Consider the following 57,671-nt stretch of genomic DNA (forward strand, 5'->3'; position numbering starts at 1 on the left):
CGCGCACTCTCCGGCGGAACTTGCTTCGCTGCGTCCCACCTCCGAGTGCGCTCGCCGCGATCGCTCCAGATAGGCTCCGCTGCATGAACGAAACCTCGAACGCCCTGCTCGGTCCTGCGGAGATCCGCGACCTGGCAGGGCGTTTGGGCGTTCGGCCCACCAAGACCCTTGGCCAGAACTTCCTGCACGACGGCGGCACGGTCCGCAAGATCGTGCGCATCGCGGCCCTGAGGCCGGGCGAACGGGTGGTCGAGGTCGGCCCAGGGCTGGGCTCGCTGACCCTCGGCCTGGTGGAGGCCGGTGCCTCGGTCGTGGCGATCGAGATCGACCCGCTCCTCGCGGGTCAGATCACCGGCACGGTGCAGGACCGGTTCCCGGGTGCCGACTTCGAGGTGGTGCTCTCCGACGCGATGGACGTGACCACCCTGCCCGGTGCGCCGCCGACGGCGCTCGTGGCGAACCTCCCGTACAACGTGGCCGTCCCGGTGCTGCTCACCATGCTGCAGCGGTTCGACTCGCTGGAACGCGTGCTCGTGATGGTCCAGGCCGAGGTGGCCGACCGGATCGCAGCCGTGCCGGGCTCGAAGATCTACGGCATCCCGTCGGTGAAGGCCGCCTGGTACTCGTCGGCCCGCCGGGTGGGGACGATCGGCCGCAACGTCTTCTGGCCCGCCCCGAACGTCGACTCCGCGCTCGTGTACCTGGAGCGCAGGGAGCCGCCGTCGACCACCGCACCGCGGGAGCGGGTCTTCGCCGTCGTGGACACCGCGTTCGCGCAGCGCCGCAAGACGCTGCGTGCCGCCCTGGCGGGGCTGTTCGGCTCGGGTGCAGCGGCTGAGACGGCGCTGCGCGCCGCGGGCGTCGACCCGAGCGCACGCGGCGAGACGCTGGTGGTCGAGCAGTTCGCGCGCATAGCTGAACAGCTCGGTCAGCCTGGGGAGGGGGTCGCGTGAGCGCGCACCTCAGCGCGGCGCCGCCGCCGTCGGTCCGCGTCCGCGCGCCGGGAAAGGTCAACCTCGCGCTGCGCGTCGGACCCGTCGGGAACGACGGCTACCACCCGCTGGCGACGATCTTCCAGGCCGTGTCCCTGTTCGAGGAGGTAACGGCTACGCACTCCATGCCAGGATCTGGTATCTCGCTGACGGTCTCGGGCCCGCAGGCTGACGCCGTCCCGACCGACGAGACCAATCTCGCCTGGCGTGCCGCTGCGCTCCTCGCCGAACGTACGGGCCTGCCTGCCGACGTCGGGCTGCACATCACCAAGGGTGTGCCGGTCGCCGGAGGTATGGCCGGCGGGTCCGCCGACGCCGCTGCCGCGCTCCTGGCGTGCGACACGCTCTGGGACGCAGGGCTGCCCCGGCAGGAGCTGGTCGAGCTGGCCGCGGAGCTCGGGGCGGACGTGCCGTTCTCGCTGCTGGGGCACACCGCCGTCGGTACGGGACGGGGCGACCTCCTGACGCCGGCGATGACACGCGGCGAGTTCCACTGGTGCTTCGGCACGCAGCGCGAGGGCCTGTCGACGCCCAGCGTGTTCCGCCGGTTCGACGAGCTGGCCGGCCCGTCGACGCCCGACGTGGCCCCCGCCGCCGACGACACCGAGCTCATGCACGCGCTGCGCGCCGGGGACGCGGTGGCGCTCGGCAAGGCGCTGCACAACGACCTGGAGGCACCGGCTCTGGACCTGCGGCCAGAGCTCGCCGCCGTGCTCGAGGTCGCCACCGACTCCGGGGCGCTGGGCGTGGTCGTCTCCGGGTCCGGTCCAACGGTCGCCGCGCTCGGCCGCTCGCGGCAGCATGCGCTGGCGCTGGGTGCGGCGTGGACGGCGGCCGACGTCGTCGACGCGGTCTGGTGCGCGACGGGCCCGGCCCCGGGCACCCAGCTCATCACCTCGATCTCCCGCTGACCCAGGCAGTTGGCCGTGGGCGCGATGATCGCGCCCACAACCAGTGCGGGTCAGTAGGCGATCTGCGGGACGAAGACGTCCTTCAGGTGCGTGTGCGCCGTGATCCAGCGGGCGCGCCGCGCCGCAGTGCTGCTCTCCGTGGTGAGGACGCACTCCACCACCCGCTCGACGGAACCGGTCATGGCGGCCAGTGCCAGCGCTGCGTTGAAGCCCCACTCCTCCAGCAGCACCTGCGCGCCCGCACCCTGGGCGAGCTGCAGCGGGGTGCTCGCCCGGCGGGCGAACGCGACCAGGGAGTCCTTGTGCGCGGCGGGGATGTCGCCCTCGACCAGGGCGCACGCGAGATCGGGCAGCAGCCCGGCCGCCGCGACGACGGCCGCCGCCACCGGCCCGCTGCCGAGCACGGCTATCCGTGACGGGTCCACGCTCGCGAGGGTGCGCAGGGCCTGCACCGCCCGGACGGCGTCGGTGAAGACGCCACGGTTGTACGGGTCGTCGAGGTCGTCCTGGGGCAGCTCGACCACCAGGTGCGCGAACCCGTCCGACGCGAGCCACTCGAGGTCACGGCTCGCGGCCCGACCGGCAGGCCGCAGCTCGACCAGGCCGGGCAGCGTGGCGTCGGCCTGCGACGGGGTGATGAGCCGACCTGTCACAGGGCGCCCCTCGAACCCGGCGAACGTCACGGCCTCGGCCGTGAGATCCCGGGAGCGGGCGGAGGCAGCGGTCAGCACTGGCGCCACCTCGATGTCGCGGTGTGCGGCGAGGTTCTGCGCCCAGAACAGGTCGAAGTTCGCGGGCTCGTCAGTGGCAGGCGGCATGGCCGGCGTCACCGTGACGAGCGGCAGGTCGTACTCAGACACGGGAGACCTCCGAGGATGGGCGTGCGCAGGGAGTTTACCGCCCGGAGGCGACAGGCACCTTTTCCGGTCCGGACCGGCCTGCCGGCCGTCAGATGATCTTGCCCAGCCACGCGAGCTTGCGCGGGAACCGGTAGTCGCCGCCGCCCTCGTGGTTGTTGTACGGGTAGACGTCGATCTCCTTCACCACCGGTTCCGTCTGGTCCGGCGCCCAGCTGTTGAACACCGCGTACACGGTGGACGGCGGGCAGATGGTGTCCATGAGCGCCACCGAGAACAGGCCGGCCGCCCGCGCGCGCCGCGCGAACGAGACCCCGTCCAGGTAGGAGAAGGTACGCCAGACCTGCGCCTCGACCGCCGGGTCGCGGTGCACGGAGAGGTACTTCGTGATCTCGCCGTACGGGAGGGCGTCGGTGATGGACACCGCCCGGCGGTAGTGGCTCAGGAACGGCACGTCGGGCATCCCGGCCACGACGTCGGGCACCAGGCCCGCCACCGCGAGGCTGATGCCGCCACCCTGGCTGCCGCCGGCCACGGCCACGCGCTCCGGATCCAGCCCCGGGATGCCGCGCACCGCGTCCACGGCACGGACGGCGTCCGTGAACACGCGGCGGTAGTAGTGGTCGTGCGGGTCGAGGACACCGCGGGTCATGTACCCCGGCGACGCGGGCCCTGACCCCACCGGGTCCGGTGTCGCCCCACCGGTGCCGTGGCCCGACGCCTGCCCGCGGGTGTCCATCCGGAGGTGCGCGTAGCCGGCCGCCGCCCAGTGGATCTTCTCGTGCGGCAGGCCCCGCCCGCCGCCGTAGCCCTCGTACTCGACCACGACCGGCAGGTCGCCGTCGGCGTGCGCCGGACGGGTCAGCCAGGCCTTGATGGGGTGGCCGCCGAAGCCGGGGAACGTCACGTCGTCGACCACGACCTCCGTGAGCCCGGTGTCGATGCGCTCCACCGTGGGCGCCCGGCCGAACGCTCGCGCCTCCGCCAGGGTCGCCGACCAGAACTCGTCGAAGTCGCCGGGCTCGTCGATCTCGGGTGCGTACCTCTCGAGATCGGACAGCGGCATGTCGAACTGGGCCACGGGATCCTCCTGGTACGGCCTCCGGGCGGGAAGGCCTCTGCGGCAACATTGACGTTCGGCGCAAGAGTAGCGTCGGGACGGGGCACGCTGTGCTTGCGGATCATGCGCCGTCGGTCAAGATCATAAAGATCGTAAGAGATCCAAAAAAGGGGGCCGGCGATCGATGACGACGCGGTCGGCCGGCACGATACGGATACGTGGACTTCGCGATCCCGTACCTACGTGAGTACCTGCGCGAGCACGCGGCGCAATACGAGCTGACGGGGCGAGTGGACGTTCCCCGGCCCGAGGCGAACTAGTCTTCTTGGGTGGCACATCTCCTCGGCGCGGACGGCATTGCGCTGACCATCGGTACTCGCACCCTCCTGTCCGACGTCTCCCTCGGCCTCGACGACGGCGACCGCGTCGGCGTCGTCGGCCCCAACGGCGCGGGCAAGTCGACCCTGCTGCGCATCCTCGCGGGCACCTCCCGGCCCGACGCCGGCCGGGTCACCCGGGTGGGTGGCTCCACCCTCGGCATGCTCGACCAGCGCGACGAGCTGGCCGAGGACGCTACGGTGCTCGACATCGTGCACGGCGACGCGGACACGCACGTCTGGGCCTCCGACGCCCGGGTCCGCCAGGTGCAGGACGGCCTGCTCGCCGACATCGGCTGGGACTTCCCGGTCGTCAAGCTCTCCGGCGGCCAGCGCCGCCGCGTGGCGCTCGCGGCACTGCTCGTGCAGGACCCGGACCTGCTGCTGCTCGACGAGCCCACCAACCACCTCGACGTCGAGGGCGTGGCCTGGCTCGCCGCCCACCTGCGGGAGCGGTACGGGCGTCCCGGCGCGACCGGCGCGCTCGTGGTCGTGACGCACGACCGCTGGTTCCTTGACGAGGTCTGTTCCCGCATGTGGGAGGTGCGCGGCGACGGCACGGGCGCCATCGACGGGTACGAGGGCGGCTACGCGGCCTACATCCTGGCGCGCGCCGAGCGAGCCCGGCAGTCCGCGACGGCAGCGGAGAAGCGGGACAACCTGCTGCGCAAGGAGCTCGCGTGGCTGCGCCGCGGCGCGCCCGCTCGGACGTCCAAGCCGAAGTTCCGGCTCGACGCCGCGTCCGCGCTGATCGACGACGAGCCGCCGCCGCGGGACTCGATGGAGCTCACCCGGATGGCGACGCGGCGACTGGGCAAGGACGTGCTGGACCTTGAGTCGGTCAGCGTGGCCGTCCCGGGCAAGGTCCTGTTCGACGACGTGACCTGGCGCCTGGGCCCAGGCGACCGGTACGGCGTCGTGGGCGTCAACGGCGCGGGCAAGACGACGCTGCTCGCGCTCCTCGCCGGCCGTCGCATGGCCGACTCGGGCCGGGTCAAGCGGGGCAAGACCATCCACGTCCGGGAGCTCTCGCAGGACGTCACCGAGCTGGACGAGCTCGGTGGCCTGACGGCGGTCGAGGTGGTCGAGCAGGAGAAGGGCCGGGTGGTCGTCGACGGCAAGGAGCTCACGGCGTCGCAGCTCACGGAGAAGCTCGGCTTCACCCGTGAGCGCGCCTACACGCCGGTGAAGGACCTGTCGGGCGGCGAGCGGCGTCGGCTCCAGCTGTTGCGCCTGCTGGTGGCCGAGCCCAACGTGCTGCTGCTCGACGAGCCCACCAACGACCTCGACACCGACACGCTCGCCGCCGTCGAGGACCTGCTGGACGGCTGGCTCGGCACGCTGATCGTGGTCTCGCACGACCGGTACCTGCTGGAGCGGGTGGCGGACCGGCAGGTCGCGCTGCTCGGCGACGGAACCATCCGCGACCTGCCCGGCGGGGTCGAGGAGTACCTGCGGCTCCGGGCGGCGGCCAAGGCCGCCGGAGCATCGGCCTCTGGTACTCCGGCAGGGGCAAGCACCGGTTCCGGCGGCGGTTCGGCACGCGGCTCGGCTGGTGGCGGGTCGACGTCGGGGGCCGCCGCGGCGGCGTCGGGCGGCGGCGACGAGGCGCTCTCGCAGCGGGACATTCGCGCAGCGAAGAAGGAAGCCTCCCGAATCGAACGCCGCCTTGCGAAGATTGCCCAGAAAGAGGCCGAGCTGCACGAGACCATCGCGCAGCAGGCAACGGACTATCAGGCTGTCGCCCGACTGGACGCGGAGCTCCGCGACCTGGCGAGCGAGCGCGACGAGCTCGAGGCGGCCTGGTTGGAAGCGGCGGAGGTGGCGGGATGACCGACAACGATCAGACACCGCTCGACGGGGTGGACCGAGCCCTTGTCGACGCACTGCGCAAGGACGGACGCACGACGCTCGCGGTCCTGTCCGAGATCTCGGGCCTGTCCCTGTCCGCGGTGCAGGTGCGGGTGCGAAAGCTGGAGGCCCGCGGCGTCATCACGGGTTACCGAGCGGTGGTGAACGCGGAGGCGGTCGGGCTGCCGCTCGCGGCGTTCATCGAGATCACGCCGCTGGACCAGGCGCAGGAGGACGACGCGCCCGAACGCCTGCGTGGCATGCCAGGCATCGAGTCCTGCTACTCGGTGGCAGGCAACGCGAACTACCTGCTCGTCACACGGGTGGCGTCGCCGCGCGCCCTCGAGGAGCTGCTGGGCCGGATCCGCCGCACGGCGAAGGTCTCGACCCGCACGACAGTGGTGCTCCAGACCTACTTCGAGGGGCAGATGACCGAGCCCGGCTGACCAGGTCCGCGCGTCCGCCCCCACCCCCTTCGAGGCCTAAGTTTCTTCGCTTTCGAGGCCCCGAAAGCGAAGAAGCTTAGGCTTCGAAGGAGAGGGGCGCTCGCGGATTCGCTCAGCGCCGCGCGAGGGCCGGCTGGTCCAGCGTGAGCGTGCCGGCGTCGGCGTCCAGCTCGACCGGTACGCCCAGCGGCACGGTGAGGGGGTCCGGCCCATGGCCGAACCCGAGGTCGCCGACGATCGGGATGCCGAGCGGCCCCAGCAGGTCCAGGATCACCGGCTCGACCGGGTCGCAGTCCTGCCACGAGCCCAGCACGATCCCGAGCGCGCCGTCGAACCAGCCTGAGCGCAGCAGGTAGGTGAGGAACGAGTCGACCCGGTAGGCCCGCTCGCCGATGTCCTCCAGCAGGACGATCCCGCCCGCGGCGGACGGCAGCGCCGCGGCGCACCCGACGGACGTCGCCAGGAGCGAGAGGCAGCCGCCGATGGTGATGCCGCGGGCCGTGCCGCCGACCACTGTGTGGGCAAGGGGGCCGGTGATCGTCTGCGTGGTCTCCGGCGCGAACAGGGTGCGCCGCAGGTGCTCGCGGGCCGGCTCGGACCTGAGGAACGACACGGTCCCCGTCATCGGACCGTGCAGGGAGACCAGCCCGAGGTGGACGGCGACCGCCTGGTGCAGCACCGTGCAGTCGCTGTAGCCGACGAGCACCTTCGGGTCCGTCGCGGCGAGCGCGTCCCAGTCGACGAGGTCCACCATCCGGGTCGCCCCGTACCCGCCGCGCGCCGTGAGGACCGCGCGGACGTCGGGATCGAGCCAGGCCTCCTGGAAGTCGGCGGCGCGCGCCGCGTCGGAGCCGGCCAGATAGCCGTGGTCCGGGTGCGTGTCCAGGACGTGGGGCATCACCTGCACGTCGAGTCCCCAGTCGCGGAGGTGGCCGACGCCGATGTCGAGCCGCTCGGCGGGCACCGGACCTGACGGGGCGACGATGGCAACGGTGTCGCCCGGCCGCAGTCGCGGCGGGTTGATCAGGGGCCGCAGCATGCACTGAGATTACCCACGTCTGGATGAGATCGGTCGGGCGTCCGACCGAGCTCGGCTTTCCAGGGTGGTCCTGCGTGCTTTTCGTCCGGTGCGTCGCTTCCGCCACGTAAGGGCGGATTGTTACGCTCACGCTCGCCAGTACATCGCCCGGCGCGGTGCCCCACCCCACCAGAGCATCCTCGCTTCGTGTGGGACGTCGTGGGAGCCCTTGCGTCGGGCAGACGAAGGAGCACCGAGGGAATGCCCACGACCCGAACCTGGCTGCAGGCGGGCGGTGGCACCGTGGTCGCTGCCCTGATCATCGCCGCCGTCGCGCAGGCGATGAACTCGAGTGCGATGTGGGTGTCGAACGACCCGGTCGGCGAGTGCGGCCAGACCTCCGGCGGTGCCGTGGTCGCGGCCCAGAACGTGCTGTCGGCCGGTACCGGGCTGAAGCCCGTGGACGGCTTGTGGGACGCGGAGTCGGAGGTGGCGACCAAGGCGTTCCAGGCCTACAACGGCCTGCCGGTCAACGGCTGCGTGGACACCGGCACCTGGGTGACCATGCGTGCGCTGATGGTCTCGCTGTGCGACCCGGAGTTCGAGTGCCGTGGCCCCGACCACCGCGTGCGGTACGCGGCGCCGGATGGCGCGCGGGAGGCCTACTTCGCCGACAACGACTGCGACTGGGGCTCCTACGTCCTGCCGGGTGTGGCACGGAGCCCGGTCCCGTCGAACAAGGTCATGGCGCTCTCCCGGGACGCGGTCACCGAGATCGAGTGCGAGGGCTGACGTGGTCACGACCATCGACGAGCCGCGGATCCGGCCGGAGTGGCTGCTCGGCGGGGCGGTGACCCTGCTCGGCGCGATCATCATCATCGTGGTCACGCTGGTGCTCGGTGCGAGGGAGGACGCGCCCGTCATCACCCCGGTCGACGCCACCGAGCTCACGGTCGGCACCTGCGCCGAGGACCTGCGGCAACCGCACTGGGTGCCCAAGACCATCACGCGGGCGGTGGTCGAGTGTCCCGCCGACATCTCGGCCGGGATCGGCCGCACGACGGCGGAGGACCACCTCGGCACCTGGATCAGCTACCCGCTGGACGGCCCCGAGAACGAGGAGACGTTCCGCGGCGGGCCTGGCCTGGCCTGGCCGGAGGAGGAGGTCCGTGCCGGCGCGTACCACCCCCTGTCGGCCATCACGTACGTGGCGTACCCGGGGTCGGCGGAGCTGTCCGACGAGCTGTCCGGCGACAACGTGACGGTCGAGACGGAGGACCTCGCCGGCTCGGGCGGCACCGTGCGGGTCACGCGCGTGGACAACAACGGGTTCGGCCCGGTGCGGCTCGAGTGGTCCGACGACGCGGGCTCCTACCTGCTGCTGTCCACGATCGGCCGCACACCCACGGGCAACGCCGGCCCGACGATGGCGGAGCTGCTCCGCATCGCGGACAGCGTCGCCGCCGACGACGAGTAGCTCTACGACGAGCCAGACGCTCAGGTCACCCGAATGACCTGAGCGTCTGACACCTCAGAGGGTCTCCGTCAGGACCTCGTCCAGGGCCTTCACGCCTGCCTCCAGCGCCTCGGCCGGGACCGTCAGCGCCGGGCGGAACCGCACGGACCGCTCGCCGCAGCCCAGCAGGAGCACGCTTCGCTCGGTGAGCGCCGACAGCACCTGGTCGCGCACCGCACGCGACGGCAGCGTCAGCGCGCACATGAGGCCACGCCCGCGGACGTCGGTCACGCCGTCGTGCCGTTGTGCGAGCGCGACCAGCTCGTCGTTGAGCCGCTTGCCCATGGTGCGGGCACGGTCCACGAGGCCCTCGGCCTCGTAGGTCTCGAGGATCCGGCGGGAGCGCACCATGTCGGTGAGGTTGCCGCCCCAGGTGGAGTTGATCCGCGACGAGACGGCGAACGCGTTGTCCGGGACCTCGTCGACGCGTCCGCCGGCCATGATGCCGCAGACCTGCGTCTTCTTGCCGAACGCGACGACGTCGGGCGTGATGCCGAGCTGCTGGTAGGCCCACGTCGTGCCGGTGATCCCGGCGCCGGTCTGGACCTCGTCCACGATGAACAGCGCGTCGAACTCCCGGCACAGGTCCTGCATGCCCGTCAGGAACGAGGTGCGGAAGTGGTGGTCGCCGCCCTCGCCCTGGATGGGCTCCATGATGAACGCCGCGATGTCGTGCGGGTTGGCCTCGAACGCCGCGCGGGCGGCCCCGAGCGCCGCTGCCTCGGCCGCGTCCATGTCCTTGCCCTCTGCGACGTACGGGGAGGGGATGCGCGGCCAGTCGAACTTGGGGAACCGGGCCACCTTGCCCGGCTCCGTGTTGGTCAGCGACATCGTGTACCCCGAACGGCCGTGGAACGCGTGCTCCAGGTGCATCACCTGGGTGCCGAGCTCGGGGGAGCGGCCGTTCGCCTCGTTGAGGCGGGACTTCCAGTCGAACGCGACCTTGAGCGCGTTCTCGACGGCGAGCGCGCCGCCGTCGATGAAGAACAGGTGCGGCAGCGCGGGATCGCCGAGGACACGCGCGAACGTGTCGGCGAAGCGCGCCATCTCGACCGTGTAGATGTCGGAGTTGGACGGCTTGTTGATCGCGGCGGTGGCGAGCTCGTCGCGGAACGCCGCGTCGTCGGCAAGGGCGGGGTGGTTCATTCCGAGGGGTGAGGAGGCGAAGAAAGTGAACAGGTCGAGCCACTCGCGCCCGTCGCGCGCGTCGACGAGCGTGGAGCCGTGCGACCGGGTGAGGTCGAGGACGAGGTCGAACCCGTCGACCAGGAGGTGCTCGCGAAGGGTGGGGAGCACTGCGGTGGGCCCAAGGTGTGTCGTCATGCTGGAAAGGTAGGCAATCATCCTGCCAACTTTCAATGCCTATGGAAATGTTCCTGTCAGAGCCGCCTGTACCTGGGTCGTCGTGTCGCGATCAGCTCGGCCGTCCCCAGCGCCAGCGTGGACCCGAGCATCACCAGGAGGGCCGCGTTCCACCCGCCCGACGCCGTGTGCACCGCGCCGATCAGGGCCGGCGCGGTCGCCGCGACGGCATAGCCGAACGCCTGGACGGCCGCCACCGTCCGCCGGGTCTGGGCAACGGTGCGGCACCGCTGCGCCACGATGGTGAAGATCACCACGAAGTTCCCGCCCTGCGCGATGCCGGCGAGGCTCACCCACAGCAGCCACCACTGCGGTGCCAGCAGCAGGCCCGCGGGTAGCGAGACCCACAGCAGGGCCATCGTCACGGCGGCGCCACGCATCGGGACGCGGGCGGCCAGGGCGAGGGGGACCAGGATGCTGCCCGCGATGGCGAGGCCCTGGAACGGCGCTGCCGCGTTGCCCGCCGTGGTCACGGACAGGTCCAGCAGGTCGCGCAGCAGCTCCGGCAACCAGCCGGTGACCGCGTAGTACGAGAACGACTGCCCGGCGAACGCCACGATCAGCGCCCAGGTGATGGGGCGGCGCAGCACACCACCCCAGGTCTCGTCGGGCCGTTCGGCGTGCGGCGTGGTGGACGCCTCGGCGGGTGCGCCGCCGTCGTCGTCCCCGTTCGGGTCCGGCGCTGGTGTCGCCCGAGCGACCTGCGGGTCGGGAAGGCGGCGGGTGGTGACGAGCCACACGACCAGCGCGACCGCAGCGACGAGCGACCAGGAGGCGATGGCGCCCTGCCAGCCGAGCAGGGCTGCGAACGGCGCGGTGAGCGACGTCGCGAAGACCGACCCGAGGTTCATCATCGAGGAGTACAGGCCTGTCGCGAGCGCCGCTCTGGTCGGGAAGTCCCGCGCGATGATGACCGGCACCACCACGTTGCCCACGGTGATCGCGGAGCCCAGCACCACCGTCCCCGTGAAGGCAGCGACCACGCCGACCGTGCCGGTGCCCACCGACCGGATCAGCGTTCCCGCGATCACTCCCACCAGGGCGACCGTGACCGCCGCGTACGGCCCCACCCGGGAGATCAGGGCCGACGCCGCGGGCGCCACCACGCTGAAGCAGAGGGCGGGGATCCCCACGAGCAGGCCGGCCAGCGTCTGGTCGAGGCCGAGGCCGGTCGCGATGTCGGCCATGACCGGCGGGAGGGATGTGATGGGGGTGCGCAGGTTCAGCGCGAAGACAAGGACCGCGACGAGCAGCGCGGAGCCGCCTGCCGCTGTGCGGATGTTGCTCATGATGCTGTCATTGTGCGTGACGGGGTCTGTTGGTTGCGCTCGGCGTCCATCGCATCATCACATGGTGTGGTGATCGTCATGCTGCTCCCCAGGAGGGATTGCGGCTTTCCCGCTAGATTGGGCGACCGGTCAGCAGGTCCGGATTAACGTCAGGTGTGGAATGAAGCAGCGGCACGTCTTCCGAGGTGCGGGAGCGCTCGTCGGTGTACTCACGGTGTCGGGGTGCGCGTTCGACATCGGTACGTTCGACTACACGGAGCCCCAGTTCGTTGGCTCCTACGTGGGCGATGGTGCCACGACGGTCATAGCGCTCAGCAAGGACCGCACGTTCACGGCCATCGGGGTCCCGGACGAGGTGCTCGACGACGCGGCGGACGGCGTCGTCGAGGAGGTGCCCGCAGAGCTCGAGGGCACCTGGAAGTATGTCTCGGGGAGTGCCCCCGACCGCGTCGAGCTGACGGTCACCGACATCGACGGTGAGCCGGCCGAGCTCGGCGAGGTGCCGCTGTACGTCGCCGACGCCGACGACCTCTTCTTTCTGCCCGACCAGCTCGGCCGCGAGAAGATCGTGGTCAGCCGCAGCGGCTGAGCCGAGCTGCTGAGCTACGGCTACTCGTCGAACTGGGCGGTCACCGTCCGCAGCAGGGCCGCGAGCTGCGGACGCTCCGTCGGCGAGAGAGCGGTCAGCACCTTGGCCTCGATGTCGAGCAGGTCGCTCATCGCCGCGTCGACCCGCGCCAGGCCTTCCTCGGTAAGCTCGACGAGCACACCGCGGCGGTCGTCGGGGGAGCGGTGCCGCTGCACGAACCCGCGCGACTCCAGGCGGTCGATCCGGTTGGTCATCGTGCCACTGGTCACCAGGGTCTGCGTGACGAGCGTGCCGGGCGAGAGCCGGAACGGCTCCCCGGCGCGGCGCAGAGCGGAGAGCACGTCGAACTCCCAGGTCTCCAGACTGTGCCGGGCGAAGGCGGTACGGCGTGCCAGATCGAGGTGCCGGGCGAGCCGGGACACCCGGCTGAACACGGTGAGGGGCTCGAGCTCCAGGTCCGGGCGCACGTGGTGCCACGCGTCGACGATGCGGTCGACCTCGTCGGCGGGACCTGTGTGCTCCATGGCGAGAGGCTATCGGATGTCTCGATATCAAGAATCTCGATAGCGCGTCCAGGGGGCGTCGCCCGTGGTCGCAGCGGCTACGACGACCGTAGGCTCAGGCCCCGTGGGAACAGAAATCAGGGTGCACCAGGTGTACGCAGGTCGAGTGCTGCAGGGTTCGGGCGCGCTCTCCCTCGTGCCGGACGAGGTCGGACGGCTCGGGGCGCAGCGTGTGCTGGTGATCGCGGCTCCGTCGTCGGCGGAGGCTGCGCTGGACCTGGCCGCTGCCCTCGCGGAGCGGTACGCCGCCACCTTCGGCCGCCCCGTCCAGCACAGCCCGGTCGAGGTGACCGCCGAAGCGCTCGCCCTGGCCGGGGAGGTGCGGGCCGATGCGCTGGTCGCGATCGGTGGTGGCTCCGCCATCGGGCTGTCCAAGGCGCTGGCCGGCCGGACCGGCATGCCCCAGGTGGCGGTACCGACGACCTACGCCGGTTCGGAGGCGACCCCGGTGCTCGGGGAGACCGAGGGCGGCGCCAAGACGACCCGGCGGGACCCGGCCCTGGCGCCCAGCACCATCGTGTACGACCCGGACCTGACGCTCTCGCTGCCCCGAGGGCTGACCCTGACCTCGGCCCTCAACGCACTGGCGCACGCCGTCGAGGCCCTGTGGGACACCCGCGCCAGCGCCGCGACCCGCGCGTACGCGGTCGAGTCCGCCGACGGGATCCTCGCCGCGCTCCCCGTGGTCCTGGACCACCCGTCCGACATCGTCGCCCGTGGCCGGCTCCAGGAAGCCGCGTGGCTGGCGGGCGCGTGCCTGGCCCAGGCCCAGATGGGCCTGCACCACCAGCTCGCGCACGCGCTCGGAGGGACCTTCGGCCTGCCGCACGCGGAGCTGCACGCCCTGCTCCTCGCGCACGTCATGCGGTTCAACCTGGTAGCGGCGCCCGACGCCGCAGCACGGCTGGCGCGTCTCGCGAACGGTGACCCGACGCTCGCGGTCGCCTCCCTTGCCTCGATGCACGACGGCCCGACGACGCTCCGCGCGCTCGGCGTGGCCCGCGATGCGCTGCGCGAGGTGGCCGAGCGTGTGGCGGCCGACCCTTACCCGAACCCGCGGCCGGTGACCGCTGACGCGGTGGAGGAGCTGCTGCTCGCGGCCTGGTGAGCCGGGGCGCTGTTCGGTCCCGCGTCAGTGCGACATCTTGGTGAGGACCGGCTTCTTCTCCATGTTGTGCAGCCCGTTCCACGCCAGGTTGACCAGATGTGCCGCGACCTCGGTCTTCTTGGGGCTGCGCGCGTCCAGCCAGTACTGGCCGGTCAGCGCGATCATGCCGACCAGCATCTGCGCGTAGAGCGGGGCGGTCCTTGTCTCGAGCCCGGCAGCCCTGAACTGCGGTTCGAGGATCGACTCGACCTGGGTGGCGACGTCGCCGATCAGGCTTGAGAACGTCCCGGTCGCCTGCGCGACGGGGGAGTCGCGCACGAGGATGCGAAAACCGTCCTCGGACGACTCGATGTAGTCGAGGAGGGCGAGCGCGGTGCGCTCCAGGAGCACCTTCGGGTGCCCGCCGGAGCCGAGCGCAACCGTCAGCGCGGTGGTGAGCGCCTGCACCTCGCGGTCCACCACGACCGCGTAGATACCCTCCTTGCCGCCGAAGTGCTCGTACACGACGGGCTTGGAGACCTCGGCGCGTGCGGCGATCTCCTCCACGCTGGTGCCTTCGAAGCCCTTTCCGGCGAACAGCCCGCGGCTGACCGCGAGCAGCTGCTCACGGCGCTGACTGGCCGTCATACGAGGTCGGTGGGTACGTCGGTTGTCGGCGGCCATGGTGTTCATTGTGCCCGAGCGGCAGTCCCGGACGTGTCCGGTACGGGTCGGTCGCGTGAACGGTGTGGCTGACGACTCGCCGGGTACGGGCAGGGGCATGCCCGAGGACCTGGCAGACTGTTCACGGACGTGCGACGGTGGCACACGCCCGCTTCGGGTCACGACGGAGCCTCGCGCGCGCCCGGTCCGCCTTGGTGTAATCGGCAGCACAGAGGTTTTTGGTGCCTTTAGTCCAGGTTCGAATCCTGGGGGCGGAGCCATCCGGATCTGACTAACCCACCGATCGGAGCACTCGTGACCGAGACACCTCAGCCGGCAGCAGTCATCATTCTCGCCGCTGGCCAGGGCACCCGCATGAAGTCGGCGTTGCCAAAGATCTTGCATCCGCTCGGCGGCAAGCCGATGGTCGGGCACGCGCTGGCAGCGGCCCGAGAGCTCGAGCCGGTGCAGGTCGCCGTGGTGGTCCGCCACGAGCGTCAGCTCGTCGCCGAGGCGGTCGGCCAGCTCGACGCCGGCGCGCTGCTCGTGGACCAGGACGACATCCCCGGCACGGGCCGCGCGGTGCAGTGCGCCCTCGCGGCGCTCGACTCCAAGGCGCAGGCCACGGCGGCCGCCGCGGGTCTCGCCGACGGCGAGACCGTCGGCGACGGCGTCGAGGGGCCGGTCGTGGTGGTGGCGGGCGACGTCCCGCTGCTCGACGGCGCAACGCTCGGCCAGCTGCTGTCCGCGCACCAGGCCGACGGCAACGCGGTGACGGTGCTCACCACCGAGGTCGCCGATGCGACCGGCTACGGCCGGATCGTCCGCGAGCAGGACACCGGCGACGTGCTCGAGATCGTCGAGCACAAGGACGCGAGCGCGGACCAGCTCGAGATCCGCGAGATCAACTCCTCGGTCTACGTGTTCGACGCCGCCACGCTGCGGCGCGGCCTGGGCGGCCTCGACAGCAGGAACGCGCAGGGCGAGGTCTACCTGACCGACGTCGTCGCGTTCGCTCGCACCGAGGGCCTGCACGTGCGGGCGCTGCTCGCCGACGACCCGATGCTGGTCGAGGGCGTCAACGACCGGGTGGCCCTCTCGGTCCTCGCCCGCGAGATGAACCGCCGCATCGTCGAGGAGTGGCAGCGCGCGGGCGTCACGGTGCAGGACCCGGCCACCACGTGGATCGACGTCGACGTCGAGCTCGCCCCCGACGTCACGCTCCTGCCGAACACCCAGCTCAAGGGCGCGACGGTCGTCGCGACGGGCGCCACGATCGGCCCCGACACCACGCTGACCGACGTCGAGGTGGGCGTCGGCGCGACGGTCGTCCGCACGCACGGGTCGCTCGCCGTCATCGGCGAGGGCGCGTCCGTCGGCCCGTTCGCGTACCTGCGTCCCGGTACCAACCTGGGCCGCAAGGGCAAGATCGGGACGTTCGTCGAGACGAAGAACGCCGAGATCGGTGAGGGCAGCAAGGTGCCGCACCTGTCCTATGTGGGCGACGCGACGATCGGCGAGCACTCCAACATCGGCGCCGCGTCGGTGACCGTCAACTACGACGGCGTGCACAAGCACCGCACGGTGATCGGCTCGCACGCCCGCACGGGCGCGGACAACATGTTCGTCGCACCCGTGACCGTGGGTGACGGTGCCTACACTGCCGCCGGTTCCGTGATCCGCCGGGACGTGCCCGCCGGCGCGCTCGGCGTCACCGCGGGGCAGCAGCGGAACATCGAGGGCTGGGTCATGCGTCGTCGGCCAGGGACGGCCGCGGCGGAGGCCGCGACGAACGCCCACGGTGGGCCGTCCGGCCTCGGTGATCAGGCGCAGCGCCAGCTCGCCCAGCAGAATGCAGCTGGGGCCCCCACGACCCCGCAGGTCGCGGCCGCTCAGGCCGAGCCGGCCGGACTGGCCCCCGTCCCCGGGGCCGACAAGGAAGGAACGTCCTACTGATGTCCAGCATTGCTCCCGGCCCGAACCGTCATCCGCTCGTCCTCGCAGCGGGGCGAGCACACCCCGAGCTGGCGAACGACGTGGCGAAAGAGCTGGGCATCGATCTGCTCGGCGTGTCCGCGTACGACTTCGCGAACAGCGAGACCTACGTGCGGTTCAGCGACTCCGTGCGCGGCATGGACCTGTTCCTGCTGCAGTCGCACACGATGCCGGTCAACCAGTGGATCATGGAGCAGCTGCTCATGGTCGACGCCGCCAAGCGGGCCTCTGCGCACTCGGTCACCGTCGTGGCGCCGTTCTTCGGCTACGCACGCCAGGACAAGAAGAGCCGTGGCCGCGAGCCGATCTCGGCCCGGCTCATCGCCGACCTGTTCAAGACTGCGGGCGCGGACCGCCTGATGAGCGTCGACCTGCACACCCCGCAGATCCAGGGCTTCTTCGACGGTCCCGTCGACCACCTGTGGGCCATGCCGATCCTCGTCGACTACGTGCGCACCCGCGTGGACGTCGAGAACGTCACGGTCGTCTCGCCGGACGCCGGACGCATCCGCGTCGCCGAGATCTGGGCCTCCAAGCTGGGCGGCGGCCCGCTGGCGTTCGTGCACAAGACGCGCGACGTCACGCGGCCCAACCAGTCCGTGGCCAACCGTGTGGTGGGCGACGTCGAGGGCCGGGACTGCGTGCTGGTGGACGACCTCATCGACACCGGCGGGACCATCGCCGAGGCCGTCAAGGTAGTCATGGCAGCCGGCGCCAAGTCGGTCACCGTCGCGGCGACGCACGGTGTGCTGTCCGGTCCGGCGGCGCAGCGGCTCACCGAGTGCGGGGCGCGCGAGGTGGTCGTGACCGACACCCTGCCGATCGAGGACGACCGCCGGTTCCCCAACCTCAAGGTGCTCTCCATCGCGCCGCTGCTCGCGTCCGCGATCAACGAGGTCCACTCCGACGGGTCGGTGACCTCTCTCTTCGAGGGCAACTCCTGAGCCATCTGGGTATACGGTCGGGCACTTGACTCGGATACGGTCAACGGAGGACCGTATCTTGACATCGATCTGGGAGGGTCAGTGACCGTCACCGTCGTGGTGCCCACGTTCAACGAGGGGCCCAACGTCCGGGCGCTCACCGAGCGGCTGTGCGCCGCTTTCGGCGTGCTGCCCGACGTCGGCCGCGCCTCGGGGGCCCTGCATGGTCCGGAGGGCGGTCCAGCGACCGTCGGGGTGCCAGAGCTGGCGGAGATCCTCTTTGTCGACGACTCCACCGACGACACCCCCGACCTGATCCGTGCTGTCGCGGCCACCGCACCCGTCCCGGTGCGGCTGCTGCACCGGCAGGCGCCGGAGGGCGGGCTCAGCGGTGCCGTCGTGGCCGGGCTGCGGACCGTGACCACCGAGTGGGCCGTCGTCATGGACGGCGACCTGCAGCATCCACCGGAGCTGGTGCCCGCGCTCGTCACCCGTGGCCGGGAGTCGGGTCTCGACATCGTCGTCGCGTCCCGGTACACCGGCGACGGCGACGCCGGCGGGCTGGACGGCTGGTGGCGGCACGGCGTCTCGATCGCCTCGGCGCTGCTGGCGCGGTCGATGTTCCCGGTGCGCCTGCGCAACGTGACCGACCCGCTCACGGGGTTCTTCGCCACCCGGGTGGACCGGCTGGACCTCGACTCGCTGCACCCGCGCGGCTTCAAGATCCTGCTCGAGCTCCTCGCCCGGAACACCCTGGCCGTGGGAGAGGAGCCGTTCGTGTTCGGCGAGCGGTACGCCGGGCACTCCAAGGCGACCTTCAAGACGGGCCTGCGGTACCTCGAGCAGCTCGCTGCCCTGCGGTTCGGGCGGATGTCGCGGTTCGCGATCATCGGCGGCTTGGGGGCAGTGCTCAACATCCTCATCCTGTGGGCCCTGACCGGGCTGGGCATGCACTACGTGGTGGCCGCGGTGATCTCCGCCGTCGTGACGATCCTGACCAACTTCCTGCTGCAGGAGCGGTTCGTGTTCCGCGACCTGCGGAACGAGGGCCGCGGCGCCTGGTCGCGGTTCGCGCACTCGTTCGCGTTCAACGGGACCGAGGCGGCGATCCGCCTGCCCGTGCTGTGGTGGCTGGTCGAGTTCACCGGCATGTGGCCCGTCCTGGTGCAGGCCGTGACGCTCGTGGTGGCGTTCCTGCTCCGCTTCGTGTTCCACGTCCAGGTGGTCTACAAGCCGCGCCGTACCCAGCCGACGATCGGTGCCGCACCGCCTGTCGGTGCAGACCGCGCCGACGAGCGGGTACAGTAGTCAGGTTGCCTCGGCGAGGGACGCTTGACGGCCGCGGCGGGACTCGATCCCGCTAGCACTTGGCCGGCGTCCGTGATCGACTGGGCGGCCGTCGGCGGCCCCTGGGTGGAGTTCCCTCCAGCACTTCGTCCTACGTGCCCGCTCCGCGCCCGTCACGTGTCCCGCGCCGACGCAGCCGCCGACCGAGTTGCACACACAGACCTTCCAGGAGTGAATTTCCATGGCCGAGATCAAGCTCGCCGCTGAGTCCCGCACCGAGTTCGGCAAGGGCGCGGCCCGCCGCATCCGCCGCGACAACAAGATCCCCGCCGTCCTGTACGGGCACGGCGACGCCCCGGTGCACGTGACCCTGCCGGGCCACGAGTCGATGCTGGCGCTGCGTCAGACCAACGTCCTGCTCAACATCGACCTGGACGGCAAGGGCCAGCTCGCCGTCGCCAAGGACGTCCAGCGCGACCCGGTCCGCAACGTCATCGAGCACATCGACCTGCAGGTCGTGACCGCCGGTGAGAAGATCACCGTCGACATCTCCGTGAACATCGTCGGCGAGTCGGCCCCTGGCACCATCCACCTCGTCGAGGAGCAGACGCTGTCGGTCGAGGCCGAGGCCACGCACCTGCCCGAGTCCGTCGACGTCTCCATCGAGGGCCTCGAGTCCGGCTCGCAGATCCTGGCGGGCGAGGTCAAGCTTCCTGCCGGTTCCGAGCTGCTCACCGACCCGTCGTACGTCGTCGTGCTCGTCACCGAGCCGCGCGGCGAGGCCGGCGACGACGAGGAGTCCGCCGCGTCGCCCGCCGAGGCGTCCTCGGAGGGCTGACCTCTCCCCGCAAGCCAGAGCGACCCGGCATGAGCCGGAGCGCACCGGGCCGAGGTAGAACCACAGGCGCGCGTACGAGAGAATCGTGCGCGGCGCGGGTTCTGCCTCGGCCCGACCTGTTTCCGCTGGTCCTGCTGCTGCGGCTGGTGCTGCTGCGGCGCCGAAGTTTCCGCTGTCGTGAAGGAGTGCTGCAATGAGCGACCGGCCCTGGCTCGTCGTCGGGCTCGGCAACCCCGGCCCCAAGTACGTCGGCAACCGCCACAACGTCGGTCAGATGGTGCTCGACCTGCTCGCCGACCGCGCCGGCGCACGCTTCTCCAAGCACCCGCGCGCTCAGGCCGTCGTCGCCGAGGTACGGCTCGGCGTGCTGCCCGGCGGAGCGCCGGGACCCCGCGTGGTCCTCGCAAAGCCGCTCACCTACATGAACGTCTCGGGCGGTCCGGTCAGCGCGCTCGCGAGGTACTACGACGTCGACGCCGACCAGGTGATCATGGTGCACGACGAGGTGGACATCCCCTTCGACACGATCAAGCTCAAGCTCGGTGGGGGCGAGGGCGGGCACAACGGGCTGCGCGACACCACCAAGGCACTCGGGACGAAGGACTACCACCGGGTGCGGGTGGGCGTCGGCCGACCGCCGGGCCGGATGGACACCGCGGACCACGTGCTCAAGGACTTCTCGGCCACGGAGAAGAAGGACCTGCCGATCCTGCTGGACGACGCCGCCGACGCCGTCGAGCTGCTGGTCACCGATGGGCTGCTCGCCGCCCAGGGGAAGTTCCACACGGCCAAGGCGTGACGCTCACGGTGGCCGGGTGGGCCGAGACCCAGTTCTCGGTCCGCCCCGGCCACCGGAGCTGCTCAACCGGCGGCGCGCGTCAGTGCGCCTCCGCCCCCGCCCAGGTCGTCAGGTAGCTCTCCGGGCCGCGCGCGAGGTCGTCGATGACCTCCTGCCCGCCCACGAGCCGCAGGTCCTCGACGTAGTCGGGCACCAGGCCGTAGTGCGCGACGCCGTCGACGTTGACGTCCCACGTGCGCTCACCGGTGGTCTGCCGGTCGAGCACCGTCCCGCCGTCGAACGACCGGAACGGGTAGACGACGGGGCTCGCCGCGGCGTCGTCCCGGGGCGGCGGCGTGCCGCCGAACCCGTTCATGTCGAACCCGAAGCCGATACCCGCGCCGTACCGGTCGCGTACGGGCGCCGTGCGCTCGTACTCCTCCACGAACTCGTGGGCGGCGTGCCCGTAGATGGTGGCGAACCCGCCGAGGGTGTAGAGCCGGTCGAGGTACCGCTCGTCCATCCAGGAGTGCGTCGACAGGACGCCCGGGTAGTCCTCCGCCTCCAGGATGTCGAGGGTCTGGTCGGCGGCCTTCGCGCTCATGTGGTCGATCTCGACCATCATGTTGCGCTCGACCAGGCCGCGGACGGCGTAGGCGCCCAGCCCGCTCAGGCCGCGGGTGTTGCAGAGCGTCCCCGGCGGGTAGAGGGGCAGGACGGGTGGCAGGTCGTCCTCCAGCTCCGGCGGGAGCTCGCCGTTGCCCGGGTTGTTGTCGTGCGGCTGGTCAGCGGGGCAGGAGCGGGCGTCCCACCAGGTGCCGGTGGAGAGGAACTGGCCGGCGTTGATGATGGTGCCCATGGAGCCCTCGTCGAACGCCACGCCGCACAGGGCGTTGTCGAACTTGTGGCACAGGTACATCGAGCGGACGCCCAGGTCGTGGAGCTCGTCCAGACCCGCGTCGATGTCGGCCCGGGAGCAGCGCGGTAGCCGCAGGGTCTGCTTGCAACCGAACGGCTCCGAGGTCTCGACACCGAGGACGACGGCGAGCTTGCCCTCCTCGATCACCTGCCGCGCCTGGTCGCTGCTCGTCACGATGCGGAACCAGCCCTTGCCCGGCCCGCCGTGCTGCGCGTCCACGTAGGCCTGCAGGTCGTAGGTGTCCTGCGCCTGGCGGCGGATCGCCGTCATCTCGTCGCAGCTCTGGTAGGTGCCAGGGTTGATGGAGCACAGCAGGCCGTTGGTGACCAGGTCGTTCACGAGCACGCGCTGCCCGCCGCGCCAGGCCCGCTCGACCCAGCGGTAGTACATCTGCTGGTGGGTCAGCGAGTCGTGGGCGGGCCAGTCGGCGAACGTGGGCCAGCCCGTGGTGTCGTGCGTGCCGATGGGGGAGCCGTCGCGGGTCAGGTTCTCCAGCAGCGCGCCGAGCCCGTGCGGTTCGTGGGACGGGCAGTCCTGCAGCGCGGCCTCGATCCCGTGCTCCGAGAAGACCTTGCCGCACAGCGCCGCGCCGCCCATGCCGTCCTGCATGAAGAGGTGGCTGTGCGCGTCGATGAGTCCGTACACCGTGCCGTCCGGCCGGGTACCGGTGAACGGCGTGCCCGTGGCGTTGACCTCCGACTCCGGGCTGGGGAGCGTGGGTTCGGTGAGGACCGACCCCGGCTGTGCCGGTGCGGCCGGCGCCACCAGCGCCGTCGTACTGAGGCAGGCCACCGCCGCCACGGTCGCCAGGACCGTCGTTCGTCTGATGCGTCGCAGGCGTTGCACGGGACCTCCCGCTGGGCCAGGGCGCGGCCGGGACTCCGCCGGTCGCTACGGCGTCGTTGCCGTTGCTGAGTTAGCCACAGTACAGGGCAGGTCACATAAAGGGTAGATGTCGGTCAAGTCGCCCTTGGGTGGCAATCTTGCGGCAAAGGGCCGACCTCGGCGGCGCGAGCGTCATTGACCCTCGAGCAGGTCGAGACCGCAGGGTTCCCGCATGACCTTCCTGTACGGCGTCCGACAGCTGACGCCGCAGCCGCCGCCGGCACACCGACCGCTCCCGGCGCCGTACCTGGTGTGGCTCGCCGCCGCGACCGTCTCGCAGCTCGGTGACGTGGTGCTCGGCTTCGCTCTCGGCTGGGTGGCGGCAGAGCACGGTGGCGCGGCCGCCGGCCTGGTCCTGGCGGCCGGGAGCGTGCCGTCCGTGCTGCTGCTCCTGCTGGGCGGGGCCATCGCCGACCGGTTCGGCGCGCGCCGCGTGATGATCGCGGGCGACGCCGTGATGCTGCTGATGTCGGTGGCGCTGGCGCTGGCCGTCCTGCACGCGGGTACGCCGCTGTGGCTCCTGCTCGCCGCGAGCGTGCTGCGCGGGGTGGTCTCCGCGTTCTACCGCCCGTCGGCCGGCTCGATGCCCCGGCGCCTCGTCGCGGACGCGCAGCTGACCAGCGCGCTGGCACTGCGGCAAGGTGCCGGCCAGACGGTGATGCTGCTCGGCGCGCCGCTCGCCGGGATCCTCGTCGCGTCCGGTGGTCTCGGCGCGGTCGCCGTGCTCGACGCGGGCACGTTCCTCGTGGTGCTGGTCGTCCTGCTGCTCGTCCGCACCCGCTACGCGACCCCGGCGTCGGACCGGAGCGTGCCCGTGTGGCGGGCCGCACTCGACGGCGTTCGCGTCGTACGGCGCACCCCCGGCCTGGTCGCCGCGCTGACGCTGGTCGCGGGCGCCGCCGCGTTCCTCCTGCCGACCGTGTCGCTCGTGCTCCCGCTCCTGGCGCGCGAAGCGGGCTGGAGCGCGTCGGCGACCGGCGTCGTCGCCGGCGCGCAGGGCGCTGGGATCATCCTGGCCACGGTGGTCGTCGCCCGGCGAGGTGGTGCGCGGCGGCCAGGTGCGACGGCGTCGGGCGGGCTCGCCGTAGCGGCCCTGGGACAGGCGGGGCTGGTGGCCGGCGCCACGACACCCGGCGGGGCGGGGGTGGCCGTCGCCGCCGCGGCTCTCGTGGGCGTCGGGAGCGGGCTGTTCACCGCCCACCTCGCGCCCGTGGTGCTCGGCTCTGCCCCGCGTACGCACCTCGCACGGGTGCAGGCGCTGGTCGGCCTGGTGCAGGTCCTGGCAGTGACGCTCACCAACGCGGGGCTCGGCGCGCTCGCGAGCGCGACGTCCCCGGCGGTCGCCGGAGGCGTGTGCGCGCTGGGGCTGCTGGGCTGCGCGGCCGGCGGTGCGGTGGCCCTGCGGCGATTGACCCTCGAGCCGGTCGAGAGTGCACAGTGAGCGCATGCACGAACACCTGCGAGGTATCGGCGCAGCCGCACGGGAGAGCGGCCTGCCCGTCAGCGCCCTGCGGTTCTACGACGCAGCGGGCGTGCTCCGCCCCGCCTGGTCCGACCCGGTCACCGGCTACCGCTGGTACTCGCGCGACCAGGTGGACCAGGCCCGGCTGGTCGCACGGCTGCGCCAGGTCGAGATGCCGCTCGCCGACATCGCAGCGGTCCTCGCGAGCCGTCATCGGCCCGCCGAGGCGCTGACCGTCCTGGAACGACACCAGCAGGGTCTCGAGGCGCGGTTCGCCGTGGCGCGGGCACAGCTGTCCGACGCTCGTGAGCTTCTCGCCGACCCGCCGGCCACACGCTTCGAGGCGCCGGCAGCGGAGCTCGCGCGGGCGCTCGCCGCCGTCCGCTACGCCGTGGCGTCCGACCCGGGCCGGCCGGAGCTGACCGGTGTCCTGCTCGACTGCTCCGACGGAGTGCTGCGGCTGGTGGCCTGCGACCGCGCTCGGCTCGCCGTCGCGTCGGTGCCGGTCAGGCACCTCGACGGGCCGCCGGTGCGGTTCGTCGCGCCGCTGGCGGCCCTTGCGTCGCTGCCCGACGGCGGTGGTGTGCCGGACGGCGGGAGCGGCGTGCCGGACGGCGGGAGCCGGTCGATGGTGGGTGTCGAGCTGCGGATCGACCGAGCCGTGTTCCGCGGCTCCGGGGCGGAGCCGATCATCGCGGAACCGGTCGCCCCCGAGTACCCGGACTACGAGGCCCTGCTGCGGGCGAGCTGGGTTCGCGGCGCGCACCTACCGGCATCGGACCTGGTCAGCCGGGTCGTGAACGATGCGCTCGGTGTCGAGGACACCCCGGCCACGCCCCCCGGCAGGCGGGACATCGTGGCGGTGCTGCTGCGCGACAACGGCGTCGACGTCGTCCGGCCGAGCGCGCCCGGCGCCGTCGCGTTCGACCGCTCCTACCTCCTGGAGGCGCTCGCGGCGCTGGGCGGTGGCGACGTGACGCTGGCGCTCGACGCCGCTCGTCAGGTGCTGGCCATGGCGTGCCTGGCCCGGCCGGAGGACCGCAGCCTCCTGATGCCGGTGCGGCTGAGCGCATGAGGGGCGCACGCTCCGACGGTCGGGTGCCGAACGTAGGCCTGGTCGCATGATCGAGCCCTTGAGAGCGATCAAGCGTACGTTCGACATCAACGGACGGGCGTCAGCCGGCCGAACCAGTGAGCCGGCGCGGCGGCGCGAACAACCAGCGCGCGCCGATCCGGGGTGCCAGGGCCCCCAGCCCCAGCCCGACGGCGATCGCCACCAGCCAGAGCACCACCGGCAGCCACTGCGACTGCGGTGCCGGGATCCACACGGCGTTCCGCCAGAGCACCGAGAGCAGCGCGAGGACCACCGACGTGTGGGTGACGAACACCGGCAGGGTCCGCGCGCCGATCCACTCCAACCCGAGCGACCTGGGCAGATACCGCGTGCCGGGGACCCGGGAGGCCAGCACGCTCACCGCGACCCCTGCCGGTACCCCCGCGACGTTGGCCAGCAGGTAGACCCCAGGGACGTCGGCGAGACCGAGCTCGCGCACCGCTATCTGGATGCCGAGCCAGACGGCGACGGCAGCCACCGCCCAGAGCCAGGTGACTCGCTCGGCGAACCGTTCGACCAGCGGCCGCAGGTGCAGCCCGGCCAGGAAGAACACCACGAACTGTGCGGTACCCCGCCAGGCGATGGTCTCCGGCTCCCAGCCGGCCAGCGCCCAGCCGCTCACCGCGGCGGCGACCACGAGCTGCACCGGCGCAGGGACCCGGCGCAGCATCCGCGCGATCACGAAGAACGCCGCCAACGTCCAGAGGAACCACAGCTCGGAGCGGGGGATCAGCACCGACCAGGCGAGGTCGTGCGCCAAGGTCCCCCAGTCGGCGTCGGCCACCTGGTAGTAGCCGGTGAGCAGGCGGACCACCAGCGAGATCGGCTCCCAGAGCACGAAGACCCAGGCGAAGAAGAGCAGCTTGCCGCGCACCAGGCGAGACCACGGCGCCGCCACCCACTTGGTCGCGAACATCCCGGAGATCGCGAAGAACAGCGGCATGCGCAGGCTGCGCAGGGTCTCGTTGATCTCGCGCAGCACGCCCACCTCGTAGCCGGTGGACCAGGTCCAGTTGGTCGCGTGGTAGAGCACGACGAGGCTGATCGCGAGCCCGCGGGCGGCGTCCGGCCAGGCGAGGCGCACGGCAGCGTGCTGCCCGACGGCGTCGTGACCGCGACCCGGCACGCCTGCGTGCCGCGGGGACTCGGATGGGGTGAACATCGCCGGCAATCGTACGTGCCCGGGTACGTGCCCGGGTACGTACCCAGGTACGTGCCGAGCGCGACAGAGGGCGGCGGAGGGCCGCTGTCGGTGGCCGGGAGTAGCCTGGGACCAGCCCCTCACTCCATGCCTGTACCCGGGTCGTGCTCGTGGTGGGCCCGTCGTCGTGCGCATCGAAGGACTTAGAGCTCCCATGAATCTCACCGGCCTGCTTCCCACTCTCCTCCGCGATCCTGGCGCGTCCGCCGCCGTCGAGCACGTGCGCGCTCGCGGCTTCGTGGACGTGGTGGGTCCGGCCGGCGTGCGGCCGCCGCTCCTGGCGGCCGCGGCGGAGCAGCGCCCGCTCGTCGTGGTGACGGCAACGGGCCGGGAGGCCGACGAGCTGGCTGCCAGCCTGCGCAACTATCTCCCGGAGGGCCGGGCGGACGACGTCGCGGTGCTTCCCGCCTGGGAGACCCTGCCGCACGAGCGGCTCAGCCCGCGAGCCGACACCGTGGCCAAGCGGATCGCGGTGTTCCGCAGGCTCGCCCATCCGGCCGAGGGGCACGGCCAGGACGGCCCGGTCCGGCTGCTGGTGATGCCGGTCCGTGCGCTGCTGCAGCCCGTCGTCGAGGGCCTGGGAGAGCTTGAGCCGGTCCAGCTGGACATCGGCACCACAGCCGACCTGACCGACGTCGCGGAGCGGCTCACGGCCGCTGCCTACATCCGCGTCGACATGGTCGAGCGGCGGGGGGAGTACGCCGTCCGCGGCGGCATCCTCGACGTCTTCCCGCCAACGGAGGACCACCCGCTGCGGTGCGAGTTCTGGGGCGACGAGGTCACGGAGATCCGCTGGTTCGCGGTCGCCGACCAGCGCAGCCTCGAGCTCGCCGAGCGCGGGCTCTGGGCACCGCCGTGCCGCGAGATCCTGCTCGACGACGCGGTCCGGGCACGCGCGGCGGAGCTCGTGGAGAGCCTGCCCGGTGCGGTCGAGATGCTCGACAAGCTCGCTGCGGGCGTCGCGGTCGAGGGCATGGAGTCGCTCGCCCCGGTGCTGGTGGAGCGCATGATTCCCGTCCTGGAGCTCGTGGCGGACGACGCGCTGCTCGTGGTGAACGAACCGGAGCGCGTGCGGCGTCGTGCGCACGACCTCGTGGCGACCACCGAGGAGTTCCTGGCCGCCGCCTGGACCGGTGCGGTGGCCGGCGGCGCGGCGCCGATCGATGTGTCCGCCGCGTCCTTCGCGACGTTCTCCGAGGTACGCGAGGTCGCGGCCCGCCGTGGCCTCGGCTGGTGGACCCTCTCGGCGTTCACGCAGGACACCGAGCTGGAGTCGCTGGTCGACTCCTCGACCGGCTCGACGAGCGGGTCGGAGACGGTGCTCACCGTCAGCGCGCGGGATGTCGAGTCCTACCGCGGCGACCTCGCGCGGGCGCTGGACGACGTGCACGGGCTGCAGGTCGCGAGCTGGCGGCTGGTGCTGACCACCGAGGGCCACGGCCCGGCGAAGCGCATGACGGAACAGCTCTCGGCGGCCGGAACCGCCGCCCGGCTCGCGATATCGCTCGAGGAGGAGCCGGAGCCCGGCGTCGTGCACGTCGTCGCGGGCGGCGTCGGCAAGGGCTTCGTGGCGCCCGACCTGCAGCTCGCTGTCTTCTCTGAGCAGGACCTGACCGGACGGGCCGGCTCCGGCACGCGCGACATGCGCAAGATGCCCAGCCGGCGGCGGAACGTCGTGGACCCTCTCCAGCTCAAGGCCGACGACTTCGTCGTGCACGAGCAGCACGGCGTCGGCAGGTTCGTCGAGATGGCGCAGCGCACCATGGGCACCGGCGGCAACCGGGCCACGCGCGAGTACCTCGTCATCGAGTACGCCAGCAGCAAGCGGGGCCAGCCGGGCGACCGGCTGTTCGTGCCCACCGACCAGCTGGACCAGGTCACCAAGTACACCGGTGGGGAGTCGCCGTCGCTGTCCAAGATGGGCGGCGCCGACTGGAAGAACACCAAGGCGAAGGCCCGCAAGCACGTCAAGGAGATCGCGAGCGAGCTGATCCGGCTCTACAGCGCGCGGATGGCGACCCAGGGCCATGCCTTCGGCCCCGACACCCCGTGGCAGCGCGAGCTGGAGGACGCCTTCGCGTACGTCGAGACGCCGGACCAGCTGGCGACCATCGACGAGGTCAAGGCCGACATGGAGAAGTCCGTGCCGATGGACCGCCTGGTGTGCGGCGACGTCGGGTACGGCAAGACCGAGATCGCCATCCGGGCCGCGTTCAAGGCGGTGCAGGACGGCAAGCAGGTCGCCATCCTGGTCCCCACGACGCTCCTGGTGCAGCAGCACTTCGATACCTTCTCCGAGCGCTACTCCGGGTTCCCCGTCAACGTGCGGGCGCTGAGCCGCTTCCAGTCGGCCAAGGAGTCGGAGGAGACTCTCGTCGGTCTCAGGGACGGCAGCGTCGACATCGTCATCGGCACCCACCGCATCATCACCGGCTCGGTCGGGTTCAAGGACCTTGGCCTGGTGGTGATCGACGAGGAGCAGCGCTTCGGCGTCGAGCACAAGGAGACGCTCAAGCAGCTCCGCACCAACGTGGACGTCCTGTCCATGTCCGCCACCCCGATCCCGCGCACGCTCGAGATGGCCGTGACGGGCATCCGCGAGATGTCCACGCTGGCCACGCCCCCGGAGGAGCGGCACCCCGTGCTCACCTACGTTGGCGCGTTCGAGGAGAAGCAGATCACCGCCGCCCTGCGGCGCGAGCTGCTGCGCGAGGGGCAGGTCTTCTACGTGCACAACAAGGTGGAGACCATCCAGCGCACCGCCTCCCGGCTGCAGGAGCTGGTCCCCGAGGCCCGCATCGGCATCGCCCACGGCAAGATGAACGAGCACCAGCTGGACCAGGTCATCCGCGGCTTCTGGGAGAAGGAGCTCGACGTCCTGGTGTGCACCACGATCATCGAGACCGGCCTGGACATCTCCAACGCCAACACCCTGATCCTGGAGCGCTCCGACATGCTGGGCCTGTCCCAGCTGCACCAGCTCCGCGGGCGCGTCGGACGCGGGCGCGAGCGCGCGTACGCCTACTTCCTCTACCCGCCGGAGAAGCCGCTCACCGAGACGGCGCACGACCGGCTCGCCACCATGGCCGCCCACACCGACCTCGGCGCGGGCATACAGATCGCTATGAAGGACCTCGAGATCCGCGGTGCGGGCAACCTGCTCGGCGGCGAGCAGTCCGGCCACATCGCCGGCGTCGGGTTCGACCTCTACATCCGCATGGTCGGCGAGGCGGTCTCCGCCTTCCGCGGGGACGCCGAGGAGGAGGCCCCAGAGGTCACCATCGAGCTGCCCGTCGACGCCCACCTGCCCGAGGCGTACATCGCTACGGAGCGGCTGCGGCTGGAGGCGTACAAGAAGATCGCCACCGCGCACGACGCCGCGGCGCTCGCAGAGGTCCGCGCGGAGCTCACCGACCGCTACGGCGCGCTGCCCGACGTCGCGGGCGCCCTGTTCGACGTCGCGGGCTTCCGCAACCACGCCCGCGAGGCAGGGCTCACGGACATCACGGCGCAGGGCAAGTTCATCCGGTTCGCGCCGCTGAACCTGCCCGAGTCCGCACAGCTGAGGCTCAAGCGGCTCTACCCGGGGACGATCCTCAAGCCCGCCATCCGGGCGGCGCTCGTGCCGTTCCCGGCCACCGCGCGGATCGGCGGACGGCCGCTGCGCGGCACCGAGGTACTGGAGTGGGCACGGGGCCTCATCGATGCGGTGATTCTGGCCGACGTGGGGGCTGCGGCGAAGGTGGGGACTGAGGTCCGCTGACCGGGTCAGAGCGCGAGTCAATACCCAACGGCAGAAAATCACCCTGGCGGGAAACTGACATGCGGCGCATGTGTCGCATAGCTGCCAGGACGGATATATTGACCCACGTCCACCATGGGCAGTTAAAGTTGAGATCTGGATCGACAAAAGGTGTCGACATGGCTGTCTTGGGGTGTCTGTGGAATTTGCAGCGAGAACTCGTTCAACGAAGACGGTGCTGGGGGCGTTTTTCTTCGCTTTCGCCGTTGTGTTCGGCATGGTGGCCGTCGCGGTGCCTACTGCATCGGCAGTAGCGGCCCCTGCTGCCTATGAAAAGTGCAACGCCGCGCGCGTGGTGTACACCAGCGGTGTGTACTACAGGATGCCCGCCCGTGGAACTACGACCACGTGCTGGCTGGCTTATGACCGGAGCTATTCCAACCCGGCCGTTAATGCGCTGCAGACGCACATCAAGAGGTGCTATATCGATACCAACCGGATCTCTTGGAGCGGCGCTTTTGACGTCGATGGATTCTTTGGCAATGACACGGTGAGTGCTCTCAAGAAGGTCCAAGCCTACGAAGGTCTTGGTCAGGACGGTGAGTACGGTCCGACCGCTCGTAGCGCAATGCATTTGAGGTGGAGCGAGTTGTCCAGCGGTGGTGGTCGTGGCGGTTGTGGCGACGGGGGCTACTTCACCTGAGTCTGATCGCTGGCTCTGCGGCGGCGCCAAGTACCCAGTGCGGGTCTTGGCGCCGCCGTTGCCTATTTGCGGAGGGCGGGTGGGAGGTGATCTATCTACCAGGTTGTATCTCCACGTCGTTCACGAGTGATCGAGCGCGCTGCTCTAGTTGCGGTCCCGTGCTCCGTAAGTATGTGACTCATCGGATGTTTCTATGTTCCTCAAACCGGGACGGCGAAAGTTCTTGTTCTAGATTGGGTTAACAGAATTGCGGGTGAGGTAGCGCTTGATCTGGCGTCAGATCTCGCGACTGTCGCCCTCGCTGGTGCGTTTATGTAGGTAGTTGCAGGGTTTGCCGTGACTCCGAGCGCGGACGAGGGTCGCGATATGCAGAACATGGCTCAGTCGGTGGTTGCCGTCGCGTTCGAGGTGGTGGGTGGTGATGGTTCTTGTGGGTGCTGAAGGTGCGGGATCGGCGTGGTGCCTCCGGTGGGCGAGCGCGGCTTCGGAGCGGCTGTGCCTGGGTGAGGCTAGGCGGCCAGGACCGCGGCGGCCGGTTTCGGCGCGGGCGATCTGCCGGTCCAGGGTCGCCTCGTGCCACGCCTTGACCGTCGTGATCTGAGCGGTGATGAGCGGGCCGCGTGCGTCGATGCCCGCTCAGGGTGTTGACTGCGCGATGTGGTTCGGGGAGAAGAGGTTGCAGGCGGTGGTCAGAATCTGCAGAACGCTGCTGATCTGCCCGGTCCAGTGGCTACACAGCCGGAGCATCGTCGTGGACAGTGCGGTCTGCGTCTAGGGTGTCGGTTTTTGGGCCGGCCTTCGTCCTGCACTGGGTTAGCGTCTCGACCACCCGATAGACGACATCGGCAAAGTTGGCTGCAAGCAGGACGTCGTTGCTGGGGTCGGCCTGGGCAAGTTCACCACGGGACGCCACTATCCAGGGCCACCTCATCGATGCGGTGATTCTGGTGGATGTTGGGCTGCCGCTATGGTCGGCACCAGCGTCTGGCCGAGTGTCTGCGCCGCTGGGTCCCTCCCGTGGGCGTAGGTGAAACTCGAATTCACAGCAACTCATCAGAAGCGTATAGGCTCCACCCGCGTAACTCGCTCATCATGTCTTTTTGTGTGGAGGACCCCGCATGGCTCTCGGACACCGCGCTCGTGCGGTCATCGGCTCGATCGCGGCAGCAGCCGCGCTCGGAGCCCTGCTGACCGGCTGCTCGACCAGCTCGGACGGGACGGCGGGGGCCCCTGAGCAGGCGGTCGAGGTAGATCCGGCGCTCCGGGCCATGCTGCCGGGTGAGCTGCTGGCCGAGTCCACGCGCATCACGGTCGGTACCGAGTCGGGCTACCCGCCCTTCGAGTACACGAACGAGGCCGGCCGGATCGTCGGGTTCGAGATCGACCTGTTCGACGCCGCCTCGGACCGGCTGGGACTGAAGTACACGTTCCACGACATGCCGTGGGACTCGCTGATCGAAGAGCTCTACGCGAGCAACGTCGACGTCGTGGCCGCCGCCATGTCGGACACTGCTGAGCGTCAGATCGAGTCCGACTTCGTCGACTACTACAACGACAGCGACGCGATCATGGTCCCCGCCGGTAACCCCGAAGGGATCGAGGTGCTCCAGGACCTGTGCGGTCGACCTGTAGCGGTGCTCGGTGGCACCGACCCGGAGGACCACACGTCGCAGCAGACGGCGCTGATGGCTCTCAATGAGAAAGAGTGCAAGGGCAAGCCGATCACGATCAAGCTCTCCGGTACGGATGCGGAGGCGCTCGAGCAGGTTCAGGCGGGCAAGGCCGACGCCGAGCTCACCCAGTGGTCCACCGGTGTGTACAACGCGAAGCAGATCGGCTCCGGTGACGTCTTCGAGGTCGGGAACACCGAGATCATCAATCCGACGCCGCTGGGCTTCCGCTTCCTCAAGGGCGACGTCGAGCTGGTGCGTGCCTACCAGGCAGCGCTGCAGAGCATCATCGACGACGGCACGTACGCCGAGATCCTCGCGAAGCACGACCTCTCGGTCGGCGCCCTGGAGACGGCCACGGTCAACAACCAGCCGCAGGGCTGACGCACCGCTGAACCGCACACCTGAACGGGCCGCCCCACACCGTGGGGCGGCCCGTTCTGCTCTGCCAGGACAGCCCGGCTGAAGCCCGCCCAGAAATAGTGGACAGCCCAGTAACCATTACGTGCTCCGTCGGTTAGCCTGGTAGCCGAAAGGAGCTGTCATGGCCAGAACGTCCCTTCGTACCCAGCGCGACCTCGCCGCACTCGGCGACCACGTCCGCGCCTGGCGCAAGATCCACGGCCTCACGGCCCAGCTCGTCGCCGACCGCGCGGGCATCACACGCACCACGCTGCGTGCCATCGAGACGGGCACCGGAACGGTCAGCCTCGAGAACACGTTCGCGGTGCTGCGTGTGCTCGGCGTGGCAGATGCCGTCGTCGGCGCGAGCGACCCGCTGGCCACCGAGATGGGCAGGTTCCACGCGGAACGTGCCCTGCCGCAGCGGGTAAGAGTCCCTAGCTGAGAAGGTGAGCCGCGTTGTCGATACATGTCGAGGTCGAGCTGCCGGGCGGTGGACAGGCCCGCGCCGGTGACCTCGACATGCACCTCAATCGCGGTGGCGCCCTGGTGGGCTGCACCTTCCGGTACGACGCCGCCTACCTGCGCGACCCGCGCGCGTACGCCCTGTGCCCCGAACTGCCGCTGACCCCTGGGAACATCCCCTCCGGCAGCGACCGGCCGCTGTTCGGCGTCCTCGCGGACTGCCAGCCCGACCAGTGGGGCCGCACCCTGCTGTTCCACGCGGAACGGCGGGCTGCCCGTGCGGAGGGCCGCAAGTTCATGACGCTCACCGAGGTGGACTTCCTGCTCGGTGTGCAGGACGAGACCCGCCTGGGGTCGCTGCGCTTCTCGCTGGACGACGGCAGGACCTTCCTGGGACCGCCGCGGGCGGAGGTTCCCGACCTGGTGGAGCTGCCGTCGCTGACGGACGCAGCGGACGCCGTCGCGCAGCACCGGGAGACCGACCAGGACGTGCGGCTCCTCGTCGCGGCCGGCACCTCGATGGGCGGTGCGCGGCCCAAGGTGACCGTGCGGGACAGCGTCGGCGACCTGTGGATGGCCAAGCTGCCCGAGAGCAGTGACCGGTGGGACGTGCAGGCCTGGGAGTACCTGACGCTGCGGCTCGCCTCGAACGCGGGCATCGAGGTGCCGGTGGCGCGGCTGCACCGCATCGGCCCGGCGCGGTCCATCCTGCTGACGCGCCGGTTCGACCGGCGGCCGGTTTTCCAGGGTCCCCGCGCGGACCTGCAGCGAAGCGAGGACGCCTCGTGGGGTGGAAGCGGCGGACGCATCGGCTTCCTGTCCGCGGACAGCCTCACGCAGAAGGCGTTCTTCGAGGTCATCGACTACCGGACCCTTGCGGAGACCCTGGCCGACCATTCGGGGCGGCCGGCCACGGACGGGCACGACCTGTTCCGCCGGGTCGCGTTCACGCTGCTCGTGCGCAACGTGGACGACCACATGAAGAACCATGGCTTCCTCCGTCGTGCGGACGGCTGGTCGCTGTCGCCGCTGTTCGACGTGAACCCGAACCCGTTCGCCGTCGTCGAGTCGACGCCGCTGCGCCCCGGCGGGAACCGCATCGACCGGGAGGTGCGGGTGCTGCTGGCCACGGCGGACTCCTACGGCCTCCGCCGGGACGATGCCAGGCGGGTCCTCGGTGAGGTGGCCGCGGCGACGTCGGGCTGGACGCGCATCGCGCGCGAGATGTCGCTGCCGCCCGAGGAGATCGCGCTGATGGCGGAGGCGTTCGAGAACCCGAACGGTGACGAGGCCCGAGCGGCCTGACCTGGCTCCGGATGCCGTGCCGGCCCTCCAGGAATACTCTCAAATTTGAGAGTCTCTTTTGTGAGACTCTCAGTAAAGAGAGTCTTCTCCAGACCTGGCGGGGACTCGCCATCGAGCCGGTGATACGCGATGCCCTGTGGCGCGCTCTGGATGACGGTTTCGCTCCCGGGACGAAGGTGATCGGGGGCTACTGGACACGGACGAACGATCCTGAGATCGACCTTGTAGGAGCAGACCGACACGAAATCTCGCGGGGTTAGGCTCGACGGGTGACTGGTAACACCAGGCCCATCGAGGCCTCCATCCGCACGGACTTTCGCGACGAGATGGACTACGGCTCCTACCTCGGGCTCGACGAGCTCCTCTCGGCGCAGCATCCGGTGAGCGACCCTCCGCACCACGACGAGCTGCTGTTCATCATCCAGCACCAGACCACGGAGCTGTGGCTCAAGCTCGTGGTGCACGAGCTGCGCGCCGTGCGGGGATACCTCGACAGCGACGACCTGTCGCGCGCGCTCAAGGGCCTGGCCCGGGTGAAGCACATCCAGCGCACCATCACGGAGCAGTGGTCGGTGCTGGCCACCCTCACCCCGAGCGAGTACGCGGAGTTCCGGGGCTCGCTGGGGCAGTCCTCTGGCTTCCAGTCCCACCAGTACCGCGCCGTGGAGTTGCTGCTGGGCAACAAGAACGCCGGGATGCTCAAGGTCTTCCGGGACAAGCCGGAGGTGCACGCGCAGCTGGAGCAGCTGCTCGGCGAACCCACCGTCTACGACGCGTTCCTGCGCCTGCTGGCCCGCCGCGGCCACGAGGTTCCTGCTGAGGTCCTGGACCGCGACGTCACGCAGGCCTGGGTCGAGCACGTCAAGCTGATCCCCGTCTTCAAGACGATCTACGAGGACCCGCACGGCCACTGGGACTTGTACGCGGCGTGCGAGGACCTGGTCGACATCGAGGACGCGTTCCAGCTCTGGCGGTTCCGCCACCTGCGCACGGTGCAGCGCACCATCGGCTTCAAGAGGGGCACCGGCGGCTCCAGCGGCGTCGGCTTCCTGAAGCGCGCCCTGGACCTGACGTTCTTCCCCGAACTCATCTCGGTGCGCACCGAGATCGACGGCCCGCTCGGTGCCTGACGACGTGCCGGAGGTGGCGCTCCCCGGCGTCGTCGACCGTCACGTGCATCTAGGCCTGGTCGACCGGGCGCTCCTCGCCGACGGTCCGGTCACCGAGGTGCACGACCTGGGCTGGGACCCGCGCGAGGCAGCCGCCTGGGCGGCCGCCCCGCCGCCGGGCGTCCGGGTGCGGTATGTGGGGCCGTTCCACACCGCGCCCGGCGGGTATCCGAGCGGGCGCTCGTGGGCGCCCGGCGCCGCGGTGCGGCACGTCGCCTCGCCGCACGAGGCCGCGGCGGCGGTGGCCGACGTCGTCGCCGGGCGCGGCTTCGCGGTCAAGGTCGCCCTGCAAGCGGACATGGCACTGCTGCCCGACGACGTCCTGAGCGCGCTGGTCTCGGAGGCGCACGCGGCGGGGCTGCCCGTCGTCGTGCACGCCGAGGGCGCCGGCCAGGCCGAGCGCGCCGTCGATGCCGGTGCGGACACGCTGGTGCACGTGCCCTGGACCGAGACGCTGACGCCCGAGCTGATCGGCCGGGCGGCGCGCATGACCTGGATCTCGACCCTCGCGATCCACGACGGGCCCGGCGGGCGCGCCGGCCTCGACCGGGCGATCGACAACGCACGGCGGTTCGCCGTCGCGGGCGGCACGCTCGTCTACGGGACGGACATGGGCAACGGCCCGACGCCGGTCGGCGTGAACGAGCGTGAGATCGAGCTGCTCGGTGAGGTCGGTCTGACGGGAGAGTCCCTGCGGCGGGCCGTCCTGGGATCGCCGGACCGCCCTGCGCTCACCGCGCCGCTGCGGGCGCCGCGGACGGCCGCCGAGCTGATCGCCTGGTTGCGCGCCGCGCGCCGCCGCTAGCCCGTGCCGTCGGCACCGGCGGTCGGTGGCCTTGACCGGCTCCCTGCCAAGGTCGGTGACCCTGACAGGGAGCCGGCCGGACTACACCTCCACCGGGACGGGGTAGACCGTGGTCGTCGGGTGACCCGCGCGCTCGTGGATGCGCTTGACGGCCTCGGCATCGGGCGCCTCCGAGACGCACCAGACCATCCCCGACTCGGGGTCGCCCCACGCCCTCTGGAAGTCGACCCCCTCGTCGTCCTGGATGTCGAGGTCTGCCTGGTGCGCGGCGCGCAGGGCCTCGTCGGTGATGCCGTGCATTCCTTCGTGAACGTCCATGAACCTGGGCATGGTGAGCCCTCCTGAGTAGTGACCGGCGCCGTGCGGTGCCGGCTGGATCAGCGGTTTCCCCCTCGATCGCCGTCGATCATGTGACCTACATCACGTTACGCCTGGAACCGAGGCGGGTCAGGCCCTGCCCGCCGACCTGCGCGGCGGCTACCTCAGTCGCGGTTGATCGTGAACGTCGACGTCGGGTTCTCGATGTCGCGGTAGTTGTTCTCGAAGGTCAGGCCGTTGAACGTCACCGAACCGACCGCCGGCCCCTGTCCTGCCTCCGGCATCGGGTTGGCCCAGAGCCCGTACCCGGACCGGTCGTCGTACTGGTCGCCGCTGCGCTGCGCACCGGAGATCGACACGTCGGTGAACACGGTGTCCTCGATCGGGTTCACCGGCTGCCCGCCCAGGTACTGGGTCTGGAACATGATCCCGGAGTACGTCGGGTCCACGATGTCCAGGTCGTTGACGCGGATCGCGGTGAACGGCTCGGACGCCGAGAACAGCCACACCGCCGGGAACACCTGGTCGCCCCAGAAGTGCCCGCCGGAGCGCACCACGGAGATGCCCTCGAAGGCCGTCGGCGCGGGGCCGAACCCCTCCATCGGGTACCCGAAGTCCAGCGAGCTGATGGTCACGCCGGAGTAGACGAGCGTGTCCGCGATGTAGATGTTGCGGAACGTGTTGTCCTGCCCGCCGTACACGGCGAGGCCGGCGGCCCGCCAGGTGTTCGTGGACGTCAGGTTCTCGAACACGTTGCCCCGCTGGCCGCTGCCACCCGCGTCGGTGGCGGCGAACAGCGCGAACGAGTCGTCCCCCGTACCGCGCGCCTGGTTGTTGTGGACGTGGTTGTTCGCGCTGCCGTTGGTCATGTTCAGCGCGTCGGCGAACGTGTTGCGGATCCGGGAGTCCTTGATCTCCGAGTCGTCCATGTTGGCCGCCCAGAACATGCAGATCATGTGCTCGACCCAGATGTTGTCGATGGTCATGTCCGAGATGTTCGCGAAGTCGAAGACCTTGCCCGGCCCGTCGATCCGCGACGTGTAGTTGCCGAAGTAGGCGAAGTCGCGGAACGTCGAGCCGTTCGCCGTCCCCTCCGCCCGGAACCCGATGTCGGTGTTCTCCTGCGTGGCAGGGGCATGGAACCGCGTGAACCACGGCCCTGCGCCCACGATGTCGACCGCCTTGCCGTACACCTGGAACTTGCTGGCGGTCTGGTAGTCACCGGCGGGGAGATACACCCCGGCCAGGCTGCCCGTCGAGTCCATCCGGAACCGGTCGAGCGCGTCCTGCACGTCCTGGTGCGAGAACCCGTCGGGCTCGACGTACCGGGCCGGGTCGGGGTTGGCCTGCGACGTCGCCTGCTCCAGGTCGACGAAGTCGACGGTGTACCGGCTGGTGTTGCTCGCCGTCTTCTGCAGCCTGATCGTCGAACCCGCCTCGACGGTGGTGCCGAGCAGGGCGTTCGCCTCGTCGTAGATGTGCCGCGGGGCGCCCTGGCCAGGCTGGTTCCCCGGGCTCGCCTCGTTGCCGTACAGCCACGCGTAGCGGGAGGTCAGATCGATGTTCTTGAGGAACTCACCGTCCACGTAGACCGCGAGCGTCGCATTCGTGCCGCCGCCACCTGCGGCGTCGGGCATGGAGAACCGCACCACCAGCGAGTTGGCCGACGCGCGCGTGGTCCACTCGACGTAGGCACCGGTCTGGTCGAGCGTGACCGCCCGGCGTCCGGACGCCTCGCCCGCGAGGTCACCGACCACGCGGTTGGGCCCGACGTCGACCGCCCCGCCGCCCGTGACGCCGTCCTCCGCCTCGTAGGTGTCGAACGGCATGTCCGCGCCGCGGCCGATGAACAGGGACTGCGTCACCTCGTTGTTCGCCCGCTCGGCCGCGACCTCCGTCGAGTCGGGGGCCGCCGTCACCGTGACGTCGTACGCGCCGTCGGCGGCCGGCCAGGTGCCCAGATCCAGGCTCTGGCTGGTGCTGCCCGCGGCGATCGTGCCGGAGACCGAGCCCGTCAGCGTGCGGACCACCGAGCCGGCGTCGTCCCGCACCGTGAGCGTGAGATCGTGCGGGCCGGAGCCCGTGGCGAGCGTGCCCCGGTTCGCGATCCGGGCCGAGAACGTCACCGTCTCGCCGGCCGCCGGCGTGGTCGGGCTCCAGGACACCGTCGGCACCAGGTCGGAGCTCGCGATCTCGGTCACCACCAGCGGGTCCGGGTGCGCGTAGGCGTTGTCGCTCTCGGACTGCTCGGCGACGGAGTCCGACGGGTCGACGGCAGCCCCGATCTCGTACGAGCCGGCCGCCCGCGCGCCGATGTCCGCAGTGACCGTGGCCTCGGCGCCCGCCTCGAGCGCACGCACCTCGCCGGTGGCCGCCTCGTCGCCGTCGACCGTGAACGAGACGTCGGTCGCGGCCGAGGCCTCGGTCCCGATGTTCTTCACGACGGCGGACAGCGTGACGTCGTCCGACTCCGTGGGGGACGCCGGGTCGGCGGTGACACCGGTGACCGTCAGGTTCGGGTTCGCCCCGGGGATGCCGAACACCTGCAGCTCAGCCACCTGCCCGTTGCCCGACCCCGTGTTCCCGGTGAACCGGAGCCGCACCTCCCGCGCGGTGCCGGTGACGGGAACCGTCACCGAGTTGCCCGTCGCAGGGGAGAAGGCATGACCGGCCGACGGCGCGAGCGTTGCCCACGCGTCCCCTGCCCCCGTGCGGCCCTGCACCTCGAAGGTCTGCGTACGCGGTCCCCAGGCGGTGGCCGGCGGCAGCTTCACGACGACGCCGCTCAGCTCGGCCGCCGACTCCAGCGCCACGCCGAGCGTGCTCGGGTACTGCCCGCTCGCGCCCTCCCAGTACGTCGAGGTGTCCCCGTCGTTGGCGTTCGCGGCGACATAGGTCCACTGGGTCGACGACGCCTCGAGGGTGCGGCCTTCCGCGAGGTCGGTCCCCTCCACCGGCTCGTCCGGGTCCGGAGCAGCCCGTGTGCCGCGCACCTCGAGCTCCGACAGCTGGCCAGCGGGCCAGCCGCTGTTGGCGGTCACGGCAACCCGGAGGTAGCGCGCCTCGGTGTCCGGGACGTCGATCGTCACCGTGTTGTCCGACGCCGGGTCGAACCGGCGCTCGGCGCTCGCTGTCAGGGTCGTGAAGGTGGAGCCGTCGGCGCCTGCCTGGACCGACAGTGTCTGCGTGCGGGCCTCCCACGTGGCAGGGAGCTGGAGCACCACCTCCTCGACGGTCGCACCGGTGCCGAGGTCGACCTGCGCCCACTGCGGGAGGCTGCCGTTGGTCGACTCCCAGTAGGTCGCCTGGTCGCCGTCGGTCAGGTTGTCAGCGAGGTAGGGCGCGTTGTTGCTGCTGGCCGTCGCGGGGGCGCCTGCGGAAAGGGCGCCTGCGGAGAGGGCGCCTGCGGAGGCGCCGGACGCGGAGGCGGCCGGCGTGGGTACGAGGATCACCGCCGTGAGGGCGGTGGTGGTGAGCACGGACAGAAGGGCGGGAGCTGGTCCCGGTCTGTGCCCATGGCCCGGTACGTGGCGTGGCGTTGCGGAGCGGAACATCGTCGTCCCCGATCTCCCGTCCTCTTTGACGGGGTCGTCACCAGGATGGATCTTCGGTACTTGCCGCTGTCTTGTCGATAAACCCGCACTGCACTGTCGACTTCTTGCGCAGGAGTGGCATGGACGTTACTGACGCCGGTGCTCGGGCGTCAAGGGTCCGGCGGTGCGGACCGTTCAGGCGGAGCGGTTCAGGACGTACGCTCGGGCCGAAGCCGAGCGACCTGGAGCACCTGTGACCCACCCCGCATCACACGCCGACCTGTCCGCGAACCTGCCCGCTGACCTCCCTGTGAAGCTGCGCGAGCGGGCCGCCGCGCTCGACGCGGCCGATCCGTTGGCCAGGTACTGCGACCTCTTCGCCCCGAGCGAAGGCCTGGTCGCCTACCTCGACGGCAACTCGCTCGGCCGGCCGCTGACCGCGACCCGCGAGCGGCTCGCGTCCTTCGTGGACGGCCCGTGGGCCGCGCGCCTGATCCGGTCCTGGGACGAGGGCTGGATGGACGCGCCGACCGAGCTCGGTGACACGCTCGGCCGGGTCGCCCTGGGCGCTGCGCCAGGCCAGACCGTCGTCGCCGACTCGACGACGGTGCTGCTCTACAAGCTGGCCCGCGCCGCCGTCGACGCGCGGCCGGGGCGTCGCGTGATCGTCGCCGACACGGAGAACTTCCCCACCGACCGGTTCGTGCTGCAGGGCATCGCGGCCGAGCGCGGCCTGGAGCTCCGCTGGATCACGCCAGACGCCGAGGCGGGCGTGACGCCGGAGGACGTGGCGGCCGCCGTCGGGCCGGATACCGCGCTGGTGCTGCTCAGCCACGTCGCGTACAAGTCCGGCTACGTCGCCGACCTTCCCGCGATCACGCGGATCGCGCACGACGCCGGTGCGCTCGTCCTGTGGGACCTCTGCCACTCGGTCGGCGCGGTCCCGCTGGACCTCGACGCCGACGGCGTGGACCTCGCCGTCGGCTGCACCTACAAGTACCTGAACGGCGGGCCGGGCTCGCCCGCCTTCGCGTACCTGGCGGCCGGCCTGCAGGACGAGGTGCGCCAGCCGGTCCAGGGCTGGATGGGTGCCGCCGACCCGTTCGCGATGGGACCCGAGTACGAGCCCGCCACCGGGATCCGGCAGCTCATCAGCGGCACGCCGCCGGTGATCGGGATGCTGCCGATGCGTGACATGCTCGCGCTCGTCGAGGAAGCCGGGATGCCGGCGGTGCGCGCGAAGTCGCTGGCGCTCACCGGGTTCGCGATGGAGATCGCCGACGAGTACCTGACCGGCGTACGGGTTGCCTCGCCGCGTGACCCGGAGCGGCGGGGGAGCCACATCATGCTCGACCACCCGGACTTCAAGCGGGTCGTCGCCGAGGCCTGGGCGCGCGGCGTGATCCCGGACTTCCGCCCGCCGCAGGGCCTCCGTGTAGGCCTCTCCCCGCTCAGCACGAGCTTCGCAGAGCTGGCTGCAGGCCTCAGCCTGATCCGGAACTTGTTGGGCTGACGGGCCCCCCTTCGAGGCCTAAGTTCCTTCGCTTTGAAGCCGCTCAAAGCGAAGAAACTTAGGCCTCGAAGGAGATGGGCGTCAGCGGCCCGGCCGGCCAGATCCGCTCAGGCCAGGGAGAGGGCCAGAGTGCCCAGGGAACGGAGGGTTTCCTCGGCGGCCTGCTCGTCGTAGCCGCGCGTGCACACGGAGATCACCAGGGTGTCCGGGCCCGGCTCGCCCACGAACGCGACGTCGTGCCTGATGCCGTCCACCCAGCCGGACTTGGAGCCGAACGGGACGCCGTGCGGCACTGCGGCGGTCAGCTGGCGGTCGGTCTGGCGCCCGAGCAGCTCGCACATCCAGCCGGTCCGTTCCGGGCCCGCGAGCTTCTCGGCGACCAGGGCCGACATGAGCAGGCACAGGTCGGCCGCCGTCGTCCGGTGCGAGGCGCCAGCCTGTTCCGCGGCCAGGTCGGAGTACTTGCGGCCGAAGACCGAGCCGGTCGCACCGGCGTCGGCCAGGACCTTGTTCACGGCGGGCAGGCCCACGCGGTCGGCGACCATGTTGGTCGCCTCGTTCGACGAGACGGTGATCATGCGTTCGATGACGTCGCCCAGCGGCATCGGGGTGCCGTCGGGCGGGAGCTCCTCGTCGACGTCGTCGGGCTCGATGGTGTACTCGCCCGCGCCGGGCACCTGCGACGTGAAGGTGCGCGTGGCCGTGCGGACCTCGTCGAGGCTCGCCGTCCCGGCGTCGAGCTCGCGCGCCGCGGCGACGAGCACCGCGAGCTTCACGGTCGAGGCCGCGTAGAAGTCCAGGTGGTCCTGACGCGCGGCCAGCACCTCGCCCGACGCTCTGGCGATCCGGTAGGCCACTACCGGGACCCCGTCGCTGTGCGTTCCTGTCGACACCATGTCCGGCTCCTTACGTGGGTCCTGAGCTGCTATTTCGCGGTCTCGTGCACGACGTCGGCCCAGGCACGGACCAGCGCCCGCGACTGCGCCTCGTTCTCGGCCGCGTGAACCATCGCCGCGGCGGCCAGCGCCGCCCGGTCGACGCCCTGCTCCGAGAGCGCGGCCTCGTCCCACGTCGCGACGCGCTCCGGCCGCGTCTCGGGATGGAACTGCAGGCCCCACGCCCGGTCGCCCACGCGGAACGCCTGGATGGGGCAGTCCCCGCTCGAGACCAGCAGCGTGGCCGACGGCGGCAGGGTGGTCACCGAGTCCTCATGGTTCTCGATCATCCACAGCGGTTCGTCCGGGACGCCCGGCAGGTCGCCGAAGACGGGGTCGTCGGCCGCGCTGGGGAGCACCGTGAGCGGGCACATGCCGCGCTCCGTCTCGCCCGACCGGGCCGTCACGCGGCCGCCCGTGACGTGCGCCAGCAGCTGTCCACCGAGGCACAGCCCGAGCAGCGGTACGCCGCCGACCAGCGCCTCCGTGGTCAGCCGCCGCTCGCGGGCCAGGAACGGGTGGCGCACGTCGTCGTCGGGCATGAAGCCGCCGCCCAGCAGGACCACGCCCGCGAACCCGTCAAGACTCTCGGGAAGCTCTGCGCCAGGGGTGAGGACAGGCTCGAGCCCGGCCTCGGGAAGCCACTGTTCGAGCCGGCCCATCAGGCTGGTGGGCGAGTTCAGGACAACCAGGACACGCGTCATGATTCGACCCTATGGGCCACCAGCTCTCGCGCGAAGTGGCAGGCCACCACGTGGGCAGCGGCGTCGGCCGGGGTGCTGCCGGGAGCGCCGGGGGCGCCCCCGGCGCGGCGTGCGACCAGCGCGGGTACCTCCGTCTCGCACACGGTGGGGACCAGGCGAAGGCCGGTGCCGGGGCCGCCCGTCGACGGGCCGCCCGCGCTCGGCTCCGGGGGCGCCTCCGACAGCGTCGGGGCGAGCCAGCAGCGCGTGTGGAACGGGCAGCCCGACGGCGGGTCCACCGGAGACGGCGGGTCGCCCTCCAGGACTATCGCGCCGACGGCACGGGACGGGCCCGCTCCGGTCGGGCTCGCGCCGTTGGTCGGGCCGACGTCGCCGGTCGAGCCGGTCGGGACCCCGGCCCTGTCGGAAGCGATCACGGGGGCGCCCTTCGCGACCAGCCGGACCGACGGGTCGGGCACTGGCACCGCCGACAGCAGCGCCTGCGTGTACGGGTGCTGGGCCGCGTCGTACACGTCGGCATCGGGCCCCTGCTCGACGATGCGCCCGAGGTACATCACGGCGACCTCGTGGGCGATGTGCCGCACCACGCCCAGGTCGTGCGCCACGAACAGGTACGACAGCCCGAGCTCGGCCTGGAGGTCCTCCAGGAGGTTGATGACCTGGCCCTGCACCGAGACGTCCAGCGCGGAGACCGGCTCGTCGCACACCAGGATCTTGGGCCGCAGAGCGAGCGCGCGGGCGATCCCGACACGCTGGCGCTGTCCGCCCGAGAACTGGTGCGGGTACCGGTTCGCGTGGTCGGGGTCGAGGCCGACGAGCTCCAGCAGCTCGTCCACAGCGGCCCGCCGCCCGCCGGCCGGGTCGATGCCGTGGATCGCGAACGGCTCTCCCACGATCTCGTTGACCGACATCCGCGGGTTCAGTGACGTGTACGGGTCCTGGAACACCATCTGCACGTCGCGGCGCAGCTGCTTGCGACCGGCCATGGACAGGTGGAGCACGTCCTCCCCGTCCACGAGCACCTGGCCGCTGGTCGGCTTCTCGATACCGACCAGCACGCGCGCGAGCGTCGACTTGCCTGAACCGGACTCGCCCACCAGGCCGAGCGTGCGGCCCCGGTCCAGGCGGAGCGAGACGCCGTCGACGGCCTTCACCGCGTCGACCGAACGGCGGAGCAGACCGTTGCGCACGGGGTAGTGCTTGACGAGGTCGCGCACCTCGAGCACGGGCCCGGGTTCAGTCATCGTGGCCTCCGGTGTCCTTGTCGTCGGGCGCAGGCTCCCGGCCCGCCATGATGTCCGCCGCGAAGTGGCACGCCGACATCCGGTCCTCGGCCGGGACGGCCGCCGGCGGCACGTCCGTGCGGCACACGTCGCGGACCGCATCGCAGCGCGGGTGGAACGGGCAGCCGGCCGGCATCGCACCAGGGCTCGGCGGGCGTCCGGGAATCACGGACAGGCGCCCGGCACCCGAGGCGGACGGGATCGACCGCAGCAGCGCGCGCGTGTACGGGTGCGCCGGCGTCGTGTAGACGGGTGCGACGGGCGCCTGCTCGACGGCGGTCCCCGCGTACATGACCGTAACGTCGTCGGCGACGCCGGCCACGACACCCAGGTCGTGCGTGATCAGCACGAGGCCCATCTGCCGCTCCGCCTGGATCTCGGCGAGGAGCCGCAGGACCTGTGCCTGCACGGTGACGTCGAGGGCGGTGGTGGGCTCGTCCGCGATGAGCACGTCCGGGTCCATCGCCAGGGCCGAAGCGATCATGACGCGCTGGCGCATGCCGCCCGAGAACTGGTGGGGGTACTCCTTGACGCGGGCTCTCGCGTTCGGCACCTTGACGAGGTCGAGCAGCTCGACGGCCCGCTTGCGGGCGTCGGCACGCGACATCCCCCGCCGCCCCCGGAGCGCCTCGGTGAGCTGGTAGCCCACGGTGTGCACGGGGTTCAGCGCGGCCAGGGCATCCTGGAACACCATGGCCACCTGGTCGCCGCAGCGGGCGCGGTGCTCCTTGCGGCTCAGGCCGAGCAGGTCGGTGCCGGCCAGGCGGACGCTCCCGTGCGTGACGCGCGCCGTGTCCGGGAGCAGGCCCAGCACGGCCAGCGACGAGACAGACTTCCCCGAGCCGGACTCGCCCACGATGGCGAGCGTGCGGCCGGCCTCGACGCGGTAGGACAGCCGGTCGACGGCGCGGACCGGGCCGCCGGGCGTCCGGAACTCGACGGTGAGGTCGGTGACCTCGAGGAGCGCGCTGCTCGGTGCCGAGCCGGGGGCGGAGCCCGACGCGCCGTTCGGTACCGGCCTCGTGACGGCGCTCATGCCGTGAGCCTCGGGTCGAGGGCGTCGCGCAGGGCGTCGCCGAGCACCACCAGCGCCAGCACGGTCGCGACCAGACAGATCAGGGGGGCGAGCAGGATGTGCGGTGCGCCCCCGAGCACCCACTGCGAGCCCTGCTCGATCTGGATGCCCCAGCTCGTCGCGGGCGGGCGCACCCCGATGCCCAGGAAGGACAGCACCGCCTCCGCGCTGATCACGCCGGCCACCGACGTCGGCAGCAGCGCCGTGACCGTCCCGATCGCGTTCGGCAGCACGTGCCGGACCATGATGCGCAGGTCGGAGGCGCCCAGGGAGCGTGCCGCGGTGACGTAGTCGAGGTTCTTGGCCTCAAGGGTGCTGGCCCGGACGTAGCGGGCGTACGGCATCCAGCCGAACAGGATCAGCACGACGGCCGGGAGCAGGATCACGTCGAAGGTCCCAGCACCCAGGTCGATCCCCTTGAACAGTGAGAGCACCAGCAGCGCGGCCAGCAGCAGCGGGATCACGAGGAAGACCTCGACCGTCCGCGAGACCAGGTAGTCCACCCAGCCGAGGTAGTACCCGGCGAGCAGGCCGAGGGTGACGCCGATGGCCAGCGAGACGCCGACCACGACGAGCGCCAGCAGCAGCGACGGCCGGACGCCGTGCACCATCGTGGCCAGCACGTCGCACCCGAGGGAGTCGGTCCCCAGCGGATGCTCGCCGCCCCAGCCCTGCGGGTCGGTGCGGGCCTCCCGGATCGGGCACGTTCGAGGGCTCGTGGTGGTGAACAGCCGGGGGAACGCGGCCATCACCGCGAAGACCAGCAGGACGACGGTCGCGATGATCGTGTCGGGCCGTCGGCGCAGCGTGCGCCAGGCGTCGCCCAGCGGGTGCGACGGCGTACCGGCAGGCCGGCCCGTCGGCGTGGGGGTGGCTGCGTCATTCATAGCGGATCCTCGGGTCGAGCAGGGCGTAGGCGATGTCGACGACGATCATCACGACGACGGTCACGGCGGCCAGCAGGGTCACGATGCCGAGCACGAGCCCGACGTCGTCGTCCCGCACGGCACCCCACAGGACGCCGCCCATCCCGTAGATGTTCATCAGGCCCTCGGTGATCACGGCCCCACCGAGGGCTTCGGTGAAGGTCAGGCCGACCGCCGTCACCACGGGTACGGACGAGTTGCGCACCACGTGGTGCACGACGACATGGCGTTCGCCCAGCCCCTTCGACCGGGCCGTGCGCACGTGGTCGCCCTGGTAGGACTCGAGCTGGCCTGCGCGGACCAGGCGGATGAACGCCGCCGACCCGGCCAGGCCGAGGAGGATGCCGGGCACGAGGACGGTGGCCCACGGGTGCTCGGGGTCGAACGACGGCTTGAACCAGTACGGCGGCCAGCTGTTCTCGCCGAACGTCCGCTCGGCCCACCCGTTCAGCGGCACGGCGACGACATACCGGTAGACGATCAGCAGCACGAAGACCGGGAACGCGTCGATGAGCACCGACGTCAGCCTGATGCCGTGGTCGCTCGGCGAGCCGCGCCAGCGCGCGGCGACGGAGCCGAGCACCATGCCGAGGGCGAGCCAGGTCACCAGGACGACGCAGAAGAGGCGGATCGTGTTCGGCGCCGCCGTCGCGACGATGTCCGAGACCTCGCGACCGCGCAGGTTCGTGCCGAAGTCGCCCTGCGCGTACTGGCCGAGACGCTCGACGAACGGGCCGAGGCACGGGTTGCCGACCTGGTCGAAGCAGGGGTCGTCGAGGTTGAAGCGCTGCTCGACGGCGGCGACCTGCGCCGGCGTCGGGACCTTGTCCCCGAAGAACGCCTGCGCCGGGTTGCCGTTGAGCTGGATGGCGACGGTCGTGAGCAGATGCAGCAGCAGCATCACGAGGAGCAGCGTGCCGACCGCCTGCAGCACACGCCTGAGGATGTAGCGACCCATGGCCTACCTTCGAGCTGATCTTTGTTGTGGGCGTGACCGTTGCGCCTGGAAAGGACACGTAGTCGCAACGGTCACGCTCACAACGAAGGGACTTACCGGGTGACCTCGATCTTGCGCAGGATCGGCGCACCCGAGAACGGGTTGAGGATCACGTTGTCGAGCCGTTCGCTGTAGTACGTCGCGCTGAAGCTCCACGTGAACGGGATGGTCGGGAACTCGTCGGCGAGGATGCCCTCCGCCTCCTGGTAGAGCGCCACCGCGTCGTCGAGCGTCGGCGCGGCGTCTGCCTCGTCGAGCTTGTCCTCGAACTCCTTGCTGTACCAGCCGAACTGGCTGTCCTTCGCCGAGCCGGACGCGTAGAAGCTGAGGTAGTTCTCGTTCAGCGGGTAGTCGGGGAACCAGTTGTTCCGGAACATGCCGTCATAGCCCTGTGCGGCCCGGGTGCTGAAGTAGTCCGGGTCGACGTTGAGCTCGTAGGGAATGCCCAGCACCTCCTCGATCGAGTTGCCGATCGCGGTGAAGCGCTCCACCTCAGCCTCGTCGTCGCCCAGGCTGATCTGCAGCTTCTCGCCCTTCGGCCAGCCGCCTGCCTCCTCGAGCGCCGCCTTGGCGGCCTCCGGGTCGAAGGTGCACCACTCGCAGGTGCCTGCCTCGCCGCCCGGCACGCCGTCGGGGACCACCCAGGAGTCGGCCGGGATCGCCTGGCCGGAGCCGAGCGAGGCGACGATGCCCTCGCGGTCGATCGCCATCGAGATCGCCTTGCGGAACTCCTTGTCGTTCCACGGGCCGTCCGTGTACCCGGAGAAACCGATGTAGGTCAGGGCGGAACCGGGGCGCTCGACGTACCGCTCGGCGAGCTCCGGGTCGTTCTTCGCTGCCTCGACCTCGGCGGTCGGCGGGAACGAGATGTCGATGTCGCCGGACTTGAAGTCGGCCCAGCTCGCGGTCTCGCCCGCCGAGTACTCGGTCCAGTGGATCGAGTCGTACTCAGGGGTCTCTTCCAGCGGGTAGTCGGCCCACTTCTCGGCGGTGAGCTCCTGACCCTGCTGCCAGTCGGTGACCTGGAAGGGACCGTTGCCGATGGGCGCCTTGGCGCACGCCTCGACGTCGTCAAGGCACTCCTGGGCGATCGGGTAGAAGCCGGTGTAGCCGAGCATCGTCGCGAAGCCCGCGAACGGGGAGCTGAGCGTGGCCTCGAGCGTCAGGTCGTCGATGACCTGCAGCCCGGACAGCTCGTCCGTCGCACCCTCCTTGACGATCTCGCCGTTGTCGTCCGTCTCGGGCTGCATCTCGTCGTACCCCTCGATGACGCTGAAGAAGTACCCGGAGTACAGGCCGTTGTCACCGTCGGCCGTGTAGTTCCAGCCACGGGCGAACGCGTCGGCATCGACGGGCTCACCGTTCTGGAACGTGAGGTCCGGCTTGATCTTGATGGTCCAGACCGTGTTGTCGTCGTTCGGCTCGATGGACTCGGCCACGTAGTTGTACGGCTCGGTGGTCTCCGGGTCGTACCGGACCAGGCCGTCATAGACGACGTCCAGGACGCTGATCGGGTCGTAGGACCCGGCATCGCCCGGAAACAGCGTCTCCATGTCCTGGCTGATCCAGGTCTCCAGCGTGACCGGGCCGTCGCTCTGGGACTCGGTGTCGTTCGGGGTGCACCCGGCGACCGTCAGAGCCACGGCGGTGCACGCAGCGACCGCGGCGAGCGGGCTCCTTTGTCCTACTCGTGCTTGCCTCACTGCTTGCCTCCCCATGTCGGCTCCCCGATCCGGGGGACGGGGAGGTCTGGACCTTATCGCCAGAGCGGGCCTGTTGCGTGGAAACTTGTGTAAACCGTCTGTAACGATTCGTCAGGACCTTTCCAGGTCGCCTTCCCGGTCGCCACGCGGGAGGAACGCAGCCCGAGACCTGCCTGGCCCGGAGTTGTTCCGCCTCAGCGCTGTGAGACGGAAACAACTCCGGTCCAGCTCGGCAGCCTGGCGCACCGGATCACCGGCGCGCCACGCGGCCGCCGGCGTCCTCAGCAGGCGCCGAGATCCTGCCAGGGCCCCCACGGCGCGGAGGCCGGTTCCTGGTTGCGGCTGTACCACTTGGCGACCCAGCGGTGACCGTCGTGGACCACCGTCTCGTCGCCGCGGTACTCCCACGAGCGGGTCCACGCGGGATACGTGCCGTCCGCGCAGGCCGTCGGGGTGCCGACCTCGGCCCACGCTCCCCACGGCGTGGCACCAGGACGCTGGTCCCGCGTCCACCACAGCGCGGTGAAGACCGCTCCCTCATGGGAGACCTGGTCGCCCGCCGTGTACACGGCGCTCGCCGACCAGGCCGGGACCGGCAGCCCCACGAGCTGCCCCACGCCCCAGCGGGCGGTGGACTGGTAGCCGGCCCCGGTCGGGTCCGCCCAGTTCCGGATGGCGGTCCGCGCACCGTCGGCCGCGTCGTTGACCTGGAAGTCCAGGCCGTGGAACGTGCCGAGCCCGCCGTAGGACAGCAGGTCGACGGACGCCTCGACGCGGTACCCGCCCTCGGTCAGCGTGGTAGCGCTCGCCACCCGAGCCTGCTGCGCCGCCTCGTCGCCCGTGCCGAACGACACGGCGTTCTGCGCCGAGATGCGGATCTGTGTGTCGTCCGCCCGGTACCCGCCGTTCTTCGCGTTGCCCCCGTCCACATAGATCTCCACGGAGTCCTGGACCCACGGGTCGGATCCCGAGACGTCGACGACGGGGTCGGCGACGTCGGCCAGGACGAACAGCGACCCCTCGTGCCACAGGGTGCTGACGGTGGCGACGGCCCCGCCCGAGCCCTCGACCTCCTTGGTGGTGGTCACCACGCCGGCCGAGGCCCACAGCTCCTCGACGTCGCCGTCGACCACGGGCGCCTCCGCGGCCTGCGGCACCTCCAGGTACGACAGCTCCTCGACCAGCGTCAGCGTGCCGAGCGCGCCGGGCGTGTTCCACGAAGTGGTCGTGTCCCCGCTGGTCACCCGGGCGTCGAAGGCGGCGGTAGCGCCCTCTTCGAGGGTCGCAGGCAGGTGCACGACGACGTCGTAGCCGCCCTCCCGCTCGGTCGCCACGGCGTCAGCGCCCTCCGCCCCGCCGGTCACCGAACCGTCCCGGCCGACCACGTACTCGGCGTCGGACCCCGCCTCTGCGTCGCCGAGCACCAGCGTGACCGCGTCGGCCGGCGCCGGGTCGGCGTCGTCCACCGAGACGAACGCCGTCAGGTGGTCGGGCGCCCAGCGCAGCTGGAAGGCGGCCTCGCCGCCGCCCGGCGCGTCGAACGCCTGCCGCGGCAGCCTGTCCCACTCCGGCGATGCCGTCGCCATGCCGTCCAGCGGCACGTCGCCGGCGAACACGTTCGCGGTGCGCAGGCGAGCCGGCAGCTCCGCGCCGACCGCCCCGTAGTACGCGGGCTTGGCCTGGTACCGGTCGTCGAAGATCAGCGGCGCACCGCTGTCGACCCGCCACGACCGGCCGTCGGTCAGGCCCCACGCCGTCACGCAGAACAGGTTCTCCGCCTGCGCGCGGAACACGTCGAACGCGTCCTTGAAGTAGTAGCCCTGGTCGATCAGCCGGGCCTGGGTCACCGGCGTGCCCGTCGTGACGTCCAGCTCCGTGACCGCCTGCGTGACCGGCAGGTCCGCGAACCGTTCGATGGCTGCCTCCAGCGCACTCACCGGCATGGCGAGGGACACGTGGAACTGGTGCCCCACGCCGTCCACCGGCACCCCGCGCTCCAGCAGCCGCTCCACCAGGGCGCGGTACCGGTCCTGCTTGCCCCCCTGCTCCGTGTTGTAGTCGTTGATGAACAGGGTCACCGGACGCTCCGCGACAGTGCCCGTCGAGCCGCCCGACGGCGCCGCGGCGTACGTCTCGTTGAACGCCTCGTCCGCGTACTGGAACGCCAGGTCGATGAACTCCTCGCCCAGGATCCGGAACCACTCGCTGCGGCGCAGACCGTCCGCGTCCTCACCGCCGTCCGACACGACCTCGTTCACCACGTCGAACGCGACCAGCGGGTTGGTGTCCGAACCGAACGGCCCGTAGTCGGCACTCAGGTTCTCCGCGATGTCGAACACGTGGGTGCGCAGGCGCTCGCGGAGGACCGCCTTGCCCGTCTCGTCAGCGGGCAGCGGCTCGCCGGCGTCGTCCTGGAAGAACCAGTCGGGGGTCTGGCTGTGCCACACCAGCACGTGGCCGTAGACCCGCTGGTCGTTCGCCTGCGCGAAGTCCATGAGCGCCGTCGCCTCGGGATGACGGCGGAACGCGCCGTCGGCGTCGTACCAGGCCTCTGGCTTCATGTGGTTCTCGGGCGTGAGCTGGCCGAAGTGGCGGTTCAAGAGGTCCGCGGCAGCGCCCGACGTCTCCCGGCTGTCGATCGCGACGCCCACGGGGAACTCGACGGTCTCCTTGATGCCGGTCAGGTCCTCGATCAGCGGCGGCTCCGGGACGGACACCACGATGTCGTCGATGAGCCAGTCGCTCGTGATGCCGCCGTCGTAGGCGGTCTCGAAGTACAGCAGGGCGCTCTCGTGGGCCGGCATGGTGAAGGTGGTGGTCACCTCGGTCCAGCCGGTGCTGGTGATGCCGTCGAACTGGTCGAGGGTGGCGAAGGCCTGAGCGCCGTCCGCGTCGGTGCTCGCCAGGCTCAGCCAGATGTCGCCGGGCGTCTGCCCCTCGGGGTAGCGGACCCACGCCGAGACGTCGTAGGCCGCACCGGCCCGCAGGCTTCCGGTGACGTCGCGGCCGATACCGTCGCCGGTGTGCTCGCGCCCGGTCAGCGCCGCCGACCAGGTCGACTCGTGGGCGTCGGCGTCGGTGACCGCGAGGCTGAAGTCCGAGGCGTCGTCGCCGTTGCGCGGCGCCCAGCCGTCGAGCGTGCCGTCCTCGAAGTCCGTGCTGAGCACGCTGCCCGACGCCGGGGGCGTGCCCTGCGGGAGCGTGAACTCCCAGCCGGCGGCCAGCCGCTCCGTGACCACCGTCCGCACCGCTGCGAGCGTGCCGGACCGGTCACCACCGCCGTCGTGGGCCAGCACGAGCTCGCCCGGGGCCATCGCGGTGCGCAGGTTGGCGGTGAGGGTGTCGACGTCCTGCGTCTCCCAGTCGGCGATCGTGTTCCGCACGGCGAGCGGCTGCATGCCCAGCTCCACGGCGACACCGGGGGTCACGCCCCACGAGCCGTTCGGGGCCCGCCAGAAGGGGACCTGCTGGTTCGGGTTGCCCAGTGCGTCGCGGATGATTCCCAGGTTGGCGACCAGGTCCGCGCGCACCTGCTCCTCGGACCAGGACCCCATGTCGGCGTACCCCGTCGAGTGGTTGCACAGCACGTGGCCGTCGGCGACGATCCGGCGCAGGATCTCGGCGCCGCCGTCGGCCTGGATGTTCTGGCCGATCACGCAGAACACCGCGGTGATGTCGTGCTCGGCGAGGAAGTCGAGCAGGGCGGGCGTGGTGCCGGGGTTGGGTCCGTCGTCGAAGGTGAGGGCGGAGACGTCGCCGCTGCCCTGGGCGAGGTAGGCCGGCGTGGGGGTCGGGTTGATCGCGCCGCCGGGGACGACGTCCTCCGGCGGGGCGGCGTCGGAGGTGGTCACCATGATGTCGTCCACGAGGATCGTGTAGGGCGCGTCCTGGTCGGTGCTGCCGAGGTAGGTCTGCAGCTCGGCGGGGTCGGCGTCGCCGTCGGCCGTCCAGGTGCCGGTGACGGTGGTCCAGCCGGTGCCGATGGTCGTGTTGCCGACCCAGGCGTAGGACGGCTTCATGACGAACCGGAGGTCGGCGCTGGTGGGCGCGGACCCGCCAGGGTCGGCGGGCTCCGCGAGACGGGCGCGCAGGCTGAAGGTGTAGGTCAGGCCGGGCTGGAAGATCCCGGTGGGGGACTGGATGCCCTCGTAGTCGGCGGCTCGGGTGATGGCGAGGACGTTGCCGGCGCTGTCGTCGGCGGGGTCGGGCACGACCTCGAGCCCCGCGTCGCCGCTGGCCGTCCAGGTCCCGGTGGTGCCGTCCTCGAAGTCGACGGAGGTGACGACGGCGTCGGCGGCTGTGGCTGTGCCCGTCGTGGCGGTAGCGGGTGTGGCGACGAGTGCTCCGGCAAGCACGAGCGTCGCCACGCTCGTGCCGGTGGCGGCTCGCGTTAAACGATTTCTTGCTGTGAAACGATTTCGAAGAGGCATGCTGCGCTCCCTTGCGCGTGTCTTCAGGTGGGGCGAACGCCGGAGCGACGGTGCTGCGGCGGACGTAAGGGCAGAGTAGCCAGCGGGAGCGGCGCCGTCGAGGGGCTGCAGGTCGGTACTTCCCTGTGCGGTCGGCAGTTTGCCTCGAGGTCGGCCCATCGATGAGCCGACCTCGAGGCAAAAACTGCCGACCTCAGGGCACTGCCGACGTTCAGGCGGCCGAGAGCTCCTTCATCGCTCCCTTCGCGATGCGCAGCCGGCGCGGCGTCCGTCGTGCGACCACCGAGTCGTGCGTGACCAGCACGATCGTCAGGCCCTGCTCCTTCCACAGGCCCTCGATGAGGTCCACGATCTCGTCGCGGGTCTCCTCGTCGAGGTTGCCGGTGGGCTCGTCGGCCAGCAGCACCTTCGGGTTCTTCACGAGGGCCCGCGCGATGGCCACCCGTTGCTGCTGCCCGCCCGACAGCTCACCCGGCAGGTGGTCGCCCCGGTCGCCGAGGCCCACCGAGTCCAGCGCGGCCAGCGCCCGCGCCGTCCGGCTCTGCCGTGCGAGCCTCGCCGGCACGAGCGCGGTCTCGACGTTCTCCAGCGCGGTGAGCGTCGGGATGAGGTTGAAGTTCTGGAACACGAAGCCGATGGTCTCGGCCCGGGCGGCGGTCAGCTGGGCGTCGCTCATGCCGGCGAGGTCCGTGCCGTCGAGCTTGACGGTGCCCGACGTCGGCCGGTCCAGCCCGCCCAGCATCTGCAGCAGGGTGGACTTGCCGCCGCCCGTCGGGCCCTGGACGGCGACGAGCTCGCCGTCGCCGATGGTCAGGGAAACACCCCTCAGCGCGCGCACCACGCGCTTGCCCTGGCGGTAGGTCTTGGTCAGGTCGTCGATCTGGTACATGGACTGCCTCTCTGAACGCTGGGGTGGGTGGCTATGCCCTACTTGTTTCGCGTGAGCCGGCGGTTCCGCTTTGGGCTCACGCGAGGGAACGGAGGGCTTCGGCGGGGCGCAGCCTGGCCGCGCGCTGTCCGCCGACGACCCCGGCGAGCAGCCCGCCGAGCACCGCCAGCCCGACGGCAGCGAGGACTATCCACAGGCTCACCGGCGCCTGGAGGACGACGTCCACGGCGTTGCCCGCAGCGCCGGCCAGGGTGTCGGCGCGCTCACCGAAGGCGCTCCCGCCGGCGCCCTCTGGCGCGGTGTCGCCACCCTGGACCGCGCCCGCCGACATCGGCCCGGTGCCGCCGCCCATGGTGAAGCCGCCGGACGCACCGCTCAGCGTGATCCCCGACAGGTTCACCGCCCACACCGCCAGCGCACCCAGCGCGAGGCCCGCCGCACCGCCGATGAGGCCCTGCACCACCGACTCGCCGGCCACCTGGCCCACCACGCGGCCCTTGCTCCAGCCGATCGCCTTGAGGGTGCCGAGCTCCCGCGTGCGGCGGTTCACGCCCGACACGGTGAACAGGATCGCGAGACCGAAGGCCGCGGCGAGCACGATGGCGCTCAGCCAGGTGCCGAGCGTGCCGATCAGGTTGGACGCCGTCGAGAGCGATCCGGTGACGCCCTCGGCGAGGTCGGACTGGGTGCTGACCGAAGCGTCGGGCAGCTCGTCCTCGACGGCGGCAGCTACGGCGTCGACGTTCTCGGCGGAGTCGACCTGCACGTAGACGTCGGTGACCTGGTCGGCGAGGTCCGCGAGCGTCTGGGCGGTGGCCAGCGGGAGGTAGGCGTCGGACGCCGTCGCGACGCCGTCGCCCGTCGAGGACGCGACGGTGCCGACGATCTCGAGGTCCTTGCCGCCGGCCGTGATCGTGTCCCCGACGGCGAGGCCCTGCTGCTCCGCGTACGTGGCGTCCAGCACGGCGACGTTCTCGTCGTCCGCCGCCAGCGTCCGGCCGTCGGCCACCTCTGCGGTGGTCAGCGGGCCGACGGCGGCGGCGTCCGGGTCCACGCCCGTGACCGTGAACTGCTCGATCTCGAAGGACGAGCCGCCTGCCGAGCCCTCGCCGGCGCCGTCCGGCCCCATCTGCAACGTGGCGGGACCGTCGCCCTCCTGGAGGGCCTCCATGTCCGGCATCTCGCCGGAGAAGGACATGTTCTGCAGGTCGAGCGTCGCGGCGACGCCCGACACGTGGTCCAGGCCGGAGACGGTCTCCAGGGCGGCGGCGTCGAACGAGGTGGACCCCATGGCGGTGCTGAGGCGGTCCTGCGCGAGGCTGCGCGTGCCGTCCTCGCTCGCCTCGCCGTCCTCCTCGCCGAAGTCGAAGCGGCGAGCCGGAGCCGCGCCCTCGCCCGGCCCGCCGGCGGGCTGGGTGACCGTGATGTCGGTGCCGACGCCGTAGACGGACTCGAGCACCTCGGACTGAGCGTTCTTGACGCCGGTCGAGACCGAGCTGACGACGATGACCAACGCGATGGCGACCGAGAGACCGATCGCTACCACGATGGTCTGCTTCCGTCGGTTGCGCAGCTCTCTGCGCAGATAGGTGAAGAACATGGGCTCCTGCCTGGGGTCCGGAGGGGACGTGCGAGACGTTGGTGTCCGCGCGGACCGCCTCGCGGGTCATGGCGCTGTGCCCTGGGGAAACGATCGAGCGGGCGAAGCGGGGGACTCCGTGCGGCGGTCCGCGCCGGACGACCGGAACGCTAGGCACCGACGCTGTGGTGGGCCTGTCGTCGACCTGTGGTGACCCTGTGAACTGCGGGCGTCCGGCGTGACCGCACGTAACGCCCGTCCTGCGGCGAGCGGACGGTGGACGGTTGCTCGCCCGCTCGGCGGACGTTCTAGGCTGAGGGCCGTAACCTCCGAGCGACATCCTTAGAAGGAGATTCCGTGGCTAGCATCGAAGCCGTTGGAGCACGCGAGATCCTCGACTCTCGCGGCAACCCCACCGTGGAGGTAGAGATCGTCCTGGACGACGACACCTTCGCCCGTGCGGCGGTCCCGTCCGGCGCATCGACCGGCGCGTTCGAGGCCGTCGAGCTGCGTGACGGCGACAAGAGCCGTTACCTGGGCAAGGGCGTCGAGAAGGCGGTAGCGGCCGTCAACGACGTGATCGCCCCTGAGCTCGTCGGGTACGACGCCGAAGAGCAGCGCATCGTCGACCAGGCACTGCTTGACCTGGACGGCACCCCGAACAAGGGCAAGCTGGGCGCCAACGCGATCCTGGGCGTCTCGCTCGCCGTCGCGAAGGCCGCCGCCAAGAGCGCCGGCCTGGACCTGTTCCGCTACGTGGGCGGCCCGAACGCGCACGTGCTGCCCGTGCCGATGATGAACATCCTCAACGGCGGGTCCCACGCGGACTCGAACGTGGACGTCCAGGAGTTCATGGTCGCGCCGATCGGCGCCCCGACGTTCCGCGAGGCGGTACGCACCGGCACCGAGGTGTACCACGCCCTCAAGTCCGTCCTGAAGGAGAAGGGCCTGGCCACCGGCCTGGGCGACGAGGGTGGCTTCGCGCCGAACCTCGGCAGCAACCGCGAGGCGCTCGACCTGATCCTCGTCGCGATCGAGCGGGCGGGCCTCACGCCGGGCAAGGATGTGGCGCTCGCGCTCGACGTCGCCGCCACGGAGTTCTTCTCCGACGGCGTGTACGCGTTCGAGGGCGGCAAGAAGACGCCGGACGAGATGATCGCGTACTACGAGCAGCTCGTGGCCGACTACCCGCTGGTCTCGATCGAGGACCCGCTGTCCGAGGACGAGTGGGACTCCTGGGCCGCGCTCATGGGCAAGGTCGGCGACAAGGTGCAGATCGTGGGCGACGACCTGTTCGTCACCAACCCCGAGCGTCTCGCCCGCGGCATCGCCGAGAAGTCGGCGAACTCGCTGCTCGTGAAGCTCAACCAGATCGGCACGCTCACCGAGACGCTGGACGCCGTGACGCTGGCCCAGCGCAACGGCTTCACCACGATGACCTCGCACCGCTCCGGCGAGACCGAGGACACCACCATCGCGGACCTGTCCGTGGCGACCAACGCCGGCCAGATCAAGACCGGCGCTCCCGCCCGTGGCGAGCGC

Annotated in this window: 45 protein-coding genes and 1 tRNA gene (1 of these 46 running past the window's edge); 25 read left to right on the forward strand and 21 right to left on the reverse strand. The window is 71.0% G+C overall.

Annotated elements, in window-relative coordinates:
- Positions 1–83: 83 nt before the first annotated feature.
- Positions 84–953 carry a 16S rRNA (adenine(1518)-N(6)/adenine(1519)-N(6))-dimethyltransferase RsmA gene (gene rsmA, locus APR04_RS16240; protein ID WP_253871946.1) on the forward strand — a complete coding sequence of 290 codons (870 nt, stop codon included), beginning with the start codon at positions 84–86 and terminating at the stop codon, positions 951–953.
- Positions 950–1,903, forward strand: a complete 954-nt coding sequence (locus tag APR04_RS16245; RefSeq protein WP_253871948.1) for a 4-(cytidine 5'-diphospho)-2-C-methyl-D-erythritol kinase — start codon at positions 950–952, stop codon at positions 1,901–1,903. Before rsmA ends, APR04_RS16245 begins: the two co-directional genes overlap by 4 nt.
- Positions 1,904–1,953: 50 nt before the next feature.
- On the opposite strand, the gene APR04_RS16250 is transcribed toward APR04_RS16245, so the two are convergent.
- Both APR04_RS16250 and APR04_RS16255 read right to left on the reverse strand, forming a co-directional pair.
- Positions 1,954–2,763 (reverse strand): acetylxylan esterase, encoded by an 810-nt coding sequence (locus tag APR04_RS16250; RefSeq protein WP_253871950.1) that lies wholly within the window; start codon positions 2,761–2,763, stop codon positions 1,954–1,956.
- An 88-nt stretch (positions 2,764–2,851) separates the two neighbouring features.
- A complete protein-coding gene (locus tag APR04_RS16255; RefSeq protein ID WP_253871952.1) occupies positions 2,852–3,841 on the reverse strand; it encodes an acetylxylan esterase in 990 nt (329 codons plus the stop codon).
- 308 nt (positions 3,842–4,149) lie between these two features.
- Between APR04_RS16255 and APR04_RS16260 the strand changes: the two genes are divergently transcribed.
- Together APR04_RS16260 and APR04_RS16265 are read left to right on the forward strand one after the other, a co-directional pair.
- Positions 4,150–6,030, forward strand: a complete 1,881-nt coding sequence (locus APR04_RS16260) for an ABC-F family ATP-binding cassette domain-containing protein (protein WP_253871954.1) — start codon at positions 4,150–4,152, stop codon at positions 6,028–6,030.
- Positions 6,027–6,494, forward strand: coding sequence for an Lrp/AsnC family transcriptional regulator (locus APR04_RS16265; protein WP_253871956.1), 468 nt, complete (start codon positions 6,027–6,029; stop codon positions 6,492–6,494). The genes APR04_RS16260 and APR04_RS16265 overlap by 4 nt, the downstream gene beginning before the upstream one ends.
- Positions 6,495–6,606: 112 nt before the next feature.
- On the opposite strand, the gene APR04_RS16270 is transcribed toward APR04_RS16265, so the two are convergent.
- Entirely contained in the window at positions 6,607–7,533 is a 927-nt protein-coding gene (locus APR04_RS16270; RefSeq protein WP_253871959.1) for a S66 peptidase family protein, read from the reverse strand.
- 240 nt (positions 7,534–7,773) lie between these two features.
- Between APR04_RS16270 and APR04_RS16275 the strand changes: the two genes are divergently transcribed.
- Entirely contained in the window at positions 7,774–8,304 is a 531-nt protein-coding gene (locus APR04_RS16275) for a peptidoglycan-binding domain-containing protein (protein WP_253871961.1), read from the forward strand.
- 1 nt (position 8,305) lies between these two features.
- A complete protein-coding gene (locus APR04_RS16280; protein WP_253871963.1) occupies positions 8,306–8,989 on the forward strand; it encodes a hypothetical protein in 684 nt (227 codons plus the stop codon).
- Positions 8,990–9,043: 54 nt separating this feature from the next.
- On the opposite strand, the gene lat is transcribed toward APR04_RS16280, so the two are convergent.
- Together lat and APR04_RS16290 are read right to left on the reverse strand one after the other, a co-directional pair.
- Complete coding sequence (lat, locus tag APR04_RS16285; RefSeq protein ID WP_253871965.1) at positions 9,044–10,351, reverse strand: L-lysine 6-transaminase; 1,308 nt, start codon at positions 10,349–10,351, stop codon at positions 9,044–9,046.
- 56 nt (positions 10,352–10,407) lie between these two features.
- On the reverse strand, positions 10,408–11,679 hold the full coding sequence (locus tag APR04_RS16290) for an MFS transporter (protein ID WP_253871967.1): 1,272 nt from the start codon (positions 11,677–11,679) through the stop codon (positions 10,408–10,410).
- Positions 11,680–11,839: 160 nt separating this feature from the next.
- On the opposite strand from APR04_RS16290, the gene APR04_RS16295 reads away from it, so the two are divergent.
- Positions 11,840–12,268 carry a hypothetical protein gene (locus tag APR04_RS16295; protein ID WP_253871970.1) on the forward strand — a complete coding sequence of 143 codons (429 nt, stop codon included), beginning with the start codon at positions 11,840–11,842 and terminating at the stop codon, positions 12,266–12,268.
- Positions 12,269–12,288: 20 nt separating this feature from the next.
- Here the strand turns inward: APR04_RS16295 and APR04_RS16300 are convergent, their stop codons facing one another.
- Positions 12,289–12,792: a MarR family winged helix-turn-helix transcriptional regulator gene (locus APR04_RS16300; RefSeq protein ID WP_253871972.1), complete on the reverse strand. Its 504-nt coding sequence runs from the start codon at positions 12,790–12,792 to the stop codon at positions 12,289–12,291.
- A gap of 103 nt (positions 12,793–12,895) precedes the next feature.
- On the opposite strand from APR04_RS16300, the gene APR04_RS16305 reads away from it, so the two are divergent.
- Positions 12,896–13,939 carry a maleylacetate reductase gene (locus APR04_RS16305; RefSeq protein WP_253871974.1) on the forward strand — a complete coding sequence of 348 codons (1,044 nt, stop codon included), beginning with the start codon at positions 12,896–12,898 and terminating at the stop codon, positions 13,937–13,939.
- A 24-nt stretch (positions 13,940–13,963) separates the two neighbouring features.
- Here the strand turns inward: APR04_RS16305 and APR04_RS16310 are convergent, their stop codons facing one another.
- Complete coding sequence (locus APR04_RS16310; protein ID WP_253871976.1) at positions 13,964–14,566, reverse strand: TetR/AcrR family transcriptional regulator; 603 nt, start codon at positions 14,564–14,566, stop codon at positions 13,964–13,966.
- 221 nt (positions 14,567–14,787) lie between these two features.
- Between APR04_RS16310 and APR04_RS16315 the strand changes: the two genes are divergently transcribed.
- From APR04_RS16315 to pth, 6 genes are all read left to right on the forward strand, one after another.
- Positions 14,788–14,862 (forward strand) — tRNA-Gln (locus tag APR04_RS16315).
- A gap of 34 nt (positions 14,863–14,896) precedes the next feature.
- Positions 14,897–16,537, forward strand: coding sequence for a bifunctional UDP-N-acetylglucosamine diphosphorylase/glucosamine-1-phosphate N-acetyltransferase GlmU (gene glmU / locus APR04_RS16320; RefSeq protein WP_308292360.1), 1,641 nt, complete (start codon positions 14,897–14,899; stop codon positions 16,535–16,537).
- The gene (locus tag APR04_RS16325; protein WP_253871977.1) at positions 16,537–17,520 is read left to right on the forward strand and encodes a ribose-phosphate diphosphokinase; all 984 of its coding nucleotides are present in this window, start codon (positions 16,537–16,539) and stop codon (positions 17,518–17,520) included. Before glmU ends, APR04_RS16325 begins: the two co-directional genes overlap by 1 nt.
- Positions 17,521–17,601: 81 nt before the next feature.
- Complete coding sequence (locus APR04_RS16330) at positions 17,602–18,807, forward strand: GtrA family protein (protein ID WP_253871979.1); 1,206 nt, start codon at positions 17,602–17,604, stop codon at positions 18,805–18,807.
- A 220-nt stretch (positions 18,808–19,027) separates the two neighbouring features.
- Positions 19,028–19,624, forward strand: coding sequence for a 50S ribosomal protein L25/general stress protein Ctc (locus APR04_RS16335; RefSeq protein WP_253871981.1), 597 nt, complete (start codon positions 19,028–19,030; stop codon positions 19,622–19,624).
- Between the two features lie 193 nt (positions 19,625–19,817).
- Positions 19,818–20,423: an aminoacyl-tRNA hydrolase gene (gene pth, locus APR04_RS16340; protein ID WP_253871983.1), complete on the forward strand. Its 606-nt coding sequence runs from the start codon at positions 19,818–19,820 to the stop codon at positions 20,421–20,423.
- A gap of 79 nt (positions 20,424–20,502) precedes the next feature.
- Here pth and APR04_RS16345 read toward each other — a convergent pair whose 3' ends face one another.
- Positions 20,503–22,113 (reverse strand): amidohydrolase family protein, encoded by a 1,611-nt coding sequence (locus tag APR04_RS16345; protein WP_253871985.1) that lies wholly within the window; start codon positions 22,111–22,113, stop codon positions 20,503–20,505.
- Positions 22,114–22,378: 265 nt separating this feature from the next.
- On the opposite strand from APR04_RS16345, the gene APR04_RS16350 reads away from it, so the two are divergent.
- Together APR04_RS16350 and APR04_RS16355 are read left to right on the forward strand one after the other, a co-directional pair.
- Positions 22,379–23,647, forward strand: coding sequence for an MFS transporter (locus APR04_RS16350; RefSeq protein WP_253871987.1), 1,269 nt, complete (start codon positions 22,379–22,381; stop codon positions 23,645–23,647).
- Positions 23,648–23,651: 4 nt separating this feature from the next.
- Complete coding sequence (locus APR04_RS16355; RefSeq protein ID WP_253871989.1) at positions 23,652–24,743, forward strand: DNA polymerase III subunit beta family protein; 1,092 nt, start codon at positions 23,652–23,654, stop codon at positions 24,741–24,743.
- A 100-nt stretch (positions 24,744–24,843) separates the two neighbouring features.
- Here the strand turns inward: APR04_RS16355 and APR04_RS16360 are convergent, their stop codons facing one another.
- The gene (locus tag APR04_RS16360) at positions 24,844–25,944 is read right to left on the reverse strand and encodes an acyltransferase family protein (RefSeq protein ID WP_253871991.1); all 1,101 of its coding nucleotides are present in this window, start codon (positions 25,942–25,944) and stop codon (positions 24,844–24,846) included.
- A gap of 193 nt (positions 25,945–26,137) precedes the next feature.
- On the opposite strand from APR04_RS16360, the gene mfd reads away from it, so the two are divergent.
- The 7 genes from mfd to APR04_RS16395 all read left to right on the forward strand — a co-directional run bounded on the left by mfd (position 26,138) and on the right by APR04_RS16395 (position 36,244).
- Complete coding sequence (mfd, locus tag APR04_RS16365; protein WP_253871993.1) at positions 26,138–29,746, forward strand: transcription-repair coupling factor; 3,609 nt, start codon at positions 26,138–26,140, stop codon at positions 29,744–29,746.
- A gap of 178 nt (positions 29,747–29,924) precedes the next feature.
- Entirely contained in the window at positions 29,925–30,428 is a 504-nt protein-coding gene (locus APR04_RS31060; RefSeq protein ID WP_253871995.1) for a peptidoglycan-binding domain-containing protein, read from the forward strand.
- A 1,118-nt stretch (positions 30,429–31,546) separates the two neighbouring features.
- Positions 31,547–32,482: an ABC transporter substrate-binding protein gene (locus APR04_RS16375; protein ID WP_253871997.1), complete on the forward strand. Its 936-nt coding sequence runs from the start codon at positions 31,547–31,549 to the stop codon at positions 32,480–32,482.
- A gap of 160 nt (positions 32,483–32,642) precedes the next feature.
- Positions 32,643–32,945: a helix-turn-helix transcriptional regulator gene (locus APR04_RS16380; RefSeq protein WP_253871999.1), complete on the forward strand. Its 303-nt coding sequence runs from the start codon at positions 32,643–32,645 to the stop codon at positions 32,943–32,945.
- A 14-nt stretch (positions 32,946–32,959) separates the two neighbouring features.
- The gene (locus APR04_RS16385) at positions 32,960–34,270 is read left to right on the forward strand and encodes a type II toxin-antitoxin system HipA family toxin (RefSeq protein ID WP_253872001.1); all 1,311 of its coding nucleotides are present in this window, start codon (positions 32,960–32,962) and stop codon (positions 34,268–34,270) included.
- 326 nt (positions 34,271–34,596) lie between these two features.
- A complete protein-coding gene (locus tag APR04_RS16390) occupies positions 34,597–35,400 on the forward strand; it encodes a tryptophan 2,3-dioxygenase (protein ID WP_253872214.1) in 804 nt (267 codons plus the stop codon).
- Entirely contained in the window at positions 35,393–36,244 is an 852-nt protein-coding gene (locus tag APR04_RS16395) for an amidohydrolase family protein (RefSeq protein WP_253872003.1), read from the forward strand. Before APR04_RS16390 ends, APR04_RS16395 begins: the two co-directional genes overlap by 8 nt.
- Positions 36,245–36,325: 81 nt before the next feature.
- On the opposite strand, the gene APR04_RS16400 is transcribed toward APR04_RS16395, so the two are convergent.
- On the reverse strand, positions 36,326–36,574 hold the full coding sequence (locus APR04_RS16400) for an SCO4226 family nickel-binding protein (protein WP_253872005.1): 249 nt from the start codon (positions 36,572–36,574) through the stop codon (positions 36,326–36,328).
- A gap of 152 nt (positions 36,575–36,726) precedes the next feature.
- Entirely contained in the window at positions 36,727–40,041 is a 3,315-nt protein-coding gene (locus tag APR04_RS16405; protein ID WP_253872007.1) for a discoidin domain-containing protein, read from the reverse strand.
- Between the two features lie 307 nt (positions 40,042–40,348).
- Here APR04_RS16405 and APR04_RS16410 point away from each other — a divergent pair, with 307 nt between their 5' ends.
- Positions 40,349–41,608, forward strand: a complete 1,260-nt coding sequence (locus tag APR04_RS16410; protein ID WP_372496124.1) for a kynureninase — start codon at positions 40,349–40,351, stop codon at positions 41,606–41,608.
- A gap of 107 nt (positions 41,609–41,715) precedes the next feature.
- Here APR04_RS16410 and APR04_RS16415 read toward each other — a convergent pair whose 3' ends face one another.
- The 10 genes from APR04_RS16415 to APR04_RS16460 form a co-directional block, all read right to left on the reverse strand.
- Positions 41,716–42,504: a serine hydrolase gene (locus APR04_RS16415; protein ID WP_253872009.1), complete on the reverse strand. Its 789-nt coding sequence runs from the start codon at positions 42,502–42,504 to the stop codon at positions 41,716–41,718.
- A 29-nt stretch (positions 42,505–42,533) separates the two neighbouring features.
- Positions 42,534–43,247, reverse strand: a complete 714-nt coding sequence (locus APR04_RS16420) for a type 1 glutamine amidotransferase (protein ID WP_253872011.1) — start codon at positions 43,245–43,247, stop codon at positions 42,534–42,536.
- Positions 43,244–44,491, reverse strand: a complete 1,248-nt coding sequence (locus APR04_RS16425; RefSeq protein ID WP_253872013.1) for an ABC transporter ATP-binding protein — start codon at positions 44,489–44,491, stop codon at positions 43,244–43,246. Before APR04_RS16425 ends, APR04_RS16420 begins: the two co-directional genes overlap by 4 nt.
- On the reverse strand, positions 44,484–45,566 hold the full coding sequence (locus tag APR04_RS16430) for an ABC transporter ATP-binding protein (RefSeq protein ID WP_253872015.1): 1,083 nt from the start codon (positions 45,564–45,566) through the stop codon (positions 44,484–44,486). The genes APR04_RS16425 and APR04_RS16430 overlap by 8 nt, the downstream gene beginning before the upstream one ends.
- Positions 45,563–46,492: an ABC transporter permease gene (locus tag APR04_RS16435; protein ID WP_253872017.1), complete on the reverse strand. Its 930-nt coding sequence runs from the start codon at positions 46,490–46,492 to the stop codon at positions 45,563–45,565. The genes APR04_RS16430 and APR04_RS16435 overlap by 4 nt, the downstream gene beginning before the upstream one ends.
- The gene (locus tag APR04_RS16440; RefSeq protein WP_253872019.1) at positions 46,485–47,489 is read right to left on the reverse strand and encodes an ABC transporter permease; all 1,005 of its coding nucleotides are present in this window, start codon (positions 47,487–47,489) and stop codon (positions 46,485–46,487) included. Before APR04_RS16440 ends, APR04_RS16435 begins: the two co-directional genes overlap by 8 nt.
- A 92-nt stretch (positions 47,490–47,581) precedes the next feature.
- Entirely contained in the window at positions 47,582–49,171 is a 1,590-nt protein-coding gene (locus tag APR04_RS16445) for a peptide ABC transporter substrate-binding protein (protein WP_253872021.1), read from the reverse strand.
- Positions 49,172–49,512: 341 nt separating this feature from the next.
- Entirely contained in the window at positions 49,513–53,598 is a 4,086-nt protein-coding gene (locus APR04_RS16450; protein ID WP_253872023.1) for an endo-1,4-beta-xylanase, read from the reverse strand.
- A 274-nt stretch (positions 53,599–53,872) separates the two neighbouring features.
- Positions 53,873–54,550 carry an ABC transporter ATP-binding protein gene (locus APR04_RS16455; protein ID WP_253872025.1) on the reverse strand — a complete coding sequence of 226 codons (678 nt, stop codon included), beginning with the start codon at positions 54,548–54,550 and terminating at the stop codon, positions 53,873–53,875.
- 76 nt (positions 54,551–54,626) lie between these two features.
- The gene (locus APR04_RS16460) at positions 54,627–56,150 is read right to left on the reverse strand and encodes an ABC transporter permease (RefSeq protein WP_253872027.1); all 1,524 of its coding nucleotides are present in this window, start codon (positions 56,148–56,150) and stop codon (positions 54,627–54,629) included.
- 336 nt (positions 56,151–56,486) lie between these two features.
- On the opposite strand from APR04_RS16460, the gene eno reads away from it, so the two are divergent.
- Positions 56,487–57,671 carry the 5' portion of a phosphopyruvate hydratase gene (gene eno, locus APR04_RS16465; protein ID WP_253872029.1) on the forward strand. The gene runs 96 nt beyond the window's last position, so 1,185 of the gene's 1,281 nt are visible here — the first part of the coding sequence; its start codon is at positions 56,487–56,489; the stop codon falls past the right edge of the window.

Origin of the sequence: Promicromonospora umidemergens, from assembly GCF_024171995.1 — a bacterium.
Taxonomy (GTDB): domain Bacteria; phylum Actinomycetota; class Actinomycetes; order Actinomycetales; family Cellulomonadaceae; genus Promicromonospora; species Promicromonospora umidemergens.

Bases quoted from the DNA above. Each gene is read 5' to 3' on its own strand.
- pth (WP_253871983.1), top strand. From the start codon at position 19,818: ATGAGCGACCGGCCCTGGCTCGTCGTCGGGCTCGGCAACCCCGGCCCC.
- APR04_RS16420 (WP_253872011.1), bottom strand. From the start codon at position 43,247: ATGACGCGTGTCCTGGTTGTCCTGAACTCGCCCACCAGCCTGATGGGC.
- rsmA (WP_253871946.1), top strand. From the start codon at position 84: ATGAACGAAACCTCGAACGCCCTGCTCGGTCCTGCGGAGATCCGCGAC.
- APR04_RS16310 (WP_253871976.1), bottom strand. From the start codon at position 14,566: ATGACGGCCAGTCAGCGCCGTGAGCAGCTGCTCGCGGTCAGCCGCGGG.
- APR04_RS16295 (WP_253871970.1), top strand. From the start codon at position 11,840: ATGAAGCAGCGGCACGTCTTCCGAGGTGCGGGAGCGCTCGTCGGTGTA.
- APR04_RS16275 (WP_253871961.1), top strand. From the start codon at position 7,774: ATGCCCACGACCCGAACCTGGCTGCAGGCGGGCGGTGGCACCGTGGTC.
- APR04_RS16350 (WP_253871987.1), top strand. From the start codon at position 22,379: ATGACCTTCCTGTACGGCGTCCGACAGCTGACGCCGCAGCCGCCGCCG.
- APR04_RS16430 (WP_253872015.1), bottom strand. From the start codon at position 45,566: ATGAGCGCCGTCACGAGGCCGGTACCGAACGGCGCGTCGGGCTCCGCC.
- APR04_RS16265 (WP_253871956.1), top strand. From the start codon at position 6,027: ATGACCGACAACGATCAGACACCGCTCGACGGGGTGGACCGAGCCCTT.
- APR04_RS16425 (WP_253872013.1), bottom strand. From the start codon at position 44,491: ATGACTGAACCCGGGCCCGTGCTCGAGGTGCGCGACCTCGTCAAGCAC.
- mfd (WP_253871993.1), top strand. From the start codon at position 26,138: ATGAATCTCACCGGCCTGCTTCCCACTCTCCTCCGCGATCCTGGCGCG.
- APR04_RS16390 (WP_253872214.1), top strand. From the start codon at position 34,597: ATGGACTACGGCTCCTACCTCGGGCTCGACGAGCTCCTCTCGGCGCAG.
- APR04_RS16300 (WP_253871972.1), bottom strand. From the start codon at position 12,792: ATGGAGCACACAGGTCCCGCCGACGAGGTCGACCGCATCGTCGACGCG.
- APR04_RS16290 (WP_253871967.1), bottom strand. From the start codon at position 11,679: ATGAGCAACATCCGCACAGCGGCAGGCGGCTCCGCGCTGCTCGTCGCG.
- APR04_RS16380 (WP_253871999.1), top strand. From the start codon at position 32,643: ATGGCCAGAACGTCCCTTCGTACCCAGCGCGACCTCGCCGCACTCGGC.
- APR04_RS16415 (WP_253872009.1), bottom strand. From the start codon at position 42,504: ATGGTGTCGACAGGAACGCACAGCGACGGGGTCCCGGTAGTGGCCTAC.
- APR04_RS16375 (WP_253871997.1), top strand. From the start codon at position 31,547: ATGGCTCTCGGACACCGCGCTCGTGCGGTCATCGGCTCGATCGCGGCA.
- APR04_RS16435 (WP_253872017.1), bottom strand. From the start codon at position 46,492: ATGAATGACGCAGCCACCCCCACGCCGACGGGCCGGCCTGCCGGTACG.
- APR04_RS16460 (WP_253872027.1), bottom strand. From the start codon at position 56,150: ATGTTCTTCACCTATCTGCGCAGAGAGCTGCGCAACCGACGGAAGCAG.
- APR04_RS16440 (WP_253872019.1), bottom strand. From the start codon at position 47,489: ATGGGTCGCTACATCCTCAGGCGTGTGCTGCAGGCGGTCGGCACGCTG.
- APR04_RS16355 (WP_253871989.1), top strand. From the start codon at position 23,652: ATGCACGAACACCTGCGAGGTATCGGCGCAGCCGCACGGGAGAGCGGC.
- APR04_RS16335 (WP_253871981.1), top strand. From the start codon at position 19,028: ATGGCCGAGATCAAGCTCGCCGCTGAGTCCCGCACCGAGTTCGGCAAG.
- APR04_RS16400 (WP_253872005.1), bottom strand. From the start codon at position 36,574: ATGCCCAGGTTCATGGACGTTCACGAAGGAATGCACGGCATCACCGAC.
- APR04_RS16270 (WP_253871959.1), bottom strand. From the start codon at position 7,533: ATGCTGCGGCCCCTGATCAACCCGCCGCGACTGCGGCCGGGCGACACC.
- APR04_RS16455 (WP_253872025.1), bottom strand. From the start codon at position 54,550: ATGTACCAGATCGACGACCTGACCAAGACCTACCGCCAGGGCAAGCGC.
- lat (WP_253871965.1), bottom strand. From the start codon at position 10,351: ATGACGACACACCTTGGGCCCACCGCAGTGCTCCCCACCCTTCGCGAG.
- APR04_RS16325 (WP_253871977.1), top strand. From the start codon at position 16,537: ATGTCCAGCATTGCTCCCGGCCCGAACCGTCATCCGCTCGTCCTCGCA.
- APR04_RS16360 (WP_253871991.1), bottom strand. From the start codon at position 25,944: ATGTTCACCCCATCCGAGTCCCCGCGGCACGCAGGCGTGCCGGGTCGC.